The sequence below is a fragment of the Bradyrhizobium sp. CCGUVB23 genome (assembly GCF_024199885.1).
GTDB lineage: Bacteria > Pseudomonadota > Alphaproteobacteria > Rhizobiales > Xanthobacteraceae > Bradyrhizobium.
Map to the genome: position 1 here is coordinate 6081815 of NZ_JANADQ010000001.1, position 55889 is coordinate 6137703.

Below are 55889 nucleotides of genomic sequence, written 5' to 3' on the forward strand. Positions count from 1 at the left end.
GGGCGGCATCGACGATGGTGTCGATGTCCTTGGCCTTCGCCATGCGCACGATCTCGGCGATCGGCATCACGAGGCCGGTGCGGTGGCTGACATGCGTCAGCAGCAGCAGCTTGGTCTTCGGGTTGGCATCGATCGCTTTTGCGTAGGCGTCCAGCACGGCCTGCCGGGTCGCTGGCTCCGGCACGTCGAATTTGACGACGTCGACGCCGCGCCGCGCCTTCAGCGCGTTCATCGCATACTGCATCGAATCGTAGTCGAGATCGGCATAGAGCACGGTGTCGCCCGTCTTCAGCCTGTTGTAGCCGCCGATCAGGAGCTGCAGCGCCTCGGTTGCACCGCGCGTCAGCGCGATCTCCTCGGGCGCAGCGCCGACCGCTTCCGCCACCTTGACGCGCACAGCCTCGAAATCGGCACCAAAGCGCTGCCGGGCATAATAGGAATTCTGGGAGTTGACCATGTCGGCCTGGCGGATGAACTCGCGCCGCACCGGCTCGGGCATGATGCCCCAATAGCCGTTCTCCAGGTTGACGATGTCAGGTGTCACGGCATAGAGCCCGCGCGCTGCATCCCAATAGGCCTTGTCAGTGGCGATCGCGGCCGCAGGTCCCGTCGGCGCCTTCGGCAATCCTTCCGCCGCCATCACCGGTGCCGCAAGCGGCGCGACCGCCGCGGCCGCGAGGCCTTTCAGAATCGACCGGCGATTGGACGACAGCGTCTTGATCAAATGCATCTTGAGCCTCTCACTTTAGCGCGGCGACCAGAGCAATATGGTCCACGAAGCGGAGATGACGGGACTGTGACCGTCCAAAGGTGGCGCGTCGATCCGGGACGCGGCGGGGAGTGCGTAGGATGGGTTGAGCACTTGCGAAACCCATCATGCTTCATCGCCGGACGACCGCGATGGGTTTCGCTTCGCTCTACCCATCCTACGGGGTGGCCGCCGCCATTGACGCCCCCCGCCCGAGACACGACATATCCTGCATCCCGACTCCGCACCCCCCGCCCCGGAGCAAGCCATGAACGCGCCGTCCAACGTCGATCCCGTCACCGCGCAGCCCGAGCGCGACGTCCTGCACTGGCTGACCAACGAGACCCGCGATCAGCGCTTCATCGACAACATCTTTGCCGAGATGTGCATCCGCCTCCAGCAGGCCGGCATTCCGGTCGCGCGGGCGACGCTTCATGTCGTGGTCAACCATCCGCAATGGCTGGGCGCGCGGATGATGTGGGCCGACGGGATGCGCGGGGCGGAGATTTCGCGGGTCGATTACGATGTCAGGGAAACATCCCAATATATCGGCAGTCCCGCCAACGAAATCCATGACGGCGCTACCGAGGTGCGCGAGCATCTCGAACGGGGCCCATCAGCGGGCCGCAAGCATGCCGTCTATGACGAGATGCGGGCGAAGGGCCTGACCGACTATGTGGCATGGCCGATGTACCATACGCTCGGCAAGCGGCACATCGTCACCTTCGCGACCGACCGTCCCGACGGCTTCGACGACGCGCATGTTGCCGCTCTCAAGAGACTGTTGCCGGTGCTGGCGCTGGTCAGCGAGATCCGGATCAAGAACCGCCTGGCGCGAACCCTGCTCGAGACCTATGTCGGCTCGCATGCCGGCGAACTCATCCTGGCCGGCGCCACAAGGCGCGGCAGCGGCACGACCGTGCACGCCGCGATCCTGATCTGCGACTTGCGCGATTTCACCCGCATCTCCGACAACTGGCCGCGCGATGACGTCATCGATCTCCTCAACGACTATTTTGACGCGATGTCCGAGCCGATCGTGCGGCATGGCGGGGAAATCCTGAAATTCATCGGCGACGGCCTGCTCGCCATCTTTCCGCTCAGCCAGCCCTCGGCCTGTGCAAACCTGCTGCGGGCCGTGAGTGAGGCCCGTCAGGCCATGGCGGTGCTGAACGAAAACAACAGCGTCACCGGCCGCGCGCCGCTGCATTACGGGATCGGTGCCCATGTCGGCGACGTCATGTACGGCAATATCGGCTCGCGCTCCCGGCTCGACTTCACCGTCATCGGCCCTGCCGTCAACATGGCCTCCCGTCTCGAGACGCTCACAAAACAGTTGGGGCGAACCGTGCTGCTTTCGCGCGCCTTCGCCGACCTCGTGAAGAACGAAGTCGAACTCGAACGCGTCGGCGAACACCCGGTGCGCGGCTTCAACGAGCCGGTCGAGGTGTTCGCGTATCACGGCTGAAGGTCGGTCTGCTGCGCGCTCCGTAGCCCGGATGGAGCACAACGTAATCCGGGGTTGACTCCATCGGCGTGTTTCCCGGATTTCGCTGCGCTTCATCCGGGCTACGATCGCCTCCGGCGCGGGGAGGTCGGATTGCGCCTGTTTCGTTGGGGTTCGCCAAAGCTTCTACCGATCCTACGAACCCCAATGATGGCATCATGCCCCTGATTTGCCCGACGTGTCAAATGATTTCGTAAAATCGGAAGCCATCGCGCCGTCCGCCACCGGCTACTTTGCATGGGGTTGTTTTCGATGTTTTGGTTTTGGCGACGCGGCTAGCGCGCCTCAGGCGCTGCTGCCCTTCAGCCGCTCGTTGCGCCGGCGCAGGCCTTCCATGGTGGCGAGCAGGATGACGGAGACGGTGGTCAGGATCACCGCCGCCGCCGTGATGGTCGGGCTGATGTTCTCGCGGATGCCGCTGAACATTTCGCGGGGCAGGGTGCGCTGCTCGGGGCCGGCCATGAACAGCACGATCACCACCTCGTCGAAGCTGGTGGCGAAGGCGAACAGCGCGCCTGATGCCAGACCCGGCAGGATCAGCGGCAGGATCACGCGGCGGAATGCGTAGAGCGGCGGCGCGCCGAGGGAGGCTGCGGCGCGCGCCAGGTTCATGTCAAAGCTTTGCAGCGTCGCGCCGACCGTGATCACCACGAACGGCGTTGCCAGCGCGGTGTGGGCCAGGATCAGGCCGAGATAGCTGCCGGTCAGCCCGATCGGCGCGAAGAAGAAGTAGAGGCCGACCGCAGTGATGACGCCGGGCACCACGACGGGCGACAGCACGATCGCCAGCACCAGCGGCTTGAACCGGCTCTTCCACTGTGCCAACCCCAGCGCGGCCAGCGTGCCGAGCACGACCGACAGCACCGTCGCGGCGACGCCGATGATCATGCTGTTCTTCAGCGACGTCATCCAGCGCGCCGAATGGATGAACTCATCGTACCAGCGCAAGGAAAGGCCGGGCAGCGGATAGGTGAGGTAGGCGCCGGAGCTGAAGGATAGCGGCATGATCGCGAGGATCGGCGCCATCAGGAAGATGAAGACCAGCGTGGCAATGATGATGGTCGCGCCCCACGCGATGCGCTGGCTGGTCGTGCGGAGGGAAGCATCGCCGCTCAATTCTTCATTCCTCCGGTGACCTGCTGCCCCTGCACCAGCCTTCCGTAGAGGACGCCGAGCAGCAGCGTTGCGACCAGCAGCAGCGCGCCCAAAGCCGAGGCAAGGCCCCAATTGGCGGTTTCGGTGGTGTAGAGGGCGATGAAGTAGCTCATCATCTGATCGGCGCCGCCGCCGACGAGTGCGGGCGTGATGTAGTAGCCGAGCGCCAGGATGAAGACGAGCAGGCTTCCCGCGGCGATGCCGGGCAGGGTCTGGGGCAGGTAGATCCGCAGGAAGGCGGTGAGCGGCGGCGCGCCGAGCGAGGCGGCGGCCCGCATATAGGCCGGCGAGATCGCCTTCATGCTGCTGTAGAGCGGCAGGATCATGAAGGGCAGCAGCACGTGGGTCATCGCCACATAGACGCCGAAGCGGTTGTAGATCAGCCGCATCGGCGCATCGATGATGCCGAGGAAGCGCAAGCTGTCGTTCACCACGCCATTGCTCTGCAACAGCACGATCCAGGCGCAGGTGCGCACCAGCAGCGACGTCCAGAACGGCAGCAGCACGAAGATCATCAGGAGATTCGATCTCCCGGCCGGCAGCGTTGCCAGGAGGTAGGCGACCGGGAAGCCCAGGATCAGGCACAGCACCGTGACACTGAAGCTGATGATGAAGGTGCGGACGAAGACGTCGCGGTAGATAGCCTGATCGGGCGGGGCGGCGACGATCGCGCCGTCCACGTTCCGCGTCAGGTCGAGCGCCGCCAGCAGGTAGAAGCCTGTCACCGGCCCGCTCGCGCCCTTGATCGCCGCCCAGGTGGTGCGTTCGCGCCATGCCGGATTGATCTTGCCCAGCGTCTCCTTCGCCGTGCCGGATACAGGCGGGGCCTTCAGATTGCGCGCCGTGCTGGTGAGGATGGTGCGGAAGCCGTTGACGGCGTAGTTGAGCCGTTTGGCCGCGATGGCGAGCGTCCCGGCGGCGCGCGCCGCCAGGATGTCGTCGGCCAGCGCAGCATAGGCCTTTTCGTCCGGGAGGTCCTTGCCGTCCCAGTCGGCCAGCGCCGCCACGGTTTGCGGCAGCACCTTGCGCACCTCCCAGTCATCGACGGCGTGCCAGAGCATGCCGGCGATTGGTCCTAAGAAGGTGAAGAGCAGGAATGCGAGAAGCGGCAGGACCAGCGCCAATGCCTTGACCTGGCGCGCCCGCTCCGCCCGTTTGAGGCGGCGCTTGAGCGGCACGTCGGTCGGCGCATCGGCGCTGGTCAGGAACGCTTCCGTCATTGCTTCAAGCCTTGCGGGCGCGTTATTTCGCGGTCCACTTGTTGAAGCGTTCGGTCAGGCGGTCGATGTTCTCGAGCCAGAATGCAACGTTGATCTCGACCGCATTCTTCATGTTGTCCGGCGCCGTCGGCAGATCCTTCAGAACGGCCGGCTGGATCAGCCCCGCGGCGTCCTTGTTCGAGGTGCCGTAGGCGATGTTCTCCGACAGCTTGGACTGGTTTTCGGCCTTGCCGGCGAAGTCGAGGAACTTGTAGGCGGTGTCCTTGTTCGGGCTGCCCTTCAGGATGACCCAGCTGTCGAGCGTATAGAGCGCGCCGTCCCACACCATGCCGAAGTTCTTCTTCTCGTTCTTGTTCGCGGTGTCGATGCGGCCGTTATAGACCGAGGTCATCGCCACTTCGCCCGAGGCGAGCAACTGCGGCGGCTGGGCGCCGGCCTTCCACCAGACGAGGTCGCCCTTGATGGTGTCGAGCTTCTTGAAGGCGCGATCGACGCCCTCGTCGGTGGCCAGCACCTTGTAGACGTCCGCCGGCGGGACGCCGTCGGCGATGAGGGCGATCTCCAGCGTGGTCTTCGGACCCTGGCGCAGGGCGCGCTTGCCCGGATATTTCTTGGTGTCGAAGAAGTCCGCCCAGCCCTTCGGCGCCTCCTTCAGCTTGTCCTTGTCGTAGCCGAGGACGAAGTCGTACAGGATGGCGCCGACGCCGCAGGGATTGACCGACGGCGGCAGATAGGCGGCCTCGCCGCCGATCTTGGTGTAGTCGATCTTCTCGAACAGGCCCTCATCGCAGCCGACCGCGAGTTCCTCGCTCTCGACCTGGACGACGTCCCAGGTCGCGGCGCCGCCCTGCACCTTGGCCCGCAGCACGCCGATGCCGCCGTCCCAGGACTCGTCGTTCATCGGGATGCCGGCCGCCTTCTTGAACGGTTCGAAGTAAACCTTCTTCTGGGCGTCCTGATATGCACCGCCCCACGATACGACGGTGAGATCGCGCGCCTGCGCGACTGTTGCCAGCGCGACGCCGGCGGTCAGCGTGGCGGCGAATCCGAGTGCCATCTTGAGTTTCATCATCGTCTTCGTTCCCTTCTTGTTGTGAGTTGCGTCCTGGAAGTGATGTGTCCCGGCCCGATCGCCTGGAGGAAGTGGTTCGATTACACCGGATCGAGGGCCAGGCAGTCTTCAGGGCGGAACGTGACGGACACGTTTTCACCCTGCCTCAAGCTGTGATGTTCGCCCGGCTGGAGCTTGACCATGAACTCCTCGTTGCCCGCGACCTCGAGCACGGCCAACGTGTGGTCGCCGAGATAGATGGTGCTCTGTACGGTGGCCGGCAGGCGGTTCGGTCCCTCGCTCGTCGCCCCGTCCATGATAATGGAGATCCGCTCCGGTCGCACCGACAGCGAAGTAGTGGCGCCACTGCTTGCCACGTTGACCGCCCGGGCCATTATGGTGCCGCCGGAGGCAAGCGCGACGCGGCAATATCCCTGCTCGATCGTCTCGACGGTGCCGGCCAGCACGTTGTTCTCACCGACGAAGTGAGCGACGAAGCTGTTCACGGGGTGCTCGTAGAGCGCGTCGGGCCGGTCGATCTGCTGCACGATGCCGTCGTTGAACACGGCGATGCGGTCCGACATGGTGAGCGCCTCGCTCTGGTCGTGCGTGACGTAGACGACGGTGATGCCCATCGTCTCGTGCAGTTGCTTGATCTCCAGCTGCATCTGCTCCCGCAGGCGCTTGTCCAGGGCGCCGAGCGGCTCGTCCATCAGCACGATCTGGGGATTGAAAACCAGCGCGCGGGCCAGCGCAACGCGCTGCTGCTGGCCACCGGACAATTGTCCCGGACGCCGCTGCGCCAGGGCCTCCATCTTGATCATGCGCAGCGCCGCGCGCACGCGCTCCTGTGCCTCGGCCTTGTTGACCTTGCGGACGGACAGCGGGAAGGCGACATTCTCCTCGATCGTCAGGTGCGGAAACAGCGCATAGTTCTGGAACACCATTCCGATGTCGCGCTTGTGCGGCGGCATGTTCTTGATCGGCCGGTCGGCGAGGTAAATCTCGCCATGGGTCGGGACCTCGAAGCCCGCCAGCATCATCAGCGTGGTCGTCTTGCCCGAGCCGGACGGGCCGAGCAAGGTGATGAACTCGCCCTTCCTGATGTCGAGGTCGAGGTTCTTCACCACGAGGTGCTCGCCGTCGTAGGTCTTCTGGATGCCGGAAAAGCGCACCAAGGCCGGCGCGGCTGCGATCATGGCGCCTTCCATGCTGTCCTCCCGTCTGCTGATGAGTACCGAGCCGGGACCATTATCAACCGGGATAGCGAGATGTGGCGTCAATCTTCCGGCGGTGTCCGGGTGCTGCGTCCAGGACGCGGTCGATCCGCGAGGCCAACGGGTAACGGCGAAGGTCGCACGCCGTCATCGAAACTTCATTGCCGCAGGCCATACGCAATACACTTTCTCCGCCAGGCGTGGTCGTCCGTGCCCTGAACGGAGCGCGGACGCTGTGTGGCGTTGGATCAGTCCCCTGATCCCGCTGCCCGCGCGCTTACGGCCGCAGGCCGGCAAGGCGCCGTCAGCTCCCCGTCCAAGGTCGGACGGGAAGCTTAGCATCCTGCGAGGAGAATACCAGCGGCGCAAAGCCGCCCGGGCTGCGCCTGCAATGACGCCGCCGTCGATCCGCCCAGCGCGAATACCGCAAAGGCTCACACGCTCGCGACGCGTATCCTGTCGGAAGGCTCGTCGGTCCTCAGCCGGTCGTTGGCGCGCTCGAAGCTCGCACAAAGGAGCTCGATCTCGTCGGGCGAAATCGGAGCACGATAGAGCCGGCAGGTATACTCCGTGCCGGCGCGCCCCTTGGGCGCGCTACGCTCGGCGAGAAACATGCAGTCCCGGCAGATGCTGGCGTTGAGGCGCTGATGTGTCGCGTCGAGATGATTGAGGATCTCCCTCAGGGAATCGCGCAGCCGGATGCGTTCCTCAGAGTCGAGTGCGGTCACGGCGTTCAGCACGGGATTGATCGGATCGTGCTGCGCGAGGCACTTTTCGCCCTGGGCGGTGATGCAAAGCACCACCGAGCGCTTGTCCTCGTGCGAAGGCTTGCGGATGATGTATGACTTGGTCTCGAGCGTCTTCACGATCTGCGAAGCCGTGGCCCTGGTCGCGCCGATGAAGCCCGCCAGTGCGGACGGTGTCCGCGAGAACCGGTTGGCGCGCCCGAGGAAGCGCAGCGCCATCCATTCCCGATCACGCAACCCGTGTCGGTCGCCTTCGAAATACCAGGCTCTCGCCGCCTGGATCAGCAGCTCGACTGCTTCGCGTGCCAGCGGCATGACCTACCCCGACCGTCGCGACGCGGGTCGCCGCGGATCGCGCCGTCGATGGCGTGTCTGATGTGGCAGTGTTGGACGGAAGTCGCTGTCGCCATCAGCGTCGGACGATGGCTCGAATTTGCTCAACCGAAGCCCCTGCATTCCAAGTCACTCAGCCCGCATTTCTTATCCAGCGCAAAAACGATGACTGACCTTGTCATGAAAAGCAAGTAGAGACGCTCTTGGATATACCTGCGTATAACCAAGTCTTGCGTCCCTGCGCGAGTTCTCCACAGTGTGCAACTTGAACCGGCGTGCCCACGGCACTCCAGCTGCGTGAATCACCTCATGCGCCAAACGATGAGCATGGATGGATGCGACAGTTGTGTGAAAACGAACAATGTTGTTCGCCGGTGAGGCAGCATGATGAGAGCCTATGCATGAGATGACGCATGCACCCTCGTTTGACTGCTTGTCGCGTCGCTTGACGGAATTCGGTAGGCGATATGCAACTTTCCCGTGCAGGAATTGTATGCAAGCCGGCCTTACCATGCGCCGTCTCTGCCTGAGGCATGAGCGAATCCATCGGAGCGGCGCCGATCGAGTTCAACGAGCTATGCCCGCAGTGCACGGCGATTCTGGTCGCCGCGGTGTTGACGCTCCGCTTCCAAGATCGCGCGTGGGCACCGAGTCATGCGTTTGGCGCGAAGGCCTATTCGCCGCATGGCAGCGCTAGCCGGCCTTCAACACGTCTCTCAGCTCGCGAAACGCATCCGCGCTGGGCGGAGCCGAAGCATCCTGGCGCATCGCGCCGTAGATCTTCGGCACCATGTCGAGGGCATGATCGAGCCCCGGATCACGCCCTGATTGATATCCGCCCATCAGGCGAAGGTCGCGCGTGTCTTCATATTTGGCGATCATGGATCGCAGCTTGCTCACGAGCTCGCGCTCCTCGGGATCCCAGACGCAGTGCGCAAGGCGCGAGACCGAGGCGAGAATGTCCACGGCCGGGTAACGCGCCTGGTCGGCAATGTGCCGGCTGAGCACGATGTGTCCATCCAGCGTGCTGCGAATGGTGTCGGCAATCGGCTCGTTGTGATCATCGCCGTCGACCAGCACGGAGAAGATTCCAGTGATCGTGCCCGTGCCTTCCTCTCCGGGCCCGGCCCGCTCGAGCAGGCGCGGCAGATCGGTGAAGACGCTCGGTGCGTAGCCGCGCGCGACCGCAGGCTCGCCGGCAGCCAGCGCGACTTCACGGGAGGCGTGGGCAAACCGGGTGATCGAATCGACCACCAGCAGGACCGATTCGCCGCGGTCGCGAAAATATTCGGCGATCGCCATCGCGGTCTTTGGCGCCAGCCGTCGCATCATCGGGCTCTCGTCGCCCGTCGACACGATCGTGATGGCGCGGTCGCGGCCGTGGCCGAGCACGTCCTCGACGAATTCACGCACCTCGCGGCCGCGTTCGCCCACCAGGGCCAGGACGACGGTGTCAAAACCGGTGCTGCGCGCCAGCATCGCGAGCAGCGTCGACTTGCCGACACCTGAGCCGGCAAAGATGCCAACGCGCTGGCCGGCGCAGATCGGCGCGAACAGATCGATCACGCGCACGCCGGTGCGCAGCGGCTTGTGGACGCGCGCCCGCTTCATGGCCGCGGGCGCTTCCGCTTCGGCCGAGACCGCGCGCGATCCCGGAATCAGCGCGCCCATGCCGTCGAGCGGTGCGCCGAGCGCGTTGATGACGCGTCCTTTCCAGCTCGCATCGGGCGCAAGCGACAGCGGAGGCAATCGGAATGCGACCGAGCCGAGCCCGCCCGCGAATTGCCGGTCGAACGGCTTTGCGATGATGCCGTCGCCGTCGATGCGAACCACTTCCCCGATCTGGGACCGGCCACCCGACGTCACCCCGATGAGCTCGCCGAGCTTGACGAAACGGGACAGGCCGGACACGCGAAAATGCGTCGGCGCGATCTCCGAAATGGCGCCGCTGATGCTTGCAATGGGGGTGCTCTGCTGCAGCTCCTGCAGCGCCCACTCAATTTGCCGGAGAGCGTTCAAGGGAAGTCCTCAGAGGGAAGGCTATTTGGCGGGGTCGCCCAGGGTGCGAATCGCGTTCTGAAGCGAGCTTTCAGTGCCTTCGATGAGCGAATTGGTGCCGTCGAAGGCGCGCGACGCCGACATCAGCCGCGTCAGCTCGAGCATCGGATTGGCGCCGGATCCCTCGACATAGCCCTGCTTGAAGCCGTCCCGGCCGAAATCGGAGATCGCGGTCGCAGGCCGATCGGGGACGACGCCCGAATTGCCGTAGCGGTCGAGATTGGCGTCGGCAGGAATGTTGAATAGGCCGATGGTGCCGATCTCGTTTTTGTCCTGGGTGATCGTGCCGCTGCGCGAGATCGAGACTGGTCCGCCGTTCGGGTCGAGTGTGAGCTGCGCGCCGCCGCTATCGATGACGGGGAAGCCGCTCACGGTCTGAAGGTCGCCATTCGGCGCGATCTGGAGCCGGCCGTCGCGCGTATAGACCGTGCCGTTCGGGCCGGCGAAGGCGATCCAGCCCTGTCCCACCACGGCGACGTCGAGCGGGTTGCCGCTTTCGGTGACATTGCCGGCCGCGCGCGAGATGATGTTGTCGCCGGGCGAGGAGAAGGCGACGGGATTGGCGCCCGCCTTCGACAGCACCGTCTCGAATTTCACGACGTCGGTGCGAAAGCCGGATGTGTTGACGTTGGCGACGTTGTTGGCGATCGTCTGGAGGCGCTTTTCCAGCGCGACCTGCGCCGACAATCCCACATAAAGAGCCGATTGCATGACTTACTTTCCGAGCCGGATGGACTGAAGTTTCGAGAGCATGTCGGTATCCATGCTGGCAGTCGTCGACGCGCCGCCAATCAGGACCAGCGCGGGGTTGGTCGAGCTGCCGTTGCTGGCGTCGCTCGCGGCCTGTTTCGCATCCCACATCGCCGCGAAACGCTGCACGAATTTGGTGACCTTGGCCGGATCCTGGAAATCGGTGAGTTTGATCATCTTCGTCAGCATCGTGGCCTGGCTGTCGATGTCGGCCGAACTGACGGTCGCCGGGAGGCCGAGAGCCGTCTGCGCCACTTGCGTCAGCGCTTTGTCGGCGAGGATCTGGTAGGCATTCGTGATCGAGGAGGCCTTGCGTGTGAAATAGAGCGCCAGCCGCAGGCCCTCGTTCTGATCGCCAGCGTTTTGCTCCATCGTCTGCGTGGCGTACTGGGTGGCTGTGCCGGTCGTGGCCTGGGTGGTCTGGGTCGCCTGGCTGCCGAGCGCGGCGAAATTGAAAGCTGCGGCGAATTCCCGGTAGCGGGCGTCGGTGAGCTTGTTGGCGAAGGTCGTCGTGGTCGCGATACCCTCGGTCAGCACCTTCCGCATGAACGCCTTGGCGTAGATCATGTCGCTGAGGCCATAGGCCTTCATCGCGTAGGAGTAGAGGCGGTAGTTCTTCAGGAAGTCGTCGATAGTCTTCACCTTGCCGATATTGGCGAGGAAATAGTCGGTCTCGCGGCTGACATCCGGCTGCTTCGCGATGAGCGTCAGCGACTTGCCCATGTCCTTGGTTATTCTTGTGTAGTCCGCGATCGTGGATAGCATGACATGCGCCCCTTTGGCCGCCATTGCGACATCGTCCCAAGCTGCCGCGAATAGCTTGCGCGGGGCTGGCCAGGGGAAGCCAGCTTCGCGCAAGCGTCGCCGCATAGACATGGCCGACGGGATTGGCGATGGAGCGGCGCGTTGGGCAGTTTCGTGGGGATCATCATCACGGTGGCCGCCTTGCTCGGCGGATTTGCCGCCATGGGCGGGCATCTTGCCGTGCTCATGCAGCCGTGGGAATTCGTCATCATCTTCGGCACGGCGGCCGGCACCTTCATCGTCGCCAACCCCTGGAAGGTCGTCGCGGACACCGGGCTTGCGGCGGTTCAGGCCGTTACCGGGGCGGTGCCCGGGGAGCGCTACTATCTCGATCTCCTGGGCGCCCTTCACGCGCTGATGCGCGAGTTGCGGGGCAAGGGCCGCAACGAGGTCGAGGCGCATATCGACGATCCCTCATCCTCCGAGATCTTCAAGACGTTCCCGAGCGTGCTGGCGGATACCGCGCTGTTGCAGTTCATCTGCGACTACGTGCGCCTGATCATCATGGGTAACGCCCGCACGCACGAGATCGAAGCGCTGATGGACGAGGAGATCCATACCATCGTGAAGAGCAAGCTCACGCCCTACAATGCGCTCGTCGTGGTGTCGGAGGCGTTGCCGGCGCTTGGCATCGTTGCTGCGGTGCTTGGCGTCATCAAGGCCATGGGCGCGCTCGACCAGTCACCCAAGCTGCTCGGCGGCTTCATCGGTGCGGCGCTGGTCGGCACGTTTGCCGGCATCTTCCTCTCCTACGGCATCATCTCGCCGTTCGCCCTGAAGATAAAGATGACCCGCGAGAAGCGCTGTCGGCCCTACATCATCGTCAAGCAGACGCTGCTCGCCTTTATGAACGGTGCCATGCCGCAAATCGCGGTCGAGCACGGCCGCAAGATGATCGCCAGTACCGAGCGGCCGTCGATCGACGTGGTCGAGAACGAGACGATCGCCGGGCCGAAAGCCGTCGTGGCCGACGCCGAACCGAAGGCCGCCAGAGCATGATGATGGAAGGGATCGACGTCGAGCAGCAGAAGCGGCTGCCGAACTATCTGCTCGATGCGGCGGGCATATCCATCGACCGCATGCCGATGCTCAATGTGATCTTTGATCGCATGGCGGCATCCTGCACGGACAGTCTTCAGCCGATGGCGGGTACCCCCTGCTACTTTTCGGTCAACGACATCAGCAACGGCCGCGTCGGCGACATCGTCAAGGATTACGAGGGCAATGCGGTTGCCGCGGTCCTCTATGCCGAGCAATGGGACGCCCGGGTCCTCGTCATGCTCGATCGCGATTTCGTGTTTACGATGGTCGAGGCGCTGTTCGGCTCGGACGGCGCAGAGCCGCCGATCGATGTCGAGCGCGCCTTCTCGAACATCGAGCTGCGCGTGGTGCAGGTGCTGTTCGAGCGCTTCGCCAAGGCGCTCCAATCGGCTTTCGCCGCGACGTCCGATGTCACCTTCAAGCTCGAGCGGGTCGAGACCGCGATGGCCTCGCTTGCGATCGGGCGCAGCAGCAATATGTCGGTTTGCGCCAACATCATGCTCCAGGCGCTTTACCGCGGCGGGCAGATGTTCCTGATCATCCCGCATTCGGCGCTCAATCCGCTCAGGCAGAAGCTCGCCCATGTCGTCGTCTCGGACGGCCGTGCCGCCGATCCGAACTGGCGCGGGCAAATGGAGAGCGAGGTCCAGCGCACCGAGGTCACCTTGAACGCCGTGCTGGACGAGTGCGTGCTCTCCCTCGGAGAGGTCGCAAAGTTTCAGGTCGGGCAGGTCATCGAGCTCAACGCCACGCCGCGCACGCTCGCCAGGCTCGAGAACAACAACCAGGTGCTGTTCTGGTGTCAGATCGGCCAGCTCGATGGCTATTATGCCATGCAGGTAGCGGATCCCGTCGATCAGAAGCGGGAGTTTGTCGATGATATCCTATCTCGTTGATGCGGTTCTGCTCGTTGCGCTCGCCTTCACCAGCATGCGGGTGACCCGGATGCACCGTGAGCTGGCGCGGCTGCGCAGCTACCAGGGCGAATTCTCGACGATCGTGCAGGAGACGGCGGGCGCCTTCGATACCGTGATCAAGGCGGCCCACGACTCGACCGCCAATCTCGGTCGGCTGGCCAACGTGCTCAGCAGCAAGATCGATCAGGCTCACGAGGCAATCACGGCGCTGGACGCGCGGCGGTCGCAAGCCGTCGCGGGGACCAAAGGCTGCAGCGGTGCGGGTGAGCCGTAAGGCTGCGGCTTGCGGACGCCGGGGTCGTCACCTGGCGTCGGCGCGCAGGCAAGGGGATCGTTCCGGAGCAGAACTCCGGGAGGAGCGTTTTCAAGAGGCAAGACCAAATGGCGCAAACTTTCGATTATGAGTCATCTGCCACCCGGGCGGCGGCGTCCGGCGAGGCGCAAATCGACGCCTCCCCGCTGGAGCGGCTGGCGGAGATCGCGGCGCGTACGGCCGAGGATTCCGGCAAGTTCGCCAATGTCGACGCGATCTTGCGCATTCCCGTCACCGTGCAGGTGGTGCTGGGCGCTGCGACCATGCCGGTGGCAAACCTCATGAAGCTCGGTCGCGGCGCGGTGGTCCCGCTCGATCACAGGGTCGGCGAACCCGTCGACGTCGTGGTCAACGGCCGTATCGTCGCGCGCGGCGAAGTCGTGGTCGTCGAAGAAGACAATTCGCGTTTCGGCGTGTCGCTCACGGAGATCGTGGGGCCGCTGGGCGGTCACGGTGAAGCCTGATCGTGGCGGAACCGATGGGCATCGCAGCTCCTCTCAAGCAGCGCGGTGTTGCTGCGCTGGGAGGAACAGAGAAAGTCGCGGCACTCCTGCTCGCGATGGGCCGGCAGGCTGCCGCAAGCGTCCTGCAGCAGTTCGAGCCGCAGGATATCCGCATCGTCACGAAGGCCGCGGCTGAGCTGCGCCCGATCACGGCGCAGGAGCTGGAAGGGATCGTCGAGGAATTCGCCCAGCAGTTTTCGATGGGCGCCAATATTCTCGGCACGCTCGGCGGCCTGGAGGCCGTGCTCGGCGACGTCCTGCCGGCCGAGCAGGTCTCCCAGATCATGTCGGACCTGCTCGGAAATTCCTCGAGATCGGTCTGGGATCGCGTGTCGTCCGTCTCGGAGAACTCGCTGGCGAGCTACCTGTCCAAGGAGCATCCGCAAACCGCTGCAGTGATCCTCTCCAAGGTCAAGCCAGCCTGTGCCGCCAAGGTCATGAGCCAGCTTCCCTCGAGCCTGCGCAACGAGCTGATGCGGCGGGTGCTGAGCCTCAAGCCGATCGTCGACGACGCGATCCGCATCGTCGAGAAGACGCTGCATGAGGACCTGACGCTGAACTTCGCCCGGAACCTCGGTGCCGACACCTATGCGCGGGTTGCCGACATCATCAACAAGATGGAGCGTGGTCACATCGAGGACATGCTGAAGAGCCTGTCGGAGAAGCGTCCGAAGTCGGCGGAGGTACTCAAGGAGCTGCTGTTCACGTTCGACGACGTGGTCAACCTCACGCCGAAGGCGCGCACCATGATCTTCGATCAGGTGCCGACCGACCGTATCGTCGTCGCCCTGAAGGGCACGGACAAGAATTTCCGCGAACTGATCCTGTCCTCCGTCGCCTCGCGCGTCAGGCGCGTCGTCGAGCACGAGCTGGCGATCGGCGAGCCGTCGAACCAGCGCGACGTGTTGGAGGCGCGGCGCGTCATCACCGACCTCGCGCTCGATCTGGCGGAGAAGGGCGAGATCGAGCTCAACCCCGACCAGGAGGATGAGCTGGTCTTTCGCTGACCGCTGAACAGCATGGCAGAGACATCCGATCAGGAGAGCAAAACAGAAGAGCCGACCGAGAAGAAGATCCGCGATGCCCTCGAGCAGGGCAGGATTCCGGTGTCTCGGGAGGCCTCCGTCTTCGCCTCGATGGCGGCACTGATGGTGATCCAGGCGTTCCTGATCGGGCAGGGCGTGCAGCAGCTCGTTCCGACCCTGAAAGCTCTGCTCGACGACCCCGACGGCTTTCGCCTGCGAACGGCCGCCGACGCGAAAGACCTCCTGTCGGTCGTCGGGCTGGAGGCGCTGCGCTTCCTGGTTCCGCCGGTCCTCATTCTCGCGGTGTTCGGGCTGGCAGCCTCGCTGCTCCAGAACGTGCCGCGGCTGGTGCTCGCCCGCATCCAGCCGGATTTTTCGCGGATATCGCCCGCGCAGGGCTGGAGCCGGATCTTCGGAACGCAAGGGCTCGTGGAATTCGCAAAATCGGTCTTCAAGCTCGTTTCGGTGGGCCTGGTTGTCGGCTTCGTGCTGCGATCCTCCGAGGCGAGGGCGTTCGAGGCGATGTACACCGATCCGGTGGCGTTGCCGGAGATGATCCTGACCATCGCCATGCGCATCGTTTCGGCGATCTGCATCGCGACCATCGTGCTGGTGGCGATCGACCTCGCCTGGGCACGCTTCCACTGGCGGCGCGAGTTGCGCATGACGAGGCAGGAGCTCAAGGATGAGCACAAGCAGGCCGAAGGCGACCCGCTGATCAAGGCGCGGCTGCGGTCGCTGGCGCGCGATCGCTCGCGCCAGCGAATGATCGCGGCTGCATCGCGCGCTTCGCTCGTGATCGCGAACCCGACGCACTTTGCGGTGGCGCTGCGCTATCAGCGCGACGAGAATCCGGCGCCGATGGTCCTCGCCAAGGGCATGGACGCGATCGCGCTCAAGATCCGCGCGGTGGCCGAAGAGAACAGGATTCCTGTGATCGAGAACAAGGCCCTGGCGCGCGCGCTCTACGAGGCGGTGCAGGTCGATCAGCTGATCCCGCCGGAATTCTTCCGGCCGGTCGCCGAGATCATCTATTTCCTGCAATCGCAGAAGGCGCCGCGAAGCGAAAAGGTTCAATGACGGGTCTTGCGACGAAAGCTTGAGAAAAGCTTAACTTCCTATGTTCGTCTGCATAGACGAGATCGGGAGCTGCCGTGGGACCGCTTTATCTGCTTGAACTTGCTTCCTCGCAAGCCCGATGGCTGGAGCTGCGCCAGTCGACGATCGCAGCGAACGTCGCCAACGTCAACACGCCCGGCTTCAGGGCGCGTGACGTCGAGCCGTTCAACAAGGTCCTCGATGCCACGCCGGTCAGGCTCGCGACGACATCGCCGTCGCACATGCAGTTGAGCGCGGCCGAGACCGACACGCGAACCAACGCCAAGAAAGACAGCTGGGACGTCGTGCACTCCGGCAACTCCGTCAGCCTGGAGCAGGAGATGCTCAAGAGCGGCGAGGTGAACCGCGACTATTCGATGAATGCCGCGATCGTGCGGTCGTTCCACCGGATGCTGCTGACCGGCGTGAAAGCCTGAGGTGACCTGACATGGTGGATTCCCTGCAGGCTTCGCTCGCGGTCGCAAGCTCCGGACTCGAGGCGCAGTCGACGCGGATGCGCATCGTCTCGGAAAACCTCGCGAATGCGAATTCGACGGGGCGCACCGCCGGTGCCGACCCGTATCAGCGCAAGACCGTGACCTTCGATGCGGAGATGGACCGCGCCGCGGGCGGCCAGCTCGTCAAAGTCAAGGAAGTTGGCGTCGATGCCACTCCATACCGGGTCGAATACGAGCCGGGGCATCCGGCTGCCGACAAGGCCGGCTACGTCAAGCTGCCCAACGTCAACATGATGATCGAGATGGCCGACATGCGCGAGGTCAATCGATCCTATGAGGCCAACCTTCAGGTCGTGAAACAGGTGCGGTCGATGGTCGGCATGACTATCGATCTCCTAAGGAGCTGACGATGTTAGAGGCAATTGCGTCCACTGCCATCTCTGCGGGCCAGGCCGTGGCCCGCTCGATTGAAGCGCAGGTGACCGCGCCTGCGGCGGGCGCCGTTCAGTCGGGTGGGGATGTTGGCTTCGACTCCGTGATGAAGCAGGTCACGACAGATGCGATCGGGACGCTCAAGGCCGGTGAAGCCGCGTCGATCTCGGCGATCCAGGGCAAGGAATCGACGCGGCGCGTCGTCGAGGCGCTGATGTCGGCGGAGCAGACGCTGCAAACGGCGGTCGCGGTTCGCGACAAGGTCGTGCAGGCCTACCAAGAAGTCGTTCGCATGTCGATCTGACCTGAAGGAATCAAGCTGTGAAATCGCTCGCCATCGCGGCCACCGGAATGAACGCGCAGCAGACCAATATCGAGGTCATTGCGAACAACATCGCCAACATCAACACGACGTCGTTCAAGCGGGCGCGTGCGGAATTCACCGACCTCTTCTACCAGATGGATCGCATGCAGGGCGTTCCGAATGCGACGGGCTCATCGCCGATCCCGGAGGGCGCCAATCTCGGTCTTGGCGTCAAGTCGGCGGCCATCCGCAAGCTGCACATCCAGGGCGCGCTCACGCAGACCGGCAATCCCTACGATTTGGCAATCAACGGCCGCGGCTGGTTTCAGGTGTTGGGCCCGAACAACGAGGTGCAATATACCCGCGCGGGCTCGTTCAACACCAATGCCAACGGCCAACTCGTCACAATGGACGGCTATTTGCTGGATCCTGCGATCACGGTGCCGCAGGGAACGGTCCAGGTCACGGTCAACCAGACCGGACAAGTGTTTGCCAAGCTGGACACGGAGGTGAACCCGCGCCAGATCGGCCAGCTCAACCTCGCGAACTTCGCCAACGAAGCTGGCCTCGAACCGCTGGGCAGCAATCTCTATCGCGAGACCACGGCTTCCGGCACGCCGGTCGTCGGTCTGCCGGGCGATTCCGGCTACGGCAAGATCAACCAGCAATATCTCGAGGCTTCGAACGTCGATCCCGTCAAGGAAATCACCGAGCTGATCTCCGCGCAGCGCGCCTATGAGATGAATGCCAAGGTCATCACGGCCTCGGATGAGATGGCCCAGACCGTGTCGAAGGGTCTTGGCCGCTAGTTCCGGTGTATCCATGTCGAACAGGCTCGGCCTGATCATGCGCGGGTTGGCCGCCGCGCTGCTGGTGCTCGCTTCTGCATCCCTGGCTGCGGCCGAGGATCGGCGACTTCCGGTGCCGGCCGTGTCGATACGCGCGGGCGAACTGATCCGCGAGGACATGATCACGGAGCGTGCCTTCGCGGCCAACCTTCTCGGCGTCGCCATGTTCATCGAAGGACGTCAGGTGCTGGTCGGACGCATGGCGCGGCGCACGCTGCTGCCGGGCCAGCCGATCCCGACCAATGCGGTCGAGGATCCCTGGACCGTCGCGCGCGGGGCTATGGTCAAGGTCGTGGTCGAAGACAGCGGCCTCTCGATCGTCACCTACGGCTCGGCCCTGCAATCGGGCGCGGCGGGCGCGCTCATTCCGGTGCGCAACACCGACACTGGTGTGGTCATCAGGGGTATCGTCCAGCCGGACGGCACCGTTAAGGTGATGGATGGATCATGATCAGGCTGCTGCTTGCGTTCATCCTCATCGCCTCCGCGACAAGCGCCCAGGCTGCCGTCCGTATCAAGGATATCGCTGATATCAAGGGACTGCGCGAAAACCAGATCGTCGGTTATGGCCTCGTCATTGGCCTCAACGGCACTGGCGACACGCTGCGCAACGCCCCGTTCACGGAACAGTCGCTCCAGTCGATGCTCGAGAACATGGGCATCAATGTCCGGAACGACACCACCAGCACGACCAACCCGACGCGACCGACCACGCTGCGCACGCGCAACGTCGCGGCGGTCATGGTCACCGCGGACCTGCCGCCTTCGATCTCGCCGGGCGAGCGCATGGACGTGACGGTGTCCTCGCTCGGAGACGCCACCTCGCTGCTCGGCGGCACCCTCGTGATGACGTCACTACGGGGGGCTGACGGCGCTGTCTACGCGGTGGCGCAAGGGGCCGTCACCGTTGCCGGGTACAGCGTGGGAGGCCAGGCGCAGAATGTCAGCCAGGGTACGCCGACCGCCGGTCGCATTCCGAACGGCGCGCTGATCGAGCGGGAGGTCCAGGGGAGCCTTCACGAGATGGAGTTCCTCGTGCTCGAGCTGAAGAACCCCGATTTCGTCACTGCAACGCGAATTCTCGATGCCATCAACCGCTATGCCGGCGGCCGCTACCGGGCGCAGATCGCCTTCGAGCGCGACTACCGGACCATCGTGCTGTCGAAGCCGAGCTATGCCGGCCCGGTCCGCTTTCTTGCCGAGATCGGCGAATTGACCGTCGAGCCGGATACGCCCGCACGGGTGGTGATCAACGAGCGTACCGGCACGGTGGTGATTGGGCGCGACGTGCGGATTTCGACTGTCGCGGTGACGCACGGCAATCTGTCGGTTCGCATAACGGAGCTTCCCGTCGTGTCGCAGCCCGCGCCGTTCTCGCGGGGGCAGACCGTGGTCGTTCCGCAGACCATGGTCGAGGCCAACGAGCCCGGGGCCCAGGTTGCGATCCTCAGCGGCGTCGATTTGCAGCGGCTGGTGCGCGGTCTCAACCAGATCGGCCTGAAGCCGTCCGGAATTATCGCGATCCTCCAGGCGATCAAGACGGCGGGCGCGCTCCAGGCCGATGTGATCGTCCAATGACGCGCAAGCGCCATGCAAGCCTGATCGCGCATGTCTGTCGTCTCGATCGCGATTCGCGTACGGCCCGATGCTGAAGCTGGATTACAAAACGCATCTCTTCTGCTTGATCGCGGTGTCGGTGCTGGCGAGCGCATCGCCGGCTGCGGCGCTGGACGAGCCGAAGCCGTCAAAGCCGCTCAATCTGCTCTCCTTCGCGCGAGCGCGCGCGGCTGGTCCGCAGAAGCCTCGCGCGCCGATCACGCCGCCTCCTAATGACACGAATTCGGTGAGGGCGACGGCCTGGGCTGCGGAAGATGCCGCACCCCTGACCACCGGCGCGGTGCCGGCTCCCGAGACGCCGCCTGTCACGCGCCCGCCCAAGACGGGCAGCGTAGCGCCGAAGCCCGCGCCACCCGTTGCGGCTGCGGCGCCCGAGAATGACGTTGCGCAGTTCTGCAGCAGCGTCGCAGACCCCGCCGTCGACGCGCGGCTGGCCTGGCAGTTGAAGGAGCTGGAGAAGGCGGAAAATCTGCTGCGCGAGCGGATCGCGGAGGTCGAGGCCAAGCGGACCGAATACGAGAAATGGATGGCGCTTCGCGACGAGTTCCTGAAGAAGGCCGAAGCGAGCGTGGTCGAGATTTATTCGCGCATGAAGCCGGAATCTGCCGCGACCCAGATCGCCAGCATGACGGACGAGACCGCCGCGGCCGTGCTCGCCAAGCTGAGCCCCAGGAGCTCGAGCGCGATCTTCAATGAAATGGATACGGCCCGCGCGGCGCATCTGGCCGATCTGCTCGGCGGAATGCGTCGCGTGGACGACGGAAAGACCAAGTAATGAAGAAGCCGATGCTCATCCTGTCGCTCGTGTTCCTGAGCGGTTGCGCCCAGGACCCGTCCGAGATCCTGCATGGGCCGCAATTGTCTCCCGTGGGCGACGGCCTGAGGACGCAGGCATATCCGATCCCGGTGACGCCCCGCGTCCGCACCCCGGTCAGCTACCGTTCGACCTGGGACGACGGCACCGATCTCTACCGCGACCCCCGCGCGCGGCGCGTCGGTGACGTCGTGACGGTGATCATCTCGATGCAGGACAAGGCGAAGCTCGACAACAAGACCGATCGCTCGCGCGACTCTCAGATCAAGTTCGGCCTCGACTGGTTGATGGACGTTGCGGGATGGAAGGACAAGGGCCAGGCAGGCGCCAACCTCTCCACCAATACCCAGATCAAGGGCAACGGCCAGATCGACCGCGCAGAAGACATCCAGCTGTCGGTTGCCGCGATCGTGACCGACGTGCTGCCGAACGGCAACATCATGATCAGCGGATCGCAGGAATTTCGTGTCAACACGGAGATGCGCGTGCTCAACGTCGGGGGCATCGTGCGTCCGCGGGACATTTCGCGGGGAAACACGATCTCTTATGAGAAGATCGCCGAGGCACGCGTGTCCTATGGCGGTCGCGGAAATCTGTCTGACGTGCAGCAGCCAGGATGGGGGCATCGGGTCTATGACACCGTGGCGCCGTTCTGAGGCCGAGGCCAATCGGGTCGCGTTGCGACGACAGGGGCCGCCATGCGCCTGATCGCGGCCATCGTGATCCTGACGCTGCTTGCGGTCGGCGCCGGCGCTGTCACGGGCTATCACCTGCTGGTGACGGCCGAGCGCGTCGTCGATGCCAGGAAGAACGTCACCCCGCCGCCCGTTGCGTCGACCTACACAGGGACGGCACGGTTGCGGAAGCTGTCGCCGGTCGTCACCAATCTTGCGGCGCCCGCCAACAATTGGGCCCGCGTCGAAGCCTCCATGGTCACCGACAGCATGAACGACGAGGAGGCGGGCATTCTGGCCGCCCACATCAGCGAGGACATCGTCGCTTATCTCAGGTCGGCGACGGCTGCCCAGTTCGAAGGCGCGCGCGGGCTTCAGCATCTGCGGGATGACTTGTCCGAGCGGGCCAATGTCCGCTCCTCGGGCAAGGTCCGCGAATTGATTATCGAGACGTTGGTGATCCAGTGAGAACGAGAGTCCTGCTGCTTGCGTTGCTGCTAATCCTGCTGCCCGAGGTGGCGCTCGCCCAAATTCCGGACCTCAACTCGCTGCTGCCGCCTGGAAACGGCTCGACCAGCGGCCGCATCATCCAGCTGATGGCGCTGATCACGGTGCTGTCGGTGGCGCCCGGTCTGCTCATCATGGTGACGAGCTTCACGCGATTTGCGGTGGCGCTGTCGTTCCTGCGCTCCGGTCTCGGCCTTCAGACCACGCCGGCCAACCTTGTCCTGATCAGCCTCGCGCTATTTATGACCTTCTACGTGATGGCGCCGACGTTCGATCGCGCCTGGGAGACCGGCGTCCAGCCGCTGATGAAGAACGAGATCTCGGAGGAAGAGGCCTATCTGAAGATCACCGATCCGTTCCGCGAGTTCATGCTGGCCCATGTCCGCGACAAGGATCTCCAGACCTTCGAGTCGCTCGCCGCGGAAAGCTTTCGCAGGAAGTTCGACGATAAGCGCATCGACCTGCGCGTCATCATCCCGGCCTTCATGATCTCCGAGCTCAGGCGCTCGTTCGAGATCGGATTCCTCATCATGCTGCCGTTCCTGGTCATCGACATGATCGTGGCGACGCTGACGATGTCGATGGGCATGATGATGATGCCGCCCACAGTGATCGCGCTGCCCTTCAAGATGCTGTTTTTCGTGCTGATCGACGGCTGGAACCTGCTCGCCTCCGGACTGGTGCGGTCGTTCTCGTAAGAGCCGCGATCGTCGGCCTACCGGCTGGTTATGGTTAGTGAAAAGTAATATTAACCATATGATATTGCTACGAAATTCAAGCTGCCCTTAATCTGGAAGCAAGATTCGACGTGCTAGCAATGCGTCACGGCGGGTTGGACCCCACCCACATCAGTCCAAAGGCATGATGCCGCCCCTCCGTACCGGTGAAAGCCCGGTATGTCCCCTGATGAAAATGTAACGCGTACATAAAGGGACATTCGCAATGTCGAGCCTGCTTACGAACTCTTCCGCCATGACCGCGCTCCAGACCCTGCGGTCTGTGAGCTCGCAACTCTCTACCACGCAGACCCGGATCTCCACCGGCCAGCGCGTGGCCACCGCTTCGGACAACGCCGCCTACTGGTCGATCGCGACTTCGATGCGTGCCGACAACGCTGCGCTCTCGGCCGTCTCCGACTCGCTCGGTCTGTCGGCCGCGACCGTCGATACCGAATATACCGCTCTGAACTCGGTCATCGGCGACAGCAACTCCGGCCTGACCAAGCTCCAGTCGCTGCTGGTCGAAGCCAAGACCGCCGGTATTGACCGCACCAAGATCCAGGCGGACATCACCCAGATCCAGCAGCAGATGCAGAGCACCGCCAATGCGGCGACCTTCAACGGAATTAACTGGCTGAGCATCAACACGGGCAGCGGATCCACGGCCACGCCGGCGACCTTCAACCTCGTGTCGTCTTACTCTCGTGTCGGCAACACGCCCACCACCGGTTCCATCACCGTGACGACCGCCAACTACGCGCTCTTCACCACCGGCGGCGCAAGTCCGACCGGCATTCTCGACGCGCAGACCTCGAGTGTGTCGGTCGCCAACATGACCATCGGCACGCTGACCGATGCGGCGACCGACCAGGCCACGCTCGATGGCTACATCGCGCAGGTCACCGCTGCGATCAACTCGGTGGCCTCGGCCGCCGCCAATCTCGGTGCCGTCAAGAACCGCATCTCGACCAACACGGACTTCGTGAAGTCGCTGATGGACTCCGTGGATCGCGGTGTCGGCCAGCTCGTCGACGCCGACATGAACGCGGAATCCACCCGCTTGACGGCCCTCCAGACCCAGCAGCAGCTCGGCGTTCAGGCGCTCTCGATCGCCAACCAGAACAGCCAGAGCATCCTGTCGCTGTTCCGCTAAGCCTCAAACCATCTTGGGAGGGCCGCGCTTCTCGCAAAAGCGCGGCCCTTTCTATTTGGCGTGACGCCGAGCGCACGCCGTGATGTCGGCTGCCCTGTTGCAACAGGGGCACAAAGCCACAAGCCCCACACAAGCTTCAGCCGCTAACCTCGCCGTTACGACAGGTTGGGCTCTTCAACGATTTTCCGCAGCCCAAAGGCATGATGCCGCTCTGCCGTACCGGTGCAAGCCCGGTATGTCCCCAAAACTCAATCCAATCTTCAAAGGGACATCAAAATGGGTTCTAGTCTGCTTACCAACTCCTCTGCAATGACCGCGCTCCAGACCCTCCGGTCTGTCAGCGCCAACCTGCAGACGACCGAAAACCGGATCTCGACCGGCCAGCGCGTCTCGACCGCCTCGGACAATGCCGCCTACTGGTCGATCGCGACCTCGATGCGCTCCGACAACGCCGCGCTCTCCGCCGTCTCCGACTCGCTCGGTCTGTCGGCTGCGATGGTCGACACCGAATATACCGCTCTGACCTCGGTTATCGGCGACAAGGACTCTGGCCTGACCAAACTCCAGGCGTTGCTGGTCGAAGCCAAGACCGCCGGTATTGACCGCACCAAGATCCAGGCGGATATCACCCAGATCCAGGGGGATATGAACCTCAAGGCCAACTCGGCGACCTTCAACGGAATCAACTGGCTGAGCATCAACACGGGCAGCGGATCCACGGCTACGCCGGCGACCTTCAACCTCGTGTCGTCGTACTCCCGTGTCGGCGGCACGCCCACCATCGGCTCCATCACCGTGACGACCGCCAACTACGCGCTCTTCACCACCGGCGGCGCAAGTCCGACCGGCATTCTCGACGCGCAGACCTCGAGTGTGTCGGTCGCCAACATGACCATCGGCACGCTGACCGATGCGGCGACCGACCAGGCCACGCTCGATGGCTACATCGCGCAGGTCACCGCTGCGATCAACTCGGTGGCCTCGGCCGCCGCCAATCTCGGTGCCGTCAAGAACCGCATCTCGACCAACACGGACTTCGTGAAGTCGCTGATGGACTCCGTGGATCGCGGTGTCGGCCAGCTCGTCGACGCCGACATGAACGCGGAATCGACCCGCCTCCAGGCCCTGCAGACCCAGCAGCAGCTCGGCGTTCAGGCGCTCTCGATCGCCAACCAGAACAGCCAGAGCATCCTGTCGCTGTTCCGCGGCTAAGCGGCGCTTTCGAAAACGACCGTGCTCCCCGAGGGAGCACGGTCCTCGTCCTAAGCGACGACCGGGGCGGCGTCCCGTATACCGCCTAATTCATTCCGAACGTTTCCCTATCGATCACCGCCGCGCGCCGACGCGCCGCGATCTTGCATCGCCAGCGCGATCGTGCCCGGTCTAGTTCGTTCGTCAGCCTCCGATCTCCTTGTAAAATTGCAACGCCTCGCCTGCGAACTGACACATTGGTGTCCTTGCGCAACCTTCAGACAAGGTTGGCAGCGGAGTGTCCTTTGCGTTCGCATTGGTACGAGGTCATATGCTCAGTCGCGCGCAGGTGCAGCAGCTGCTCAACAATCTGCTGGAGCTTGGCCCGCGACGCCTGATGGCATTGGGGCTGATCGGTTTTGCCGTTCTCGTTACCGTCGTGGGCGGCGCCTATTATCTGAGCCGGCCTGAATTCGAGACCCTCTATACCGGCCTGACGCGCGAGGACGTGACGCGGATCGGCGCCGCGCTGCGCGAGCAGAACATCGCCTTCGACGTCAATGCGGCGGGAGATGCCGTCTCGGTTCGCCCGAGCCAGACCATGCAGGCGCGCATGCTGCTCGCCGAGAAGGGGCTGCCAACCAGCGCCAATTCCGGCTACGAGCTGTTCGACAAGATCGGCTCGCTCGGCCTGACCTCCTTCATGCAGGAGGTCACAAAACTGCGCGCGCTCGAAGGCGAGATCGCGCGCACCGTCCAGCTCATGAAGGGCGTGAAGGCGGCGCGGGTCCACATCGTCCTTCCCGTGCGCGGCTCGTTCCGCGCCACGCAGCAGCCTCCGTCCGCGTCCGTCGTGCTGCGCACCGACGGCGCGATCGAGGCGCGCACGGCGCAATCGATCCGCCAACTCGTTGCCGCCGCTATTCCCGGCATGACGCGCGACAAGGTGACGGTGCTGGATGCCGACGGCACGATGCTGCTCGCCGAGGAGGACGAGGCGAGCGCTGCGCCGACCAAGATGGCAAGCCTCCAGAAGATGGTTGGCGGGATGGTGCAGGAGAACATCCGCAAGGCGCTGACGCCGTATCTGGGCCTGGATAATTTCGAGGTCAGCGTCGCCCCGCAGCTCTCGACCGACAAGCGGCAGATCAACGAGACCGTCTATGATCCGGAAGCGCGCGCCGAGCGTTCGGTGCGGAACGTTCGCGAGAAGGAGACGTCACAGAACGCGGATCGCTCGACGCCGACCACGGTGCAGCAGAATCTTCCGGACCAGCAGGTCAATGCCGGCGGCACCAAGAACTCCAATGAGGAGAAGAATCGCCGCGAGGACGTCACCAATTTCGAGGTGTCATCCAAGACAACGACGACGGTCAGCGACGGTTATTCCGTGAAAAAGCTGTTCATCGCGGTCCTGATCAACCGCGCGCGGCTGGTTGCCGATCTCGGCGACAAGACCAATCAGGCCATCGTCGACAGCAAGATCGCCGAGATCAGCCAGCTCGCTGCCACCGCCGGCGGGCTGGACAAGCAGCGCGGCGACCAGATCCAGGTGACGGCCGTCGACTTCGTCGAGGGCTCGCGTGAGCTCGCGCCGGTGCCGCCGATCGGCTTCGTCGAGATGCTGAACCGGCAGATGGGAAGCTTCATCAACGCGGTCACTATCCTGGCTGTCGCCTCGATGCTGGTCTGGTTCGGTCTTCGTCCGGCGGTCAACGGCATCCTCACTCATCGCGCGCAGCAAGAGCAGGTCGAGGCCGCAGAGGCGGCCGCCCAGCTCGAGGCTGCAGCCCTGGCGCTGCCTGAGAACGAGGAGGCGGAGCTCAACCTGGTCGAGGACCTCGAAGGCAAGATGCAGCGCACGCCGCAGAAGCGGCTTGAGCAGATCGTGCGGCTCGACCAGACACAGGCGGCTGCGATTCTCAAAGAGTGGATGCGTCGGGAGGAGGCGGCATGAACGCGGCAATCGGAAAGCTGCTCACGCAGTTCGACGCCAATGGACGGGCGAGGCCAGGCGAGAAACCGAAGCTGCCGGAGCCGGCGGCGAAGCCGAAGGAGGTCAGGCGCGAGCCGCCGCCTCAGCTTCAATCCCAGCCTCAACCCGCCGCGCCGAAGGTTGAGACGCCGCCGGTCAATCTCCTCGACGATGCCTATCGGCGCGGCTACGCCGCTGGCGTTGCGGAAGGAGATGCCAAGCTTGCGGAAGAGCGCGTGCGCGGCGCGATCAGGCTCGGCGAAGAGCGGGCCAAATGGTCCGATCAGCAGGCCGTTGCGATCGTGAACGGCTTCACCGCCGCTTGCCGTGAGCTCGAAACCAATGTCGCAAGCTCGGTGGCCCGCATCCTGCAGCCGTTTCTCGTCGATGCAGTCCGCGACAAGGCGGTTGCGGCCCTGGTTGAGCAGATATCGACGCTGACCTGCCAGTCGCCCGTGCCGGTGTTCAAGATCACGGGGCCGAGCGACCTGCTCGAGCTGGTCAAGACTCAGCTCGACACGGCGCGGCGGACCGGCATCGAATATCAGGTCGCCGACAGCTTCGAAATCCGCGTCGTCGCCGACCAGACGGTGATCGAGACGCAGATCTCCCCGTGGATCGAGCGACTGAAGGATGCGCGACGGTAATCCGCCATGAGCGACGTCCAGCCCGAGCTCGTAATCATCCGCCGCCGCAGCGCGTTCGACGATGCGCCGGCCAAAGGCGGCGTCTGGAAGATCGCCTATGCGGACTTCATGACCGCGATGATGGCGTTCTTCCTGGTGATGTGGCTGCTCAACGCACTCAACCAGGACCAGCGCCAGATCGTGGCGAGCTACTTCAATCCGATCGAGCTCGCCGAGAACGCGCCGGCGCCGAAGGGTCTCAAGGATCCCCGCAAGAAGGACCCTGCCGCGTCCGAGGGCCAGGAAGGCAAGCGCAAGCCGGCGGGCACGAGCGAGGAGCGCCATGGCGACTCGCCCACGGCCGAAAAGCCGCCATTCTACGAGGAGAAGGTGCTGTTTCGCGACCCTTACGCGACGCTCGCGGAGATCGCGGCCGGCTCGAGCCAGGCGGCGGGGCAGCGGCGCGTCGGGGCGCTCGCCTCCGCGGAGGAAGAGGGCCTGAAGGGCGGCGAGGCCTATCGCGACCCCTTCGATCCCGGTTTCTGGAAGTTCGCCCCGCAAACGGCGAAGGACGGACCGGCGAGCGAGACCGAGCCCACCCCAAATCCTGCCGCGCGCAACAATCCTGCCGCCGCGGACCAGGGCGAGCCTGCGCGTCGAAGCAAGGCTGATGACGCCGGCGCCACGGCCGATGCGCAAGCGCCGTCCGCCGGCATGTCGCCTCTGCTGCCGCCCGCTCCTGCGCCTACGCAGGCTGGCCGTGATGGCAAAGCGCAAGTCGATGCTCAGGCCAACGTGCAGGCGAATTCTGCCGCAAAGGACACCGAGCCGCGCGACGCGGCACAGGCGCAGCAGCCGACGGTCAAGCAGTTGCAAGCCGCGATCACCGACGTGCTCTCGGACATCAAGGCCGGCGCCGGGCCGGTGGCGGAGGTGCGCCAGGTCGAGGAGGGGCTGCTCGTCAGCCTGACCGACGATGCGAGTTTTGGCATGTTCGCGGTCGGCTCCGCCGAGCCGCGCCCCGAACTGATCCGCGTCATCGACAAGATCGGGCCGCTGCTGACCAAACGACCGGGCACGATCATCGTGCGCGGCCATACTGACAACCGGCCTTACCGGTCGGATACCTACGACAACTGGCGGCTTTCGACCGCGCGCGCCCAGATGGCCTATTACATGCTGGTCCGCGCGGGCGTCGATGCGCAGCGGATCGAGCATGTCGAGGGTTATGCCGACCGCCGCCCGAAGCTCACGAACGATCCGGCGGCGGCACAAAATCGCCGGATCGAGATTTTGATCCGGGAGAAGCGCCCGTGATCGGCCCGAGAGCTTTCGCGCTGCTTTTGCTGCCGTTCGCTGCGGCGAACGCGCTCGCCGCAGCGCCGGAGCCAGCGCCCTCGACGGAAGAGCCATATGCGCTGGTCCGTTCGTTGCAAGCCGTGCAGGACGGCATCGCCAGCGGCGATGCCGCCGCGCAAAGCGGTCATCTCGCGCTGATCCGGCAGGTCGGCGAGAAATTCCTTGCCGCCGATCCAGGCGTGTGGAGCAGCCCGCAGAACGGCCAGGCCATCGTCGTCTATATGCTCAGCGGCGGCGCGCCACAGGTCGTGCGCAAGCTTCCGCGCGAACGGATTAATGTCGACGAGCGGCTGTTCAATGGCGCGCTCGCCTATGTCGAGGGCCGCCAGGACGAAGCGCGCGAGCTTTTGAAGGACGTCAAGCCGCGCTCGATCCCGTCGAGCATGAGCGGACAGATCGCACTGGTGCAGGGCGCGCTGCTCGCAAGCTCCGATGCATCGGTCGCGATCGAGCGGCTGGACGACGCGCGGCTGCTTCTGCCGGGCACGCTCGTGGAAGAGGCGGCGCTGCGGCGTGAGATTGTGCTGGTCGGGCAGGCGGAGGATTTCGACAAGTTCGAGTTCCTGACGCAGGCCTATATCCGGCACTATCGCAACTCGGTCTATTCCGGCGATTTCTGGCAGCGGTTTTCCTCGGCCTTGACGCGTTCGAGCCTCGCGCTCGACGAACACCGCTTTTCGCGGACCACGGCATTGCTCGACCAGATCGACCGCGGGAACCGTCTCAAGCTCTATCTGGTGATCGCCAAGAGTGCGCTGGTCCGCGGGCGGCTTGCCGTGGTGCGACTCGCAGGCGAGCAGGCGCTGTCGCTGAGCGCCGACGGGAGCGTGGATCGCGAGCGGGCGCATCTGTTCCGGGGGAGCGCCCGGGTGCTCACTGGTGACTATGAAGGCGGCCTCACTGAACTGAAGGCGACCGACAGGTCGAAGCTGCCGGAGCGCGAGGCGTCTCTTCTCAATGCCAACATCCAGCTCGCGCTTGACCTTCGCAAGCCGATCTCTGGCCCGCCGTCCGCGATAGCCGCCGACAAGCCGCCGCCCACGCCGGCGCGTCTGGACCTGGCGTCATCGGCTGCGACCCTTGCGCGCGCGCAAAAGCAGCTCGAGGAGCTGGAGCTTCTGACCAAGGACCGCCGCCCATGACCAAGCTCAACGGCACTTCTGGACAGCTCTTCTCTGCCGTCGCCGAAAGCATCAGCGCGCGAGGAACGGTCCGCTCCGGAAAGAACCCGACCGGGCAGGGCGCCGCGGACTCCGCGTTTCATGATCTGCTTCACACGGTGTCGAACCTCGCAAAACGGGCCTTGAACGATTCCGGAAATGAAGCGGCCGTGAAGTCGGCGGCACTGCGCACGCACCTCGCGCAATTGACCGAGCGCGACGAACCGAAAGACGAGTCGCTCGACGACCGGACCTCTTCGGCCGAAGAGCCGCAAGCTACCGGCAAGCACGATCCGCTCGATCTCGCACCGAAGGCGGAGGTCCAGAGCCGCTTGAGCCTCCCCACGATGGTCGGGCCGGAGCTTGCCGCCGTGGCGGTCATCAAGCCGCAGGCGCAATCACTCTCGGGCGACAAGAAGGATGCGCCCGCGCGATCGGAGCGATCTCTTGGCGGACGTGAGCTATCGGCTGCAAGCGTTGCGAACGTGCAAACAGTTGACATCGCCGAAACCAGACCGCGAACGCAAGTTGCCCCTCCGCAGGTTGCGACAGTGCCGCAAGGCAATGCGCCTGCGCCAAAGGCGATGCCTGGAGCATCTGGTTTCGAAGCCGTCACGGCGAATGTCGAGCGCGCCGCGAAGGTGTCCGCTCGCGATGCGCTACCGGAAGCGGCAAAGGTGACTGTCGTCCAGCAAGAGACCCATCTTCCACCCGTCGCGCAGTTTAGCGCGCCTCAGCAGGTGGCGAATGCTGTCGTCACTGAATTAGAGAACGCCGCTGCGCCGGCGTCATCCGCCGCACCCGATCTCACTTCAGTCCAAGGCAATGCACCCGATCAGCCGCTGAAAATCCTGACCATCAGCCTCGAGCCGCCCGCGCTCGGCAATGTCACCGTGCGGCTTCGCCTGGTCGGCGAGTCCGTCTCCGTTCATCTTGCGGCCGACCGCAAGGACACCAGCCAGATGCTCGACCAGCAGCGCGACTCGATCCGCGAGCTCATGCAGTCGGCGGGTTATGTCGCCGAGGTCGCGCCGGTCCAGCACGGCGCGCTGGATGGATTTCAGGCAGGCTCAGGCCAGCCACAGCCCTCGCTCTCCGGCCAGCCACAATCGCAGAACGCGCAAGGAGCGTTCGATGGCTCGAACGCATCGTCCGGCCAGTCCGACGGCGGAGCGCGGCAAGCGAGGGACGAGCGCCAGCCCAACCAGGAGACGCGTCATGAGCAGGACGTGGCCCAGCGCACTCGTCGCGGCCCTGTTTATCTTTAGTGCGACCGCCGCCGCCGCGGGCGCGGACGGCTCGCGCCCTTGCGAGCGCGAGATGGTGCGCGCGGCGCAAGCGCACGGCATTCCGCTCGGCATCCTGTATGCGGTTGGTCTCACCGAAACCGGCCGCCGTGGTGCGCTCTACCCTTACGCTCTCGGCGCCGAAGGCCAGACGGTGTTTGCCAAGGACCTCGACGACGCGATGGCGAATTTCGAGGCGATGCGACATCGGGGCGTCAAGCTGATCGATCTCGGCTGCATGCAGATCAACCATTACTATCACGGTGACAAGTTTGCTTCCGTGCGGGCGATGTTCGATCCCGCCAGCAATGTCGACTACGCCGCGCGCTTCCTCAAGGAACTGAAGCAGCGCGAGGGAAGCTGGACCATGGCGGTCGCCCGCTACAATGCGGGTCCCAACAATCAGCCCGCGCAGAAACGCTACGTCTGCCACATCGTTGCTCATCTCGTCGCTAGCGGGTTCGGTGCCTGGACCGACAAGGCGCGCGCCTTCTGTCAGAAGGAAGCGGCGTGACGACGATGCGTGCGATCTACGGCCAGCCCCGCGCAAGCAAGCACGGTCATTGTAAGCCCAATATACCAAAGGAGCCCAATCCATGAGCCTGTATGGCGTAATGCGCACCGGCGTGTCCGGCATGAGCGCGCAGTCCAACAAGCTGTCGACGGTTTCGGACAACATCGCGAACGTCAACACCACGGGCTACAAGCGGGCTGAGACCGAATTTTCCTCGCTGATCCTGAAGAGCGGCACCGGCAATTACGATTCTGGCGCGGTCGAGACGCATGTCCGCTACGCGATCACGGATGCCGGACATGAACAGTTCACGACGTCGACGACCGACCTCGCCGTCCAGGGTAACGGGTTCTTCATGGTGTCGGACGCCACCAACACACAGCAGTACCTTACGCGAGCTGGCTCGTTCGTGCCGGACAGCCAGGGCAATCTGGTCAATGCGGCTGGCTTCTACCTTCTGGGTTACCCTGGTGCTGTATCCAATATCTCCTCGAACAGCACCGCCGGCATGCAGATCGTCAACGTCAATCTGGCAACGCTTCAGGCCACGCCTTCGACCCTGGCGACCGTCACCGGCAATCTGGACCCGAGCGCGGCCGTCATCGCCGGTCCACCCACTCCGGCTTCCTACTCCGCGAAGAGCTCAATCGTGGCATACGACAACATCGGCAGGCCGGTGACGCTCGACGTCTACATGAGCAGGACCGCAACGACTGCTGGTCTGGATACCTGGCAGGTCCAGGTCTACGATTCAGCGACGAACACCGCGCTCGCGGGTGGTCTCGGCACTTTCAACTTCGATACGACTGCGGCTGGTAAGGGCGCACTGGTCGGTCCACCAACGTCACTCACGGTGACTGTTCCCGGTGGCTCGGCCTTTACCGTCGACCTAACGGCCATGACCCAGGTGGCATCGAGCTTCAATTTCAAGGCCACAGTCAACGGCAACGCTCCATCCGCCGTCGAGAAGGTGGATATCGATAGCAAGGGTGCGGTGAATGCGATCCTTCAAAATGGGACGCAGATACAGATCTATACGTTGCCGCTCGCCGATGTCCCGAGCCCCGACAACCTCACGCCCGAGGTCGGCAACGTCTACTCGGTGAGCCTCAACTCCGGAAACCTGCAGATCGGGAGCGCCGGCACGGGCGGGCTCGGCACCATCCAGTCCGGCGCGCTGGAGGAATCCAACGTCGATCTCGCCGACGAGCTGACCTCGATGATCGAGGCGCAGCGCGGCTTCACCGCGAACTCGAAATCGTTCCAGACCGGCGCGGACCTTCTGGACGTCGTCGTCAACCTGAAGCGCTGATCCCGGCCGCGAGCAAGCCAAAGAGCAAGTCATGTCCCTCACTGCCGCTCTCGACAATGCCCGCTCCTCACTCATGGCGACGGGCGTCCAGTCGTCGGTCATCTCGCGCAATATCGCTGCCGCCAGCCAGGCCGGCTATTCGCGCAAGATCGCCGTGCTGGACACGTTGCCCGGTGCGGGCGTCTATGTTGCCGCGATCCAGCGCGCCGCGAGCGTCGGCCTGTTCACCAACGTCCTGACCGCGACGTCGGCGTCCGCCGGGCAAAGTGCGCTCTATGATGGCCTCCAGAAGATCGCGGCGTCCACGGTGGATGATCCGGAGCTGAATCAGTCGCCGACCGCTGAGCTCAACAAGCTGAAGCAGGCGCTCCAGCAATTCGCCAACGCCCCCGACAATACGACGCTGGCGCAGGCTGCGGTCTCCTCGGCCAAGGACATGGCGACCGCGCTCAACGACGCGACGAACACCGTGCAGTCGGTTCGAGAGGGTGCCGATGCCGATATGGCGACCTCGGTCGCCAACATCAATCAGCTCCTCACCCAGTTCGACACCGTCAATACGGCGATCGTGAAAGGCACGATCGCCGGTGATGATGTGACCGACTATCTCGACCAGCGCGATAGCATCGTCTCGAAAATGTCGCAGGAGGTCGGCGTCTCCATGTCGATCCGCGCCAATGGCGATGCGGCGCTCTACACCGATAGCGGTGTCGTGCTGTTCGACAAGGTGGCGCGGACGGTAAGTTTCGCGCCGACCAACGCCTACACGCCTGGCACGACCGGCAACGCCGTCTACATCGACGGTGTGCCAGTGACCGGCGCCAATTCCGTCATGCCGATCAAGACGGGCAAGCTCGCCGGCCTCGCTCAATTGCGCGACAACGCGGCGGTCACCTACCAGGACCAGCTCGATGAAATCGCGCGCGGCCTGATCAGTGCCTTCCAGGAGACCGATCAGACCGGCGCCGCACTGCCGAACGTGCCTGGTCTCTTCACCTATCCCGGCGCGCCGACGATGCCCGCGAGCGCGACCGTCTTGGTCGGTCTCGCCGGCACCATCACCATTGCGGCTTCCGTCGATCCGAATGCCACTCCCAGCGGAAACCCCAACCTGCTGCGCGACGGCGCGATTAGCGGCAACCCCGCTTACAGCTACAATACGGCCGGCAATGCCGGCTTCTCGACGCGTCTGCAACAGCTCATCAGCAATATGGATGCGGCGCAGCCGTTCGACCCGGTCGCGCAGGGCAAGCCGAGCGCCGGCGTAATCGATTTCGCCTCGTCGTCCGCGAGCTGGATCGAAAACCAGCGCAAGACCGCTGACAACGGCGTCCAGTATCAGAACACGCTGCTCGACCGCAGCAACTCGGCGCTCTCGAACGTCAATGGCGTCAACATGGACGACGAGATGTCGCTCATGCTCCAGGTCGAGCGCACTTACTCGGCGTCGTCGAAGCTGATCTCGACCGTCGACAACATGTTGAGCAGCCTGCTGGCCGCCGTGGGGACATCATCATGATGAGCGCGAACTATATCTCGACCTTGATGCTTTCCTCGTCATTGAGGTCCTCGATCACGAACAACCAGAGCGCGCTGAGCAACGCTTCCAAGGAGGCGACCACCGGCCGGTTTGCCGATGTCGGCCTCCAGCTCGGCGTGTCCACCGGGCGCGACGTGGCGCTGCGAGCGGACATGGACTTCATCGACCAGATCGTGGATACCAACGGACTGGTCTCGGGCCGCCTGGACGTGACCCAGAACCGGATCACGCAGCTTGTCTCGACCGCCCAGGATTTCCTCAAGAGCCTGATCACCGCGCGCGACGTCCCCAACGGCGCCCAGATGACCCTGCCGAGCGCCTCCGCCAATCTGCAGGACCTCATCGGCGTGCTCAACGCGTCCTACAATGGCTCATATCTGTTCGGCGGTCTGAACACGCAGAATGCGCCAATCACGAATTATGCGCCGGGCTCGACCAGCAAGAACCAGGTCGACGCTGATTTCCTGGCAGCGCCGCCCACTGGCTTCGGCTTCACGCAGAGCGCGGCTGGCGTGAGTGGTATTACGCCTGCCCAGATGCAGAACTTCCTCAACACCACCTTCGATGCGGAGTTCCAGAGTCCCGCCTGGAACAACAACTGGTCGTCGGCCACCAACCAGACGCTGAGCAGCCGCATCTCGACGACCCAGATCGTCAATACGTCCGTCAGTGCCAACCAGCAGGGCTTCCGCCAGCTCGCCGAGGCCTACACCATGCTCAGCGATCTCGGCAACGCGAACCTGAACCAGGCGACGTTCCAGACCGTCGTCAACAAGGCCATCGGTCTCGTCGGCGGCGCGATCGACAACCTCGCTGTGCTCGGCGGCACGATCGGCTCGGTCCAGCAGCAGATCTCGACCGCGACCGACAAGCTGAAGATCCAGCACGACATCCTCAACCAGCAGGTCGTCGACATGGAGAAAGTCGATCCGACCGAAGCCTCGGTCCGCATCAACACGTTACAAAACCAGATCGAGACGGCACTCGCGCTCACCTCGCGGATGCAGAAGATCAGCCTCATCAACTATCTCTGAGCCGCAGTGTCGTCGTTGTCCCGTCGTTCGGTTTCCTGCGCAAAGTGGTTCAGATGACTTTTGAAGCTTATGAAGCGGTGGTGGAAGACAGTAGCCTCGAGGCGCGGAGCCGCGAACGGATGGCCCTGACGCTCGGCATCGACCGCATGGAGCGGCTCGGCAAGGGTCATTTCAGCGCCGAGGACCTGGTCGAAACCCTGCTCTATGTCCGCCGCCTGTGGGCGATCTTCATCGAGGATCTCTCGCATCCGGAGAACGGCTTGCCCGAGCAGCTCCGCGCCGACATCATCTCGATCGGCCTGTGGGTCGTCAAGGAAGCCGATCGTCTGCGCGCGGAGAAATCGAACGACGTGGCGCAGCTCGTCGAGATCAATCGCGTGATCCGGGACGCGCTCTGATGAAGATATCCTTGCGGGCGGGCGAGCGGATCTACGTCAACGGGGCGGTGCTGCGCGTGGACCGCAAGGTCTCGCTCGAGCTCGTCAATGACGTGATGTTCCTTCTGGAAGGTCAGGTCATGCAGGCGGCTGACGCCACGACGGCGCTGCGCCAGCTCTATTTCATCGTCCAGCACATGCTGATGAATCCGACCGGCGTCGCCGATGCCGCCGCGCTCTACGCCCAGCACCACGCCGCCCTGCTGGCGGTCTGCGAGAACCAGCAGATGCTGGAGGGCCTCGCCGTGATCGACGAACAGGTCGGGACGAGCCGTTACTACGAGGCCTTGAAGCGGATAAGGGCGCTGTTTCCGGTGGAGCAGGCGATCCTGGCCGGCCCTGCGACCAACGCCCCCTTCGAGGCGGCCTGACAGCGGAGAGAGACATGAACGTCACCAGCGCCACCGACGCGACCAGCACGCAGTCGACCTCGACCGGAACCACCACGACGACGGCAACCAACACGGTCGACTACAACACCTTCCTGCAGCTCCTCATCGCCGAGATGAAGAACCAGGATCCGACCAATCCGATGGATACATCGCAATATATGAGCCAGTTCGCGCAGCTCTCGACGGTCGAGCAGGCCATGCAGACCAATTCGAAGCTCGATGCGCTGCTCTCCTCCTCGGCGCTGTCCCAGGCCGACGGGCTGATCGGGCACACGGCGAGCTATACCGATAGCAGTGGAACGACCGTGAGCGGCAAGATCGCCTCGGTCTCCATCAACACCGACGGCGCCGTCGCCACGCTCGAGAACGGCACGCGGATCCCGGTCGGCGCCGGGCTCACCATCAGCTAGCCCATGAACGAGAGGGACGCCCTCGACATCGTTCAGCAGGCGATCTGGACGATCATCATCGCCTCGGGGCCCGCGGTCGGCGCGGCGATGCTGGTCGGCACGATCATTGCTCTCGTCCAGGCCCTGACCCAGGTTCAGGAGGTGACGCTGACCTTCGTTCCGAAGATCATCGTGATCCTGCTCGTCGTGGCCGTGTCCGGCTCCTTCATCGGCGCACATCTCTCCACCTTCACCGAGATGGTCTATTCGCACATCGAGCACGGATTCTGACCAGCCGCGGCCCCACCATCCTCGCGTAAGCTTTGCGCGGCAGATTGCACGGCGGATTTCTCCTGCCGGTGACCCATGGCCGATACGTTGACTGCGAGCCTGCCGAACCCGCGACGACTTGGCGCGGACGCCTTCTTCGCGGGCGGCATCGTGGTCATGCTTACGATCCTGTTCCTGCCGATCCCGCCGATGCTGATCGATCTCGGCCTTGCGTTCTCGATCGCGCTTTCGGCGTTGATCCTGATGGTCGCGCTGTGGATCCAGCGGCCGCTCGACTTCTCCGCATTCCCGACCGTGCTCCTGATCGCGACGATCCTGCGGCTGGCGCTGAACATCGCGACCACCCGACTGATCCTGTCGCGGGGCGGGGAGGGCGAGCAGGCCGCCGGCCATGTCGTCGCCGGCTTCTCCAAGTTCGTCATGGGTGGCGATTTCGTCATCGGCCTGATCATCTTCGCGATCCTGGTCACGGTAAACTTCGTCGTGATCACCAAGGGCGCGACCCGTATCGCCGAAGTCGGCGCCCGTTTCACCCTGGACGCCATCCCCGGCAAGCAGATGGCGATCGATGCCGATTTGTCCGCGGGCCTGATCGACGACAAGGAGGCGCAGCGCCGGCGCCGCGAGCTCGAGGAAGAAAGCGCGTTCTTCGGTGCGATGGACGGTGCCTCGAAATTCGTGCGGGGCGACGCTATCGCGGGCCTGATCATCACCGCGATCAACATCTTCGGCGGCATCGTCATCGGTGTCACCCATCACGGCTTGACGCTCGCGCGCGCCGCCGACGTCTACACCAAGCTGTCCGTCGGCGACGGTCTGGTGTCGCAGATGCCGGCTCTGATCGTCTCGCTGTCGGCGGGCCTCCTGGTCTCCAAGGGTGGCACCAGGGGGTCGGCGGAGCAGGCCGTGCTGCGGCAGCTCGGCGGCTATCCGCGCGCCGTCTCGGCAGCCGCGCTGATGATGTTCGTTCTCGCACTCATGCCGGGTCTACCGCTGGCGCCGTTCGTATTGCTTGGCGGGGTCATGGCTTTCGTCGGCTATTCGCTGCCCAAGCGCCAGGCGGCCGAGCAGCGCAAGGAGGAGGCGCGCAAGGCCGACGCGCGGGCCCAGGCGGAGGCCAAGGAATCCGTCAAGGAATCGCTGAAGACCGCGGAGATCGAGCTCTCGCTGGGAAGCCAGCTCTCGGTTCACCTGCTCGGCTCGCGCAGCGAGCTCGCACATCGCGTCGCCAAGATCCGCAAGAAATTCGCCAAGCAGTACGGCTTCGTGATCCCGGAAATCAAGCTCACCGACAACCTGTCGATCGATCCCAAGGGTTACCAGATCCGCATCCACGACACGCGCATCGCCCATGGCGAGTTGCGGCTGGGCGAGATCATGGTGCTGGTGGACAAGGACGGCAAGCCCGACGTGCCCGGCGACGAGGTGATCGAGCCGGCCTTCGGCATGAAGGCGCTGTGGGTGACCGAGGCCTTCACCGAGGAGGTCAAGCGGCAGGGCTGCAAGCCTGTCGACAATCTGTCGGTACTGCTCACGCATCTGAGCGAGGTCCTCAGGGCGAACCTCGCCCAGCTCCTATCTTACAAGGACATGCGCGGCCTGCTCGACCGGCTCGATCCCGAGTACAAGCGCCTGGTCGAGGATCTCTGTCCGTCGCAGATCTCCTACTCCGGATTGCTGGCGATCCTGAAGATCCTGCTCGCCGAGCGCGTTTCGATCAGGAACCTTCATCTCATCCTCGAGGCGATCGCCGAGATCGCACCGCATGTGCGTCGCTCCGAGCAGGTCGCCGAGCATGTGCGGATGCGGCTTGCCCAGCAGATCTGCGGCGATCTCTCCGACAACGGTGTGCTCAACGTGCTGCGTCTTGGCAATCGCTGGGACCTCGCATTTCACCAGAGCCTGAAGCGCGACGCCAAGGGCGACGTGGTCGAGTTCGACGCGGATCCGCGCCTGATCGAGCAATTCGCGACCGAGGCCAGTGCCGCCGTCAGGAAGATCACCGAGACGGGCACGAACGTCGTGCTGGCGGTGACCCCGGAAGCCCGTCCCTACGTCCGCATGATCCTGGAGCGGGTGTTTCCGACCCTGCCGATCCTGTCGCATGTCGAGGTGGCGCGCAGCGCCGAGATCAGGGCGCTTGGAGCGGTGTCGTGATCAGCGGTCTTGCGGACAGCGTTCTGGCCACCTTCATCGTGTTCTGTCGCATCGGCGCCTGCCTGATGCTGGTGCCCGGCTTTTCCAGCGTCAACATTCCCGTTCAGATCCGCCTGTTCGTCGCGATCGTCACGACCTTTGCGCTGGCGCCGATCCTGGTCGCGACGCTCAAGCCGCTCCTGACTGACGCGCAGCCGCTCGCGCTGGCCTCGCTGATCGGTTCGGAGCTGTTCACGGGCAGCATCATCGGCATCGCCGGGCGTGTGTTCTTCCTTGCGCTTCAGACCATGGCGACCGCGATGGCGGGCGCGATCGGGCTTTCCAACATCCCGGGAACGCCGGTCGGCGATACCGATCCGGCGCCGGCGCTGGTCCCGCTGATCATGGCGGCCGTGACCACGCTGTTCTTCATGACCGACCAGCACTGGCAGGTACTCAGAGGGCTCATGAATTCCTACGACGTCTGGCATCCCGGCGACAGGCTCGGCGGCGATGTCGCGCTTTCGCAGCTCGTCAACCGTCTCTCCGAAGCCTTCGTGCTGACGCTGCGGATCACCAGTCCCTTCATCGTCTACTCCGTCATCGTCAATCTGGCCGTCGGCCTGGTCAACAAGCTGACGCCGTCCATCCCGGTCTATTTCATCTCGGTGCCGTTCGTTTTGCTCGGCGGGCTCTTGCTGCTCTATCTGATCAGCGATGAGCTCCTGACGCAGTTCATGATCGGCGTGACGTCGTTTCTGGCGGAATGATCGATGACGTCACGTGCAGAAAGGCTCACGCGCTTGGTCTCGCTGATGAAGCTGCAACTTCGGCTGTCCGAGTGGCAGCTCGTGCAGCTCAGGCAGCGGGAGCAGCACTTGCAGGACGAGGAGGTCTATCTGGTCGGCGCCCTCAATGACGCGGAGCTGCCGGCCGGCTCGTCGAGCTATTCGATCTCGCGGCGTCTTGCGACAACCAGCGTCGGGGCCCGCGCGGTCCAAGCCGAAGCCGAGAAGCAGCTCGGCCAGGTCCATGCGCAAAGCCGACGCGTGAAACATCTAGAGCAGGTCGCAAGAGGTGTGATTGCGAGCAAGCAGCGCGAGGCGGAGATGCGCGTCCTCGAGGAGATCGCCGGCGCGCACTCCGGTGTGCGCGACTGGACGTCCATAAACAGCTAACCGGAGCCGATACATGATCGTGACACCGACGCCCGACGTCGTCCTCGACGTCCTGGAGGCCGCCGATCCGGTGACGCAGCGTGCGGCCACCGCGAAGCTCGATGCGCTGAAGTCGTCGGATGCCGACTTTGCTGCCACGATGCAAACCGAGGCCACCAGGGCGGCGAGCGTCGCCGGCGATCAGGTGGCGGCAAAGACGCCGGAGGCCTCGCTCGACTCCACGAATGCGGCCGCACCGGTGCGGGTGATCAAGGCTCCGTCCTCGGGCGACGTCTACCGCAAGTTCGAGGCTTTCGTTCTCCAGGTCTTCGTCGAGACGATGTTGCCGCAGAACGCGCAGGACCTGTTCGGCAAGGGTACCGCGGGCGGCATCTGGCGCTCGATGCTGGCGGAGCAGCTCGGCAATCAGCTCGCGCAAGGCAAGGGGATCGGCATTGCGAGGCAGCTTGCATCTGCGCATCCGGCGGCTGCGGATGGCAAGTCGGAAAAAGCCGGATGATCTGGGTGGGATTGAGACGAGCGGGAAGGTGACTTGAGATGCAGGCGGAAGAACGCGCAACGAGCATGGCGGCGGAGCAGTGGGACACGGAGACCGGGGGGGCGGGCGAAGCGGCGCTACCCGTGCATCTGCCGGATGTGCGCGCCGAGCCCGCGCCCGTGGCGGTCGATCCGTCCAGGTCCGACGAGGTGCGTGGCCTGCTCGCGGCCATCCGGCGGCTCGAGAGGGTCATCGAGGAGGAGACGCTCGCACTCCAGACGGGCAAGAAGATCGATTTCGACGATTTCAGCACGCGCAAGAGTCGTAGCATGCTGGAATTCGTCCGCCTGATGCGCGCGCAGCTCCACCTCGGCGCGGAGGCCGAGGTCACCGAGGAAATTCAGAACCTGCGGCGGAAGCTCGAGAAGAACCGCGCGGTCCTCGAGATGCACTACGACGCGGTGCGCGAGGTGGCTGAGATCATCGTGCGGGCGATCAGGGAGGCCGAGTCGGACGGCACTTATAGCGGCAAAACTTCGCAGGAGGGCAAATGATCAGGCTGCTCCTCACCGGACTCTGGGTGTGCGTCCTCACCGCGGGCGGAAGCTATGCGGTCGCCTATTGGAAAGAGAACGGCGGCCTGATCCACAAGGACGAATATCTCGACGGCCTGCAGTACCAGAAGACGCGGGCGCTCAGCGTGCCGATGGTCGAGAACGGCAGCGTGCAGGGCTACATCGTCGCGCGGTTCGTCTACACGGTCGAGGCGCGGACGATGCATCAGCTCACCGTTCCGCCGGATCCGTTCGTCATCGATGAAGCCTTCCGAAAGATTTACGCGGACGACCGCCTGGATTTCAGGAAGCTCGCCCGATACGACCTGTCCATCCTGACGGCCGCCATCAAGCAGCGCGTCAACGAGCGTATGCAGGCCGACGTCATTCAGGACGTCCTGGTCGAGGATTTCAACTACGTCTCGCGCGAGGAATTCCAGCCCAAGCCGTAGCTTCAAAAGCTGCCGGCGGGGATTGGCATAAGCAGCGAAAGGTCAACTGCGCTCGCAATGACGGAGTTTGCCGCTGCGACTGTCATCCCCGCGCACGTTGTGCGCAGGGACCTCGTCTGGCTTTGAGCTGTTAGCTCGCGGAGTATGCCGCCGGGCTGGAATGCGACCGGTTGAGGAGGATGCCGACGTCCTGGAGTTCCCCGATCGGCTCGTCGATGGTCTCGCTCACGGGGATGTCGAGCCGGTAGCCGACGTAGCGCCGCGCCACGATGGCATCGAAGCCGAGGCGATCGCGCAGCTTCTTGCGCAGCTTGCTGACATGGCTCTCGATCACGCTCTCGTCATAGGTCGACTCGAAGATGCCGTAGACCGCATTGAAGATCTGCGTCTTCGTGATCCATTTGCCGTGGTTGCCGACCATGTATTCAAGGATGCGTAGCTCGCGGCGGGGGAGCGTCAGAGCATGGCCGCCGATCTCCGGATCGCGGCCGTTGAAGAAGACCTGGATCCTGGTCTCGCAGGGCCGCGGGCTGTCGCCCATCCGGCGGCGCGCGATCGCCGCAGTCCTGGCGAGGATCTCGCGCAGGTGGATAGGAACGTGGACGACGTCGTCGACCCCGGCCTCGAACAACTCCAGCGTATTCTTGAGCATCTTCAGTCCGCTCAAGGCGATGATCGGAGCCGATGATCGCTTCCGTACCGCGCGCGGAATGCTTCCGCGCGCATCGACATCCCCCAAGAGGAAGGCGTCGACGGCCTCGAGATCCGCTTCGCTTGCGGATTGCAGCCAGTCCCAGAATTCACCGGAAGAGAAGCCGATCGACGAAACGCCTTCACGAACGAGCCCTGTAATGTAGCTGTTCGCCACGCTTTCGCGATCATCAACGATTATATACATCAGTCTTTCGCCCCTGTTTCGCACTCGCCGTGATTCTGCCGGGAAGACTTTTGTTATGCCCAGGCCGAACCGACAGCCATGCCGTTTGACGATATTCCCCCGCGAACGCTTGTTGTGGTTCGGTGATGACGTTCGCAGGCAGCCCTTCGCGTTCAGCGCCTGCGGTCTGCAGGCCTGTTACGCCACTCGATACTGAACGCTTACGAAGTGAGGCTCGGCGAGCGCCTTACGATGGCCTCGCGAAGCAGATGAGAAACGATTTGGTCCGGCTGCGTCGAGTTACGGATTGCGTCCGAACATTGCTGAACCGTGTCGTTCTCCTCGCCAACTGGCGAGAATCACTTGAGTAGGACCGTAACAATTGCCGAATTCCGATCAAGCGCGCGGAAAAAACCTCTTGGTAAGCGGGCTTGATGTTATTTGTTTTTACTGGTTGCTTCTTGGTATTTCAGAACGTAACAGTTGATTAAGCATCCTTACTACATCTGTCGTGTTCCGGTTCGATCGGTCGCCGACGCCATGAAATCACGGGCATTTTGTGCGCTTGCGTAAACGCGCTTCGGAAGCGGATTTTGACTCCTGCATCGACACCTGAGCCTTTGAGGCGGGTGCGCCAATTTGACTCAGGTAGCGCCAGACAAACGCCGCAAATGCAAATCGCGATCGCGCTGTTGCTTTGATGCCGCACTGCAGAGTGTCGTGCCGGCGCACTACGCTTGGTTGCGTCGTATCCGGCATGACGAACGGACATCCGCGCCGGTTTCGGACAAGCTTGGCGATCTAGCTTCGCGAACAGTGAGAAGAACCGAGACGGAGCATTTTGAATGTCGTCCGATGGACAGGCTCGTCCGAATGGACCGGCAGACATGTCGGGGGCAGCGACGCAGCGCCGCGACGCGCAAGATCCGAAAGGTAAGGGCCCTTCGCCACGCACTGCCGCGCCTCAGGCGGGCACCAGGAATGCGTCGGCTGTTGCGGCGGATGAAGCGGTTGCAAAGGAAGCGCTCGAAGGGCTCAAGCGTATTCGCGCCAAAGCCCGGTTGGACAAGATGGCGATACCGAAGCCCGCGTCGGTCGCGGTGCGGCCGGCCGTGATCGTCTCCAAGCCGCCGGCGCCGCGTCCCTCCTGGGTGGTACCGCTTGCGACACTGGCGATCGCGGTTGGTCTGGTGGTCAGCGCCTGCACCGGCGTCATCGCCTATCTGACCACGCAGCCGAGCCAGACCAATGCGGCGACCAGCGCCGAGATCAGGAATTTACGCGAGACAGTCGCGCAGTTACGCCGTCAGGTCTCCGGTGTCTCGGAGAATCTCGACGGCTTGCGGACCGCCGTCGATCTCTCGAGCAAGACGACGAGTGATCGCTTCGGTCGCTTCGCCGAGAATCTCGACCGCATCGAGCGCGTCAACTCGGCTTCGACCGCGAAGCTCGAGAAGCTCGCTCAGGCGCAGACGCCTATGCCGGCTCCCGTCGCCTCCCAGACGGCGTCTGCCGGCCAGCCCATGGCGGTCGTGGCGTCGGCAGGCCCTGGCACCGAGATCACTGGTTCGGTGTCGCCGTCAGAGCACGCGACGCCTCCGAAGAAGGTGGTCAAGGGCTGGTCGGTTCGTCAGGCCTATGAAGGCATCGCGATCCTTCAGGGGCCGAACGGCGTCGTCGAGGCCATCCTCGGACAACAGGTGCCGGGCCTCGGCCGCATCGAGGAGATCAAAAGCGACAGTGGGCGTTTGCTCGTGCTGACCAGCGCCGGCGCGGTTCTGCCGGCGCGGAAAACGGCGCCCTGATCCCGCGTTATTGCCTGCGCTGCTCGAAGCTCGTGCACAACAGCTCGGTCTCGACGTCCGTGATGATGGCGCGGAACAGGCGGCAGGTGAACTCGGCAGGCGTCCCGCTCTCGGGATTGCTACGCGTCTCCCTCAGAAACATGCAGCCCCGGCAAATGTCGGCGCGGTGCCGCTGCTGGCCGGTATCCGACTGGTCCAGTACGCGACGTAGCGCGTCGCGAAAGCTCGTCTTGCGCTCCTCGTCGAGCAGCGCAATCGCATCCACCAGGGCATTGACGGGGTCGCGTACCAGAAACTTCTTGCCCTGCTGCGTCACGCTCAGCGTCACGGAACGCTTGTCCTTGGCCGATCGCGTCTTCTCCAGATATCCCTTTTGCTCCAGCTCCTGGATGATGTAGGACGCCGTGCCACGGGTCGTGCCGACATGGCTCGCCAGCGCCGAAGGCGTCCGCGAAAATCTGTTTGCGCGGGCAAGGAAGCGCATCGCCATCCATTCCCGATCGCGCAAGCCGTGCTTGACCTCTTCAAACAGGAAAATCCGCGCGAGCTGCCCCAAAAGCTCGATCGACTCGCGTGCCAAATTCATCGTCATTCCAAAATCGTCATTCAAAGTTCGCCTTGCCCGGCTGACTTGCGAAGCTGGCGCGCCAAGCCGGCTCGCCAAGTCAGACCGGATATTGATGGAGCCGCTCGCCGCGTGATCGGTGCGCTGGCGAGACTGCTCGTGAACAGCTCCACACGCCGCCGCAATGTTGCTTCGCGAAACCGGATGGAACCCGGCAGGGACCTAGGGCATCAGGACGAAAATTCGAGTAAATTGCTCGGCTAAAGTCTTCTGAAAATCTACGACAAATACGAGGGGCGCGAATTGTCATGGGGCGCATCGCGATATCGCGACGCGGATCCGCAAGCGTGACGCGGCTGCCGTTCGCGATGCGATTGAAGCTTAGCGCGGCTCGACCACCTCGCCGTCTTCCTTCACGAAACGTCCGACGGGTTCGTCCAAAAGGTCGATCACGGCCTCCGAGGGCCGGCACAGTCGCGCGCCCTTCGGCGTCGCGACGATCGGACGGTTGATGAGGATGGGATGCGCCATCATGAAATCGAGCAACTGGTCGTCGGTCCAGTTCGGGTCTTCGAGGCGGAGCTCCCGATAGGGCGTGCCTTTTTCGCGCAGTAGAGCGCGGACCGAAATCCCCATCTCTGCAACCAGCTCCTTGAGCCGTTCGCGTGTCGGCGGTGTCTTGAGGTATTCGATGACGACGGGCTCGGCGCCGCTCTGCCGGATCATCGCGAGCGTGTTGCGCGAGGTGCCGCAAGAGGGATTGTGGTAGATGGTGACGGTCATCGTAATGTCTCCGCGATTGCGACGGGCCGCGCACCGGCGTACGCCCGAGGAGCCGGTTCACCAGAAGCTCCGGCATTCGCGCAGCAAAGTCCGGCGAGGATGAAGCCCGGCAGATCCACCGGTCCAATAGCGGAAAACGTGTTCGTCGGCGAGCACGGCGATGGCGATTTCTCGCAGGACGTCCCTGCATCAAGGGCCCGCGGGACGACCGCTAGATCGCGTTCCGGGGACGCTGGAAGGGGCCGCTTCCGGCTTCGTCCTTGCGGGATCGGTACAGGGCGATGATTCCTCGGCAGGCCTTGCCGTCGAGACGATGAAAATCGAGCTTCAACCGTTCGAGCTCGCCGGCCGTGATGCGATAGTTGGGTGCCCCGAGGAACAAAAGTGCCATCGTGGTCGGCCAGCAGAAGTTCAGCGATCTGGCCAGGATCAGTGCAGGCTCGCGATCCCGTTCGATCAATGCGCGTTCGACGATGTCGACGGGCAATGGGCACAGCAAGGATAGCGCGACGGCCGTTTCGTTGAACTTGAGAGAGTGGGCGAACTCGAAGACCTTGTCTTCGGTCAGCTCGCCGCGCTCGTGCAGCTTTGCGACCGTCCGCTTGGCGGTGAAATAATCCTTGGAAGCCGGGCCGAATCTGGCGTGCACCGCGCCGGTGATGTCGACGACGACCCGGTGAATCTGCGGCGCGATATCGGGCCGCTCGCGCTCGAGCTTCTCACGCACTTCTGCGGAAGCTTTGGCGATAAGCTGATGGAACAGATGCCGGGGGATGTCCTTTCGCAGCCCGACGGATTCAGCGAGGATCGAATCTCCTTCGGAACGCCGCACGAGGTGCAGGAAGCCGGAAGTCGAAAAGCTTGCACCCTTGTTTGCCGCGACCGAGTTGACGATCTCGTTGCCGCCGCGGACCACGAGGACATCAGTCACGGCCTCTGGAACAGACTGTCGCTGGGAGATCGCGAGCAGATGCTGCTGGCTCTTGCTCCTGGCACAAGCGATCAAGGTCTCGGTGTCCAGGCGCTGCGATTGCCTGAGGATAGGCCAGGCCACGTCGATGCAGTCGTCGGAGGCGAGCTGGCTCGTCAGCTTGTAGGGCGCATTGTTGCTGGCGGCCAGTTTTCCCGCCAGCCGCGCACGTGCCGTCGTTTCGATCTCCTGGGCAAGGCGGCCGATGATCTCGCCGAAAGTCCAGATTTGGTCTTCGGAATAGGTCCCAGCGATCAGGAGATCGGTCGCGTGCCACATCGCCCGCAGACAGCTCTCGGGATTTCCTTTTGCAACAGTCTCTTCCAGATCGAGCAGGAGCGACGTGGTTTCGACCATGGGGGCAACTCGCGGCTTGAAAATGTTAAAAGCAAAACAACTCGAGGAAACAGCGCCACTTCGCCATCACATGCTTGAACGAGCGGTAAAGCCCGGGCCCGCGCCTCTAACCTGACTTAACGTCGGTGCAATGGAATCGCTCAAATTTGAGTTGGTTCCGGGAGGGCCCCGGCGAGCGCAGGCAGCGGGGAGATATCGATATTTGCAATAATTCTGATTTATCGAATAAGGCGAATCGCCTCAGCTCGGGAAAGCGAAGGTTCGATAGTCGTCACGAAATGTGGGCCGGGCTGCGGTAGAGGCCCAGGCAGCGTTGGCGCGGAGGGGCGCGCAATGATTTGAACCGCCTCCACGAGGCGATTGCGAGAGCTCGTCAATTCACGATAGACACCGCTCCACATTGCTGGCATACCAAATACCCGATGTGGTGGGGGTAAAACCGCAAGGCGCTTAGAGACTTGGCATCGTCGCGCCGCCCAGGAGGTCTGGGATCGCAGAGATTGTTTGTGAAAGAGAGAGCATGGCGCGCAACATTTTGATCCTTGGGGCCTCCTACGGCTCCCTGCTGGGGACCAAGCTTTTGATGGCGGGTCACAATGTGACCCTGGTGTGCCGGGCAAAGACGGCCGAGCTGATCAATCGCGACGGTACCGAAGTGCGTATCAAGCTGCGCGACGAGGCGGTGCACCGCGCGATCTTCTCGCGCGACCTGCCCGGCAAGCTCGACGCGGTGACGCCGGGCAATGTCGACGTCTCCCGCTATGATCTCGTCGGCCTTGCGATGCAGGAGCCGCAATACACCAATCACACCGTGCGCGTGCTCATGATCAAGATCGCGGAAGCGGGGCTTCCCTGCCTGTCGATCATGAATATGCCGCCCTTGCCTTACCTCAAGCGCATCCCGGCGCTGTCAGGCATGGACCTCGAGGAAGCCTATACCAATGCGCAGGTGTGGGAGCGCTTCAAGCCGGGGCTGGTGACGCTCTGCTCACCCGATCCGCAAGCCTTCCGTCCGCCGGAAGAAGCGGCGAACGTGCTGCACGTCGGCCTGCCCACCAACTTCAAGGCGTCGGTGTTCGAGGACGAGAAGCACAACAAGGTGCTGCGCGAGCTCGAGGCCGATATCGAAGCGGTCACGCTCGACGGCCACGACGTGCCCGTGAAGCTCAAGGTGTTCGACTCGCTGTTCGTGCCGCTCGCGAAATGGTCGATGCTGCTCACCGGCAACTACCGCTGCATCACGCCGCACGAGCCGCAGTCGATCCGCGATGCCGTGCACACTGATCTGAAGCGCTCGCAATCGATCTACGATCACGTCGATGCGCTCGCGCGGCGTCTCGGCGCCGATCCGAAGGATCAGGTGCCATTCGAGAAATACGCCAAGGCGGCGGAGAGCCTGCTCAAGCCGTCGTCTGCCGCACGCGCGGTCGCCGCCGGCGCGCCGTTCATCGAGCGGGTCGATCTCCTGGTGAAGCTGATCTCGCATCAGCTCGGCGTCCCCAATGCCGAGATCGACCGCACGGTCGAGACCGTCGATCAGAAGCTGAACGAGAAGATCGTGCAGGGCGGCTCCGGCGCGAGCTGACACGCATCATCGGCAGCGGGGCCGTCGGTAACGGTATCGATCCCTTATCCTGCTTGCGCGCGCCTCGAAGGACGAGGGCCACCTGCCGGGCCATCATCCTTCGAGACGCGTTCTTCGCGCTCCTCAGGATGAGGAACAGCCACCGTTGCGACGCCGCCTCCATTCCCCTTTTGGCCGCGTGCGGAGAAGCCGCACCCCGTTGCAACGGCAAATTTGAACTTCCATTTCATTGATTTCGCCGGCCAAGCGAGAGATGACGGGGGCCAGTGACCATGAATTCCGTTGGAGACCAAGAATGTCGTTTCGTTCCGTTCTGATTCTTTCGACCGTGCTCGCCGCCTGGTCGGCGGCGGCTTCGGCGGAGACCATCAAGATTGGCGTGACCCCGGGGCCGCATGCGCAGATCCTCGAGGCGGTGAAGCCGATCGCAGCGAAGAACGGGCTCGATATCCAGCTCGTCGAGTTTTCCGACTATGTCGTGCCGAACGCCGCGCTCGATGCCGGCGACATCCAGGCCAACTCGTTTCAGAACCAGCCTTATCTCGACAACCAGAAGGCCGATCGCGGCTACAAGATCGAGGCGGTGGGGCTGACCGTCAATTTCCCGATCGGGGTCTATTCGAAGAAGCACAAGAACTGGGCCGACATTCCCGACGGCGGCAAGGTCTCGATCCCGAACGATCCGACCAATGGCGGGCGCGTTCTGCTGCTGTTGCGCGACAAGGGCGTGATCAAGCTGAAGGATGGCGTCGGCTTCAAGCCGACGGTGCTCGACATCACCGAAAATCCTAAAAAGCTGAAATTCATCGAAGTCGATGCGGCACAGGCACCGCGCGCGCTCGACGACGTCGATGCTGCGGCGATCAACACCAACTACGCGACGCAGGCCGGACTTGATCCGGTGAAGGACCCGATTCTGCGCGAGGATCCCAAGGGGCCCTACGTCAACCTGATCGCCGTCCGCGCCGCCGACAAGAACAAGCCGTGGGTCAAGATCCTCGTCGACAGCTACCACACGCCAGAGGTCAAGGAGTTCGTGCTGACCAAGTTCAAGGGTGCGGTGCTGCCGAGCTGGTGATCTGCGCTCGAGCATGACCCGGACCCGAAGGGCCGCGTTAGCGCAAAGCGTGTAGCGGTTTTCCCTCGCGACAAACGCGGAACGCGTTTGCGCGGAGATCATGCTCAAACAATAGACTAAAAGCGCGATGACGATTCTTCCAATCTCATCGCGCTTTAGTGGAAGCTGCGGCTCGGTCCCGGTGGATCGTCGTGCGTCTGTTCGACGATCTGCGCAATCGGGCTCGACTGGTGATGGACGAGCAGCCAGGCGTTGCCGATGCGCCGGAAATGATTGGTGGCGGCAAGCGCGGTGCCGTCGACGATCTCGATGCACAGCACCCGTCCGCTGTCGCCTTCGACGATCGCATGCGGCTCCGCGCAGGCGATCTGCGGCCGGCTCGGGTTCTGCAGGATGTCGCGCCAGCTCCCCATCACCGTGGCGCGGCCGATGATGCCGGGCCAGCCGGGATGGACGCAGGAGATGCCGTCGTCGTCGGCCCACAGCCGTTCCATGGCCGCGACGTCGCCGGCCGCGAAGGCGGCATAGAAGGCTGCGTTGACGGCGATGATCGCGCTCTTGCTCATACCTCCCGGGTGGGCCAACCGCGGGTAAAAATCAAGAGCAATTTCCGTCGATTGGGCTGTGGTGTTCCGGCGGAACGGCGGCTCATGGCCAGCGTTGTATCCGGCGAACGCAACAAGATCGAGCCTCGGGAGAGGGACCCATGGGACTTGCTCAATACGCGATCGTGCCGGTGCGCGACCAATGGGGCGTGCTGCATGACGGCAACATCAACGGCGAGTACGAGACCAAGGAATCGGCCTTCGAGTCGGCCGCCGCCGCAGCCTCGCTCGCAATCCGTCAGGGGCACGAGGTCCATCTGAGCGTGCCCGGGCGTGAGCCGGGCGAAGCCGCGCTTGGCGTCTAACCGTCAGGATTTTGGGATCAGGAGCAGCAGCTCTCCACCGTCCGCCGAGCGCCATGCGCATAGAGCTTGCCAAGCGCGTCGGTCACCACCTCGCGCAGCCGCGGGTTGGTGCCGAGCGAGCCGAACACCTTGCCAATGCCAAGCAGCGCCGGAGCAAGACGCTCCGCAACCGGACCTTGCTCGTGCGCAATGCCTGCGAAGTCGCGCGCAAGCGGGTCGCGCACGTCGATTGCGCGGCCCTGCTCGTCGATTGCCGTGACGTAGCGCATCCAGCCTGCGACCGCGAGCGCGTGCGTCTCGATCGGCAGGTCCCGGCGCAACCGGTCCTGGATCGTGCCGAGCAGTCGCTGCGGCAGCTTTTGCGAGCCGTCCATGGCGATCTGCCAGGTGCGGTGGTGCAGCGCCGGATTGGCAAAGCGCTTCAGCAGCGACGCCCGATAGGCGGAAAGATCGGTGCCTGCCGGCATCGTCAGCGTCACCGCAGCATCCTCCATCACGCCCGCGGCAAGCCTTGCGAAGTGCGGATCACGCATGGTGTCGGCGATGGTCTCGTAGCCCGCGAGATAGCCGAGATAGGCCAGCGCCGAATGGCTGGCATTGAGCAGCCGCAGCTTCATCAGCTCGAACGGCTTGACGTCAGTGACGAGCTCGACACCAGCGGGGGCAAGATCGGGGCGGCCCGCGGAGAAACGATCCTCGACCACCCATTGCGTGAACGGCTCGGTCATCACCGGCCAGGCATCCTGCATTCCGAGCGCGGTTGAGATAGCCGCGCGATCGGCATCGGTCGTTTCCGGGACGATGCGGTCGACCATGGTGCAGGGGAAGGCGACGTTCTCGCAGATCCACTTGCCGAGATCCTTCGACCGCAGCGCGGCAAACTGCGTGACGATCCGTTGCACGGTGCGACCGTTGGCCGCGAGGTTGTCGCAGCACAGCACGGTGAAGGGGGCAAGCCCTTGCGTCCTCCGCCGCGCCAGCGCGGCGACGATGAAGCCGGGCGCCGAACGCGGCGCGTCGAAATTGTTGAGGTCATGCACGACGTCCGGATGCCGCTCATCGAGATCGCCGGTCTGCGGCGTGTGGCAATAGCCCTTCTCGGTGACCGTGAGCGAGACGATGCGGATGGCGGAATCGGCCATCTTCGCAATCAGTCGCGACGGATCCTCGCGCGCGACCTCGCTGCCGACGAGCGCGCCGATCACGCGATGGTCGGTGCCTTCGGCCGAGCGCACCGCGACCGTGTAGAGATGATCCTGCGGGGAGAGCGCGTCGCGGGTATCGGGGCTGCGCAGGCTCGCGCCGATGATGCCCCAGGCGGGCGCGCCGGCCGCGAGGCAATCGTCGATGACGACGGCCTGATGGGCCCGATGAAAGGCCCCTAAGCCCAGATGCACGATGCCAGGCGTGACGCGGGAACGGTCGTAGGCCGGGCGGCGGATGCCGGACGGCAGCTGGTCGAGATTGGCGCGGCCAAGCCGCATGGTCGTCTCCCCCTTTACTTTTCCGCTGCTTGACATGCCGGCCATCCTCGGTCAATGCTCTGGTCAATTGGTAAGACCAATTTTCCAAAATTGGCGGGTCGCCGGGGATCGTCGCCCCGGACAGGCCCTCTCAGGGAGGCCAGCGTGCCGCTGGAAGCTGTGGAGGCGAGACGGCTTTATCGCCAGGTCGCCGATCAATTGCGGGCTCTGATCGACAGCGGCGAGTACGCTGTCGGAAGCCGGCTGCCGACCGAGCGCGAGCTCGCCGAGCAGCTCAGGGTATCGCGGCCGACGGTGCGCGAAGCCCTGATCGCGCTCGAGGTCGAAGGCCGTGTCCGCATCCGCGTCGGCTCCGGCATTTACGTGATCGAGCTCGCTAGTCCCGCAACGTCCGTTCCCGCAACGCTGATCGAAGGTCCGTTCGAGCTGCTCCGCGCTCGCGAATTCCTCGAAGGCGCCATCGCCGAGCAGGCCGCGCGCGTGGCGACAAAGGACGATCTCGCGCGCATCGACGCCTCCCTGATCGCGATGGAGAACGTCGAGCATCCCGGCGAAGCCTCGATGGTCCACGATCGTGCCTTCCACGTCGCGATCGCCGGCAGTCTCGGCAATGCCGTTCTCGTGCGCGTCGTCGGCGAGCTCTTCGACCAGCGCCTCAATCCCTATTTTTCGCAGCTCGCGCATTACTTCGAAAGCCCGCGCACCTGGCGCGCCGCGCTCGATGAGCACCGCGTCGTCCGCAACGCCATTGCGGCGCGCAATCCCGAGGCTGCCCGTGACGCCATGCGCGATCATCTGGCGCGCTCGCAGGAGCGCTTTGCACGAAATTTCGGAGCCGAGGCCGGCGGGGCACCGGCGTCCGCCCGCAGCGGGGCGGCACGATCGGCCGCGCGTCCGTCAAAGCCAAAACGACCGCCAAAAAAGCAGGCCGCGAGCAGCGGCGCGCGGCGGCGATGACTTTGGGCGGCCCGGACCATCGGACCGGGCAAACAAGACTTAGACAATGGAGGAAAAATCAGTGTTCAGGAAGATGACGATTGTGCTGGCGGCTTCAGTCGCGGCAATGCTGGCTGCGACCAATGCCGGGGTGGCGCAGACCAAGCTCAAATGGGCCCATGTCTACGAGACCTCGGAGCCGTTCCATACCGCCTCCGTCTGGGCCGCGCAGGAGATCGGCAAACGCACCAATGGGCGTTATCAGATCGACGTCTATCCGGCCTCCCAGCTCGGCAAGGAGACGGACCTCAACCAGGGCCTGTCGCTCGGCTCGGTCGACATCATCATCTCCGGCTCGAGCTTTGCCGCAAAGAGTTTCCCGCCGATCGGCGTGACCTACTATCCCTACACTTTCCGCGATGCCAACCATCTCCTGGCCTACACCAAGAGCGACATCTTCAAGGAGCTCGCCAAGGGCTATGAGGACAAGAGCGGCCATCACATCATCGCGGTGACCTACTACGGCGTGCGCCAGACTTCGTCGAACAAGCCGATCAAGACTTGCGCCGACTTGAAGGGCCTCAAGATGCGCGTCCCTGACGTGCCGGCCTATCTCGCGATGCCGCGGGCCTGCGGCGCCAACACCGCGCCGATCGCGTTCGCGGAGGTCTATCTCGCGCTCCAAAACGGCACCGTCGAGGCCCAGGAGAACCCGCTGACCACGATCGAGGCCAAGAAGTTCTACGAGGTGCAGAAGCACATCGTTCTGACAGGCCACATCGTCGATCACCTCAACACGGTCGTGTCGGGCGCGCTCTGGAAGAAGCTCAGCGACGAGGACAAGAAGATCTTCACCGACGTCGCCCAGGAAGCGGCTGCGAAGGCGACCGAGGAAATCAAGCAGAACGAAGCCAAGCTGATCGGCTTCTTCAAGGACAAGGGCCTGACGGTGACCGAGGTCGACAAGAATGAGTTCCGCGACACCGTGATGAAGAACGTTGCGTTCGAGAGCATGGGCTATCGCAAGGCCGACTGGGAGCGCATCCAGGCGGTGAAGTGACGGCGGGCCGTCGTTCCGGGGCTCGCGAAGCGAGAACTGTGGTGCGCAGTCGCGCACCTGAGAATCTCGAGATTCCGGGTTCGATGCTGACGCATCGCCCCGGAATGACGTGAGCCAATCACGCGCCGTCAGTTTTTGGGAGAAAACACATGTCCACCGCCGAAATGCACCGGCAGATCACCGCGGATGAGATCGCCCACACCTTCGAGGAAGAGGCGACGCCGAAGGTCGATCTCGGCCATTACGCCTTCGAGGACTGGTTGGCGCTCGCGATTTTCTGGGTGATGGCGCTCTGCGTCTTCCTCCAGTTCTTCACGCGCTACGTCCTCAACGACAGCTATGCCTGGACCGAGGAGATCGCGACCTATTGCCTGATCGGCGTGGTCTTCATCGGCTCGTCGATGTGCGTGCGGCTGTCGCGGCACATCCAGGTCGATCTCGTCTACCGCTATCTGCCGCACCCCGCGGCACGCGCGCTGTCGACCGTGATCGACCTGATCCGCATCGCGTTCTTCGGCTACGCCATCCGCCTGGTCTGGATCTACATCCAGGTGATTGGCGACGAGCCGATGACCACGATCAATTTTCCCAAGAACTATGTCTACTACCTCGCGCTGCTCGGCTTCGTGCTGATGTTCGTCCGGTCCGTGCAGGTGGCGCTCGAAAACTGGCGGCAGGGCTATTCGATCCTCGAACGTCCCGGCGCCTACGACGGAACGGAAGGGTGATGCCATGCTGCTACTGCTTGGGGGCTTTCTCATCCTGATGCTGCTTGGACTGCCCGTGGCGCTCGCCATGGCGGTGTCCTCGCTACTCTATATCCTGGTCAGCGGCGTGACGCCCGACGTCACGCTGGCGCAGCGCATGATCGCGGGCGTCGAGAGCTTTCCGCTACTCGCCGTGCCCTTCTTCATCCTTGCCGGCAATCTCATGAACATCGCCGGCGTAACGGGACGCATCTACAAATTCGCGGTCGCGCTGGTCGGCTGGATGCGCGGCGGCCTCGGACACGTCAACATCATCGGCTCGGTGATCTTCTCCGGCATGTCCGGCACCGCGATCGCGGACGCCGCCGGTCTCGGTACCATCGAGATCAAGGCGATGAAGGACCACGGCTATACCACCGAATTCTCAGTCGGTGTCACGGCCGCGTCCGCCACGCT

The 55889-nt window shown here is 63.8% G+C and carries 61 protein-coding genes (2 of these 61 running past the window's edge); 46 read left to right on the plus strand and 15 right to left on the minus strand.

Features of this window, described 5'->3' with window-relative positions; genetic code table 11:
• Positions 1–730: the 5' portion of an aminotransferase class V-fold PLP-dependent enzyme gene (locus NLN62_RS28050; protein ID WP_027527176.1), read on the minus strand. 590 nt of this gene lie to the left of the window's left edge; only the first 730 of its 1320 coding nucleotides appear in the window; the start codon lies at positions 728–730; the stop codon falls past the left edge of the window.
• 286 nt (positions 731–1016) lie between these two features.
• Here NLN62_RS28050 and NLN62_RS28055 point away from each other — a divergent pair, with 286 nt between their 5' ends.
• Positions 1017–2216 (plus strand): adenylate/guanylate cyclase domain-containing protein, encoded by a 1200-nt coding sequence (locus NLN62_RS28055; RefSeq protein ID WP_027527177.1) that lies wholly within the window; start codon positions 1017–1019, stop codon positions 2214–2216.
• Between the two features lie 324 nt (positions 2217–2540).
• Here the strand turns inward: NLN62_RS28055 and NLN62_RS28060 are convergent, their stop codons facing one another.
• The 8 genes from NLN62_RS28060 to NLN62_RS28095 form a co-directional block, all read right to left on the minus strand.
• Positions 2541–3371 carry an ABC transporter permease gene (locus NLN62_RS28060; RefSeq protein ID WP_027527178.1) on the minus strand — a complete coding sequence of 277 codons (831 nt, stop codon included), beginning with the start codon at positions 3369–3371 and terminating at the stop codon, positions 2541–2543.
• Positions 3368–4630 (minus strand): ABC transporter permease, encoded by a 1263-nt coding sequence (locus NLN62_RS28065; RefSeq protein WP_254111031.1) that lies wholly within the window; start codon positions 4628–4630, stop codon positions 3368–3370. The genes NLN62_RS28060 and NLN62_RS28065 overlap by 4 nt, the downstream gene beginning before the upstream one ends.
• Before the next feature lie 22 nt (positions 4631–4652).
• Positions 4653–5702, minus strand: a complete 1050-nt coding sequence (locus NLN62_RS28070) for an ABC transporter substrate-binding protein (protein WP_027527180.1) — start codon at positions 5700–5702, stop codon at positions 4653–4655.
• Positions 5703–5782: 80 nt separating this feature from the next.
• Positions 5783–6892, minus strand: a complete 1110-nt coding sequence (locus NLN62_RS28075; protein ID WP_027527181.1) for an ABC transporter ATP-binding protein — start codon at positions 6890–6892, stop codon at positions 5783–5785.
• Between the two features lie 440 nt (positions 6893–7332).
• On the minus strand, positions 7333–7959 hold the full coding sequence (locus NLN62_RS28080; RefSeq protein WP_254111033.1) for a MarR family winged helix-turn-helix transcriptional regulator: 627 nt from the start codon (positions 7957–7959) through the stop codon (positions 7333–7335).
• A 711-nt stretch (positions 7960–8670) separates the two neighbouring features.
• A complete protein-coding gene (gene fliI, locus NLN62_RS28085; RefSeq protein WP_254111035.1) occupies positions 8671–9996 on the minus strand; it encodes a flagellar protein export ATPase FliI in 1326 nt (441 codons plus the stop codon).
• 21 nt (positions 9997–10017) lie between these two features.
• Positions 10018–10746, minus strand: a complete 729-nt coding sequence (gene flgF, locus NLN62_RS28090) for a flagellar basal-body rod protein FlgF (protein ID WP_027527184.1) — start codon at positions 10744–10746, stop codon at positions 10018–10020.
• A 3-nt stretch (positions 10747–10749) separates the two neighbouring features.
• Positions 10750–11550, minus strand: a complete 801-nt coding sequence (locus NLN62_RS28095; protein ID WP_027527185.1) for a DUF1217 domain-containing protein — start codon at positions 11548–11550, stop codon at positions 10750–10752.
• 141 nt (positions 11551–11691) lie between these two features.
• Here NLN62_RS28095 and motA point away from each other — a divergent pair, with 141 nt between their 5' ends.
• The 37 genes from motA to NLN62_RS28280 all read left to right on the plus strand — a co-directional run bounded on the left by motA (position 11692) and on the right by NLN62_RS28280 (position 42316).
• Complete coding sequence (gene motA / locus NLN62_RS28100; RefSeq protein WP_027527186.1) at positions 11692–12588, plus strand: flagellar motor stator protein MotA; 897 nt, start codon at positions 11692–11694, stop codon at positions 12586–12588.
• Positions 12585–13526: a flagellar motor switch protein FliM gene (locus NLN62_RS28105; protein WP_027527187.1), complete on the plus strand. Its 942-nt coding sequence runs from the start codon at positions 12585–12587 to the stop codon at positions 13524–13526. The genes motA and NLN62_RS28105 overlap by 4 nt, the downstream gene beginning before the upstream one ends.
• Positions 13507–13821, plus strand: coding sequence for a hypothetical protein (locus NLN62_RS28110; RefSeq protein ID WP_254111037.1), 315 nt, complete (start codon positions 13507–13509; stop codon positions 13819–13821). Before NLN62_RS28105 ends, NLN62_RS28110 begins: the two co-directional genes overlap by 20 nt.
• Before the next feature lie 107 nt (positions 13822–13928).
• On the plus strand, positions 13929–14324 hold the full coding sequence (fliN, locus tag NLN62_RS28115) for a flagellar motor switch protein FliN (protein WP_027527189.1): 396 nt from the start codon (positions 13929–13931) through the stop codon (positions 14322–14324).
• 2 nt (positions 14325–14326) lie between these two features.
• Positions 14327–15370: a flagellar motor switch protein FliG gene (locus NLN62_RS28120; RefSeq protein WP_027527190.1), complete on the plus strand. Its 1044-nt coding sequence runs from the start codon at positions 14327–14329 to the stop codon at positions 15368–15370.
• Positions 15371–15382: 12 nt separating this feature from the next.
• Complete coding sequence (gene flhB, locus NLN62_RS28125) at positions 15383–16468, plus strand: flagellar biosynthesis protein FlhB (protein ID WP_254111039.1); 1086 nt, start codon at positions 15383–15385, stop codon at positions 16466–16468.
• Between the two features lie 74 nt (positions 16469–16542).
• Positions 16543–16923: a flagellar basal body rod protein FlgB gene (gene flgB / locus NLN62_RS28130; protein ID WP_027527192.1), complete on the plus strand. Its 381-nt coding sequence runs from the start codon at positions 16543–16545 to the stop codon at positions 16921–16923.
• A gap of 11 nt (positions 16924–16934) precedes the next feature.
• Positions 16935–17351, plus strand: coding sequence for a flagellar basal body rod protein FlgC (flgC, locus tag NLN62_RS28135; RefSeq protein ID WP_254111041.1), 417 nt, complete (start codon positions 16935–16937; stop codon positions 17349–17351).
• A gap of 2 nt (positions 17352–17353) precedes the next feature.
• Positions 17354–17680, plus strand: coding sequence for a flagellar hook-basal body complex protein FliE (locus NLN62_RS28140; protein ID WP_254111043.1), 327 nt, complete (start codon positions 17354–17356; stop codon positions 17678–17680).
• 17 nt (positions 17681–17697) lie between these two features.
• Complete coding sequence (gene flgG, locus NLN62_RS28145; RefSeq protein ID WP_027527195.1) at positions 17698–18489, plus strand: flagellar basal-body rod protein FlgG; 792 nt, start codon at positions 17698–17700, stop codon at positions 18487–18489.
• A gap of 13 nt (positions 18490–18502) precedes the next feature.
• Positions 18503–18979: a flagellar basal body P-ring formation chaperone FlgA gene (flgA, locus tag NLN62_RS28150; protein ID WP_245288243.1), complete on the plus strand. Its 477-nt coding sequence runs from the start codon at positions 18503–18505 to the stop codon at positions 18977–18979.
• Positions 18976–20106: a flagellar basal body P-ring protein FlgI gene (gene flgI / locus NLN62_RS28155; protein WP_027527197.1), complete on the plus strand. Its 1131-nt coding sequence runs from the start codon at positions 18976–18978 to the stop codon at positions 20104–20106. The genes flgA and flgI overlap by 4 nt, the downstream gene beginning before the upstream one ends.
• 67 nt (positions 20107–20173) lie before the next feature.
• Complete coding sequence (locus NLN62_RS28160) at positions 20174–20920, plus strand: MotE family protein (RefSeq protein ID WP_027527198.1); 747 nt, start codon at positions 20174–20176, stop codon at positions 20918–20920.
• On the plus strand, positions 20920–21615 hold the full coding sequence (gene flgH / locus NLN62_RS28165) for a flagellar basal body L-ring protein FlgH (RefSeq protein WP_027527199.1): 696 nt from the start codon (positions 20920–20922) through the stop codon (positions 21613–21615). Before NLN62_RS28160 ends, flgH begins: the two co-directional genes overlap by 1 nt.
• Before the next feature lie 42 nt (positions 21616–21657).
• Positions 21658–22101 (plus strand): flagellar basal body-associated FliL family protein, encoded by a 444-nt coding sequence (locus NLN62_RS28170; protein WP_027527200.1) that lies wholly within the window; start codon positions 21658–21660, stop codon positions 22099–22101.
• Entirely contained in the window at positions 22098–22838 is a 741-nt protein-coding gene (fliP, locus tag NLN62_RS28175; protein WP_254111044.1) for a flagellar type III secretion system pore protein FliP, read from the plus strand. The genes NLN62_RS28170 and fliP overlap by 4 nt, the downstream gene beginning before the upstream one ends.
• Before the next feature lie 244 nt (positions 22839–23082).
• Positions 23083–24012, plus strand: coding sequence for a flagellin (locus NLN62_RS28180; protein WP_254111045.1), 930 nt, complete (start codon positions 23083–23085; stop codon positions 24010–24012).
• A gap of 276 nt (positions 24013–24288) precedes the next feature.
• Positions 24289–25224: a flagellin gene (locus tag NLN62_RS28185; RefSeq protein ID WP_254111047.1), complete on the plus strand. Its 936-nt coding sequence runs from the start codon at positions 24289–24291 to the stop codon at positions 25222–25224.
• 310 nt (positions 25225–25534) lie between these two features.
• Positions 25535–27160, plus strand: coding sequence for a flagellar basal-body MS-ring/collar protein FliF (gene fliF / locus NLN62_RS28190; protein WP_254111049.1), 1626 nt, complete (start codon positions 25535–25537; stop codon positions 27158–27160).
• Positions 27157–27825 (plus strand): hypothetical protein, encoded by a 669-nt coding sequence (locus NLN62_RS28195; protein ID WP_027524768.1) that lies wholly within the window; start codon positions 27157–27159, stop codon positions 27823–27825. The genes fliF and NLN62_RS28195 overlap by 4 nt, the downstream gene beginning before the upstream one ends.
• Positions 27826–27831: 6 nt before the next feature.
• On the plus strand, positions 27832–29121 hold the full coding sequence (locus NLN62_RS28200; RefSeq protein ID WP_027524767.1) for a MotB family protein: 1290 nt from the start codon (positions 27832–27834) through the stop codon (positions 29119–29121).
• Positions 29118–30305 carry a chemotaxis protein gene (locus tag NLN62_RS28205; RefSeq protein ID WP_027524766.1) on the plus strand — a complete coding sequence of 396 codons (1188 nt, stop codon included), beginning with the start codon at positions 29118–29120 and terminating at the stop codon, positions 30303–30305. Before NLN62_RS28200 ends, NLN62_RS28205 begins: the two co-directional genes overlap by 4 nt.
• Positions 30302–31591 (plus strand): flagellar hook-length control protein FliK, encoded by a 1290-nt coding sequence (locus tag NLN62_RS28210; protein ID WP_027524765.1) that lies wholly within the window; start codon positions 30302–30304, stop codon positions 31589–31591. Before NLN62_RS28205 ends, NLN62_RS28210 begins: the two co-directional genes overlap by 4 nt.
• On the plus strand, positions 31542–32123 hold the full coding sequence (locus NLN62_RS28215; RefSeq protein ID WP_027524764.1) for a transglycosylase SLT domain-containing protein: 582 nt from the start codon (positions 31542–31544) through the stop codon (positions 32121–32123). The genes NLN62_RS28210 and NLN62_RS28215 overlap by 50 nt, the downstream gene beginning before the upstream one ends.
• Before the next feature lie 82 nt (positions 32124–32205).
• Positions 32206–33435: a flagellar hook protein FlgE gene (locus NLN62_RS28220; RefSeq protein WP_027524763.1), complete on the plus strand. Its 1230-nt coding sequence runs from the start codon at positions 32206–32208 to the stop codon at positions 33433–33435.
• A 31-nt stretch (positions 33436–33466) separates the two neighbouring features.
• Positions 33467–34954: a flagellar hook-associated protein FlgK gene (flgK, locus tag NLN62_RS28225; RefSeq protein ID WP_254111050.1), complete on the plus strand. Its 1488-nt coding sequence runs from the start codon at positions 33467–33469 to the stop codon at positions 34952–34954.
• Positions 34951–36009 carry a flagellar hook-associated family protein gene (locus NLN62_RS28230; protein WP_027524761.1) on the plus strand — a complete coding sequence of 353 codons (1059 nt, stop codon included), beginning with the start codon at positions 34951–34953 and terminating at the stop codon, positions 36007–36009. Before flgK ends, NLN62_RS28230 begins: the two co-directional genes overlap by 4 nt.
• Positions 36010–36062: 53 nt before the next feature.
• The gene (gene flaF / locus NLN62_RS28235; RefSeq protein WP_027524760.1) at positions 36063–36407 is read left to right on the plus strand and encodes a flagellar biosynthesis regulator FlaF; all 345 of its coding nucleotides are present in this window, start codon (positions 36063–36065) and stop codon (positions 36405–36407) included.
• Entirely contained in the window at positions 36407–36817 is a 411-nt protein-coding gene (gene flbT, locus NLN62_RS28240) for a flagellar biosynthesis repressor FlbT (RefSeq protein ID WP_027524759.1), read from the plus strand. The genes flaF and flbT overlap by 1 nt, the downstream gene beginning before the upstream one ends.
• A gap of 14 nt (positions 36818–36831) precedes the next feature.
• Positions 36832–37248 carry a flagellar hook assembly protein FlgD gene (gene flgD / locus NLN62_RS28245; RefSeq protein WP_027524758.1) on the plus strand — a complete coding sequence of 139 codons (417 nt, stop codon included), beginning with the start codon at positions 36832–36834 and terminating at the stop codon, positions 37246–37248.
• Positions 37249–37251: 3 nt separating this feature from the next.
• A complete protein-coding gene (gene fliQ / locus NLN62_RS28250) occupies positions 37252–37518 on the plus strand; it encodes a flagellar biosynthesis protein FliQ (RefSeq protein ID WP_027524757.1) in 267 nt (88 codons plus the stop codon).
• A 75-nt stretch (positions 37519–37593) separates the two neighbouring features.
• Positions 37594–39675: a flagellar biosynthesis protein FlhA gene (gene flhA, locus NLN62_RS28255; RefSeq protein ID WP_027524756.1), complete on the plus strand. Its 2082-nt coding sequence runs from the start codon at positions 37594–37596 to the stop codon at positions 39673–39675.
• Positions 39672–40424, plus strand: coding sequence for a flagellar biosynthesis protein FliR (gene fliR / locus NLN62_RS28260; protein WP_254111052.1), 753 nt, complete (start codon positions 39672–39674; stop codon positions 40422–40424). Before flhA ends, fliR begins: the two co-directional genes overlap by 4 nt.
• 3 nt (positions 40425–40427) lie before the next feature.
• Positions 40428–40832, plus strand: a complete 405-nt coding sequence (locus tag NLN62_RS28265; RefSeq protein WP_254111054.1) for a hypothetical protein — start codon at positions 40428–40430, stop codon at positions 40830–40832.
• Positions 40833–40845: 13 nt separating this feature from the next.
• Positions 40846–41331, plus strand: a complete 486-nt coding sequence (locus tag NLN62_RS28270) for a rod-binding protein (protein ID WP_254111055.1) — start codon at positions 40846–40848, stop codon at positions 41329–41331.
• Positions 41332–41369: 38 nt separating this feature from the next.
• The gene (locus tag NLN62_RS28275; protein ID WP_027524752.1) at positions 41370–41864 is read left to right on the plus strand and encodes a hypothetical protein; all 495 of its coding nucleotides are present in this window, start codon (positions 41370–41372) and stop codon (positions 41862–41864) included.
• Complete coding sequence (locus NLN62_RS28280; RefSeq protein ID WP_027524751.1) at positions 41861–42316, plus strand: hypothetical protein; 456 nt, start codon at positions 41861–41863, stop codon at positions 42314–42316. The genes NLN62_RS28275 and NLN62_RS28280 overlap by 4 nt, the downstream gene beginning before the upstream one ends.
• Before the next feature lie 130 nt (positions 42317–42446).
• Here the strand turns inward: NLN62_RS28280 and NLN62_RS28285 are convergent, their stop codons facing one another.
• Positions 42447–43214, minus strand: a complete 768-nt coding sequence (locus tag NLN62_RS28285; protein WP_027524750.1) for a response regulator transcription factor — start codon at positions 43212–43214, stop codon at positions 42447–42449.
• 824 nt (positions 43215–44038) lie between these two features.
• On the opposite strand from NLN62_RS28285, the gene NLN62_RS28290 reads away from it, so the two are divergent.
• Positions 44039–44998, plus strand: coding sequence for a hypothetical protein (locus NLN62_RS28290; protein ID WP_254111057.1), 960 nt, complete (start codon positions 44039–44041; stop codon positions 44996–44998).
• A 7-nt stretch (positions 44999–45005) separates the two neighbouring features.
• Here NLN62_RS28290 and NLN62_RS28295 read toward each other — a convergent pair whose 3' ends face one another.
• The 3 genes from NLN62_RS28295 to NLN62_RS28305 form a co-directional block, all read right to left on the minus strand.
• Positions 45006–45584: a MarR family winged helix-turn-helix transcriptional regulator gene (locus tag NLN62_RS28295; protein WP_254113737.1), complete on the minus strand. Its 579-nt coding sequence runs from the start codon at positions 45582–45584 to the stop codon at positions 45006–45008.
• 360 nt (positions 45585–45944) lie between these two features.
• Complete coding sequence (gene arsC / locus NLN62_RS28300) at positions 45945–46346, minus strand: arsenate reductase (glutaredoxin) (RefSeq protein WP_254111058.1); 402 nt, start codon at positions 46344–46346, stop codon at positions 45945–45947.
• A 211-nt stretch (positions 46347–46557) separates the two neighbouring features.
• Entirely contained in the window at positions 46558–47673 is a 1116-nt protein-coding gene (locus NLN62_RS28305) for a DUF2336 domain-containing protein (RefSeq protein ID WP_254111060.1), read from the minus strand.
• A gap of 520 nt (positions 47674–48193) precedes the next feature.
• Here NLN62_RS28305 and NLN62_RS28310 point away from each other — a divergent pair.
• Positions 48194–49258, plus strand: a complete 1065-nt coding sequence (locus tag NLN62_RS28310) for a ketopantoate reductase family protein (RefSeq protein ID WP_254111062.1) — start codon at positions 48194–48196, stop codon at positions 49256–49258.
• 295 nt (positions 49259–49553) lie between these two features.
• Positions 49554–50336 (plus strand): MetQ/NlpA family ABC transporter substrate-binding protein, encoded by a 783-nt coding sequence (locus NLN62_RS28315; RefSeq protein ID WP_254111064.1) that lies wholly within the window; start codon positions 49554–49556, stop codon positions 50334–50336.
• A gap of 155 nt (positions 50337–50491) precedes the next feature.
• Here the strand turns inward: NLN62_RS28315 and NLN62_RS28320 are convergent, their stop codons facing one another.
• Positions 50492–50902 (minus strand): nuclear transport factor 2 family protein, encoded by a 411-nt coding sequence (locus NLN62_RS28320; protein ID WP_027524743.1) that lies wholly within the window; start codon positions 50900–50902, stop codon positions 50492–50494.
• A 140-nt stretch (positions 50903–51042) separates the two neighbouring features.
• On the opposite strand from NLN62_RS28320, the gene NLN62_RS28325 reads away from it, so the two are divergent.
• Positions 51043–51246 (plus strand): hypothetical protein, encoded by a 204-nt coding sequence (locus NLN62_RS28325; protein WP_027524742.1) that lies wholly within the window; start codon positions 51043–51045, stop codon positions 51244–51246.
• A gap of 17 nt (positions 51247–51263) precedes the next feature.
• Here the strand turns inward: NLN62_RS28325 and NLN62_RS28330 are convergent, their stop codons facing one another.
• Positions 51264–52766: a mannitol dehydrogenase family protein gene (locus tag NLN62_RS28330; protein ID WP_254111066.1), complete on the minus strand. Its 1503-nt coding sequence runs from the start codon at positions 52764–52766 to the stop codon at positions 51264–51266.
• A 108-nt stretch (positions 52767–52874) separates the two neighbouring features.
• Here NLN62_RS28330 and NLN62_RS28335 point away from each other — a divergent pair, with 108 nt between their 5' ends.
• From NLN62_RS28335 to NLN62_RS28350, 4 genes are all read left to right on the plus strand, one after another.
• Positions 52875–53687 carry a FadR/GntR family transcriptional regulator gene (locus NLN62_RS28335; protein ID WP_027524740.1) on the plus strand — a complete coding sequence of 271 codons (813 nt, stop codon included), beginning with the start codon at positions 52875–52877 and terminating at the stop codon, positions 53685–53687.
• A 73-nt stretch (positions 53688–53760) separates the two neighbouring features.
• A complete protein-coding gene (locus tag NLN62_RS28340) occupies positions 53761–54726 on the plus strand; it encodes a sialic acid TRAP transporter substrate-binding protein SiaP (RefSeq protein ID WP_371260500.1) in 966 nt (321 codons plus the stop codon).
• A 149-nt stretch (positions 54727–54875) separates the two neighbouring features.
• Positions 54876–55454, plus strand: a complete 579-nt coding sequence (locus tag NLN62_RS28345; RefSeq protein WP_254111068.1) for a TRAP transporter small permease — start codon at positions 54876–54878, stop codon at positions 55452–55454.
• A 4-nt stretch (positions 55455–55458) separates the two neighbouring features.
• On the plus strand, positions 55459–55889 hold the 5' end (the start) of the coding sequence (locus NLN62_RS28350) for a TRAP transporter large permease (RefSeq protein WP_254111070.1). 976 nt of this gene lie beyond the right edge of the window; the window shows 431 of its 1407 coding nt (coding positions 1–431); its start codon is at positions 55459–55461; the stop codon falls past the right edge of the window.

Excerpts from the sequence above, each read along its gene's own strand:
- NLN62_RS28105 (WP_027527187.1), top strand. The coding sequence starts at position 12,585 with ATGATGATGGAAGGGATCGACGTCGAGCAGCAGAAGCGGCTGCCGAAC.
- flhA (WP_027524756.1), top strand. The coding sequence starts at position 37,594 with ATGGCCGATACGTTGACTGCGAGCCTGCCGAACCCGCGACGACTTGGC.
- NLN62_RS28185 (WP_254111047.1), top strand. The coding sequence starts at position 24,289 with ATGGGTTCTAGTCTGCTTACCAACTCCTCTGCAATGACCGCGCTCCAG.
- NLN62_RS28215 (WP_027524764.1), top strand. The coding sequence starts at position 31,542 with ATGAGCAGGACGTGGCCCAGCGCACTCGTCGCGGCCCTGTTTATCTTT.
- NLN62_RS28325 (WP_027524742.1), top strand. The coding sequence starts at position 51,043 with ATGGGACTTGCTCAATACGCGATCGTGCCGGTGCGCGACCAATGGGGC.
- NLN62_RS28160 (WP_027527198.1), top strand. The coding sequence starts at position 20,174 with ATGCTGAAGCTGGATTACAAAACGCATCTCTTCTGCTTGATCGCGGTG.
- NLN62_RS28285 (WP_027524750.1), bottom strand. The coding sequence starts at position 43,214 with ATGTATATAATCGTTGATGATCGCGAAAGCGTGGCGAACAGCTACATT.
- NLN62_RS28080 (WP_254111033.1), bottom strand. The coding sequence starts at position 7,959 with ATGCCGCTGGCACGCGAAGCAGTCGAGCTGCTGATCCAGGCGGCGAGA.
- NLN62_RS28305 (WP_254111060.1), bottom strand. The coding sequence starts at position 47,673 with ATGGTCGAAACCACGTCGCTCCTGCTCGATCTGGAAGAGACTGTTGCA.
- NLN62_RS28330 (WP_254111066.1), bottom strand. The coding sequence starts at position 52,766 with ATGTCAAGCAGCGGAAAAGTAAAGGGGGAGACGACCATGCGGCTTGGC.
- NLN62_RS28315 (WP_254111064.1), top strand. The coding sequence starts at position 49,554 with ATGTCGTTTCGTTCCGTTCTGATTCTTTCGACCGTGCTCGCCGCCTGG.
- NLN62_RS28265 (WP_254111054.1), top strand. The coding sequence starts at position 40,428 with ATGACGTCACGTGCAGAAAGGCTCACGCGCTTGGTCTCGCTGATGAAG.
- arsC (WP_254111058.1), bottom strand. The coding sequence starts at position 46,346 with ATGACCGTCACCATCTACCACAATCCCTCTTGCGGCACCTCGCGCAAC.
- NLN62_RS28065 (WP_254111031.1), bottom strand. The coding sequence starts at position 4,630 with ATGACGGAAGCGTTCCTGACCAGCGCCGATGCGCCGACCGACGTGCCG.
- flaF (WP_027524760.1), top strand. The coding sequence starts at position 36,063 with ATGACTTTTGAAGCTTATGAAGCGGTGGTGGAAGACAGTAGCCTCGAG.
- NLN62_RS28220 (WP_027524763.1), top strand. The coding sequence starts at position 32,206 with ATGAGCCTGTATGGCGTAATGCGCACCGGCGTGTCCGGCATGAGCGCG.
- NLN62_RS28095 (WP_027527185.1), bottom strand. The coding sequence starts at position 11,550 with ATGCTATCCACGATCGCGGACTACACAAGAATAACCAAGGACATGGGC.
- NLN62_RS28230 (WP_027524761.1), top strand. The coding sequence starts at position 34,951 with ATGATGAGCGCGAACTATATCTCGACCTTGATGCTTTCCTCGTCATTG.
- flgD (WP_027524758.1), top strand. The coding sequence starts at position 36,832 with ATGAACGTCACCAGCGCCACCGACGCGACCAGCACGCAGTCGACCTCG.
- NLN62_RS28140 (WP_254111043.1), top strand. The coding sequence starts at position 17,354 with ATGTTAGAGGCAATTGCGTCCACTGCCATCTCTGCGGGCCAGGCCGTG.
- NLN62_RS28180 (WP_254111045.1), top strand. The coding sequence starts at position 23,083 with ATGTCGAGCCTGCTTACGAACTCTTCCGCCATGACCGCGCTCCAGACC.
- NLN62_RS28295 (WP_254113737.1), bottom strand. The coding sequence starts at position 45,584 with ATGAATTTGGCACGCGAGTCGATCGAGCTTTTGGGGCAGCTCGCGCGG.
- flgA (WP_245288243.1), top strand. The coding sequence starts at position 18,503 with ATGTCGAACAGGCTCGGCCTGATCATGCGCGGGTTGGCCGCCGCGCTG.
- NLN62_RS28110 (WP_254111037.1), top strand. The coding sequence starts at position 13,507 with ATGATATCCTATCTCGTTGATGCGGTTCTGCTCGTTGCGCTCGCCTTC.
- NLN62_RS28270 (WP_254111055.1), top strand. The coding sequence starts at position 40,846 with ATGATCGTGACACCGACGCCCGACGTCGTCCTCGACGTCCTGGAGGCC.
- flbT (WP_027524759.1), top strand. The coding sequence starts at position 36,407 with ATGAAGATATCCTTGCGGGCGGGCGAGCGGATCTACGTCAACGGGGCG.
- flgF (WP_027527184.1), bottom strand. The coding sequence starts at position 10,746 with ATGCAATCGGCTCTTTATGTGGGATTGTCGGCGCAGGTCGCGCTGGAA.
- NLN62_RS28070 (WP_027527180.1), bottom strand. The coding sequence starts at position 5,702 with ATGATGAAACTCAAGATGGCACTCGGATTCGCCGCCACGCTGACCGCC.
- flgI (WP_027527197.1), top strand. The coding sequence starts at position 18,976 with ATGATCAGGCTGCTGCTTGCGTTCATCCTCATCGCCTCCGCGACAAGC.
- flgK (WP_254111050.1), top strand. The coding sequence starts at position 33,467 with ATGTCCCTCACTGCCGCTCTCGACAATGCCCGCTCCTCACTCATGGCG.
- flgH (WP_027527199.1), top strand. The coding sequence starts at position 20,920 with ATGAAGAAGCCGATGCTCATCCTGTCGCTCGTGTTCCTGAGCGGTTGC.
- NLN62_RS28275 (WP_027524752.1), top strand. The coding sequence starts at position 41,370 with ATGCAGGCGGAAGAACGCGCAACGAGCATGGCGGCGGAGCAGTGGGAC.
- NLN62_RS28055 (WP_027527177.1), top strand. The coding sequence starts at position 1,017 with ATGAACGCGCCGTCCAACGTCGATCCCGTCACCGCGCAGCCCGAGCGC.
- NLN62_RS28075 (WP_027527181.1), bottom strand. The coding sequence starts at position 6,892 with ATGGAAGGCGCCATGATCGCAGCCGCGCCGGCCTTGGTGCGCTTTTCC.
- NLN62_RS28170 (WP_027527200.1), top strand. The coding sequence starts at position 21,658 with ATGCGCCTGATCGCGGCCATCGTGATCCTGACGCTGCTTGCGGTCGGC.
- flgC (WP_254111041.1), top strand. The coding sequence starts at position 16,935 with ATGGTGGATTCCCTGCAGGCTTCGCTCGCGGTCGCAAGCTCCGGACTC.
- NLN62_RS28310 (WP_254111062.1), top strand. The coding sequence starts at position 48,194 with ATGGCGCGCAACATTTTGATCCTTGGGGCCTCCTACGGCTCCCTGCTG.
- NLN62_RS28320 (WP_027524743.1), bottom strand. The coding sequence starts at position 50,902 with ATGAGCAAGAGCGCGATCATCGCCGTCAACGCAGCCTTCTATGCCGCC.
- NLN62_RS28345 (WP_254111068.1), top strand. The coding sequence starts at position 54,876 with ATGTCCACCGCCGAAATGCACCGGCAGATCACCGCGGATGAGATCGCC.
- fliQ (WP_027524757.1), top strand. The coding sequence starts at position 37,252 with ATGAACGAGAGGGACGCCCTCGACATCGTTCAGCAGGCGATCTGGACG.
- NLN62_RS28340 (WP_371260500.1), top strand. The coding sequence starts at position 53,761 with ATGACGATTGTGCTGGCGGCTTCAGTCGCGGCAATGCTGGCTGCGACC.
- NLN62_RS28280 (WP_027524751.1), top strand. The coding sequence starts at position 41,861 with ATGATCAGGCTGCTCCTCACCGGACTCTGGGTGTGCGTCCTCACCGCG.
- flhB (WP_254111039.1), top strand. The coding sequence starts at position 15,383 with ATGGCAGAGACATCCGATCAGGAGAGCAAAACAGAAGAGCCGACCGAG.
- NLN62_RS28195 (WP_027524768.1), top strand. The coding sequence starts at position 27,157 with ATGAACGCGGCAATCGGAAAGCTGCTCACGCAGTTCGACGCCAATGGA.
- NLN62_RS28200 (WP_027524767.1), top strand. The coding sequence starts at position 27,832 with ATGAGCGACGTCCAGCCCGAGCTCGTAATCATCCGCCGCCGCAGCGCG.
- fliF (WP_254111049.1), top strand. The coding sequence starts at position 25,535 with ATGCTCAGTCGCGCGCAGGTGCAGCAGCTGCTCAACAATCTGCTGGAG.
- fliN (WP_027527189.1), top strand. The coding sequence starts at position 13,929 with ATGGCGCAAACTTTCGATTATGAGTCATCTGCCACCCGGGCGGCGGCG.
- NLN62_RS28210 (WP_027524765.1), top strand. The coding sequence starts at position 30,302 with ATGACCAAGCTCAACGGCACTTCTGGACAGCTCTTCTCTGCCGTCGCC.
- NLN62_RS28290 (WP_254111057.1), top strand. The coding sequence starts at position 44,039 with ATGTCGTCCGATGGACAGGCTCGTCCGAATGGACCGGCAGACATGTCG.